Origin of the sequence: Streptomyces luteosporeus, assembly GCF_039532865.1 — a bacterium.
Lineage (GTDB): Bacteria > Actinomycetota > Actinomycetes > Streptomycetales > Streptomycetaceae > Streptomyces > Streptomyces luteosporeus.
The window spans coordinates 338776-394506 of record NZ_BAAASL010000002.1 but is presented as its reverse complement, the minus strand read 5'-3'; the positions used below and the strand labels follow the sequence as shown (position 1 = coordinate 394506).

The window sequence follows — 55731 nt, the reverse complement described above, 5'->3', positions numbered from 1 at the left end:
CCTCGCCCACGGCCAGCCGGACCTCGTCCAGCACGGCCTCGTCGACCCCCGCCCGGCGCGCCACCGCGGCCGCCACGAGCCGGGCCGTGCGGACGTGCTCGGGAAGGGCGCTGAAGAGCAGTTCGACGGTGGCCATGCCATCCCCCTCGGTGGTACGTGCCCTCGTTCCCTCTGCCGGAACAGGGCGGGCTCGCGGAGGGGCCGGAGCCTCGTGGCCACGCCCCCGGCGCGACTATACGGCGGTGCCCGGGGCGGGCGGACGGCCCTCCCGGCCGGCCGGGGCCGTACCGCCGCCCGGACGTCAGTCGGTCGCCTGAACCGCTTCCTCGACCGACGTGTGGATCGGGAACACCTTGGTCAGACCGGTGATCCGGAAAATCTTCAGGATGCGCTCCTGGTTGCAGACCAGCCGCAGCGAGCCCTCGTGGGCCCGTACGCGCTTGAGCCCGCCGACCAGGACGCCGAGCCCGGTGGAGTCGAGGAAGTCGACGCCCTCCATGTCCACGACGAGGTGGTAGTTGCCGTCGTTGACAAGCTCGACCAGCTGCTCACGCAGCTTGGGCGCGGTGTACACATCAATCTCGCCACCGACCCGGACAACCGTGCGGTTGTCTACGGTCTCGGTCGACAGGGACAGGTCCACGGATCCTCCAGCACCTTGCATCGAGCGGTCGCCCCCCATGGATCGGCAGCCGCGATGGCATTCAATCACTTACCGGCAGGCGCGCACGACGCCTTGACGCCATTGTCCGTCAAGCCAGTGACACACTCGATGTCGATGGCCAACGATCAACTCCCGCCGGAGGCGGGCGTGCACCCCTCTCCCCGAACGATCCTGGACCGGCTCGCCACGGGGCCGGGCAGGGCTGCACGCATCACTCATACGGAGCACTTGCCCCCTCGTCCCGGACGTCATGCTCCCTGGCCCGAGAAGATCCGGCCGGAAGTGATCGAGGCCATCCGCACCACCGGCATCGAGCGCCCCTGGGCGCACCAGGCGCTCACCGCGGAGCACGCCCTGCGCGGCGAGTCCGCCGTGGTCGCCACCGGCACCGCCTCGGGCAAGTCCCTCGCCTATCTGGCGCCCGTGCTCAGCACCCTGCTGGACGGCGCGGAGGCCCCCAACGGACGGGGCACCACCGCGCTGTACCTCGCCCCCACCAAGGCCCTCGCCGCCGACCAGCGCCGCGCCGTGCGCAGCCTGGCCGCCCCCTTGGGCAAGAGCGTGCGCCCGGCCGTGTACGACGGCGACACGCCGGTGGAAGAACGCGAATGGGTGCGCCAGTACGCCAATTACGTGCTCACCAACCCGGACATGCTCCACCGCTCCGTCCTGCCCGCCCACCCCCGATGGGCCTCCTTCCTGCGCGCCCTGCGCTACGTCGTCATCGACGAGTGCCACACCTACCGCGGCGTCTTCGGCTCCCACGTCGCCCAGGTGCTGCGCCGGCTGCGGCGCCTGTGCGCCCGCTACGGCTCCGAGCCCGTCTTCCTCCTCGCCTCCGCCACCGCCTCCGACCCCGCCACCGCCGCCGGCCGGCTCACCGGGCTGCCGGTCGCCCAGATCACCGACGACGCCTCCCCGCGCGGCGACGTCGTCTTCGCCCTGTGGGAGCCCCCGCTCACCGAGCTCCACGGCGAGCGCGGCGCCCCCGTCCGCCGCACCGCCACCGCCGAGACCGCCGACCTTCTCACCGACCTCGCCGTCCAGGGCGTGCGCACCGTCGCCTTCGTCCGCTCCCGGCGCGGCGCCGAGCTGGTGTCCCTGATCGCCCAGGAACGCCTGGCCGCCGTCGACCGCTCCCTCCCCTCCCGCGTCGCCGCCTACCGCGGCGGCTACCTCCCCGAGGAACGCCGCGCCATCGAGCAGGCCCTCCACACGGGCGAACTCCTGGGCCTGTCCGCCACCTCCGCCCTGGAACTCGGCGTCGACGTCGCCGGCCTGGACGCCGTACTCCTCTCCGGCTACCCGGGCACCCGCGCCTCCCTCTGGCAGCAGGCCGGCCGCGCCGGACGTACGGGCCGCGGTGCCCTGGCCGTCCTCGTCGCCCGCGACGACCCCCTGGACACCTACCTCGTCCACCACCCCGAGGCGCTGTTCCGGCAGCCCGTGGAGTCCACCGTCCTCGACCCGGACAACCCCTACGTCCTGGCCCCCCACCTGTGCGCGGCAGCCGAGGAACTCCCCCTCTCCGAAGCCGACCTCTCCCTGTTCGGCCCCGAGGCCCGGGGCGTCATCTCCCAGCTGGAGGCCCGCAAGCTGCTCCGCCGCCGGGGCGCGGTGTGGCACTGGACCCGCCGCGAGCGGGCCGCCGACCTCACCGACATCCGCGGCGAGGGCGGCCGCCCCGTCCAGGTCGTGGAGGAGGGCACCGGCCGGCTGCTGGGCACCGTCGACCGGTCGGCCTCCCACTCCACCGTCCACGAGGGCGCCGTCCACCTCCACCAGGGCCGCAGCTACCTGGTGCGCCACCTGGACCTGGAGGCGTCCGTCGCCCTGGTCGAGCAGGCCGACCCGCCGTACTCGACCACGGCCCGCGACACCACGGCCATCAGCATCCTGGAGACCACCACCGAGGTGCCCTGGGGCGACGCACGGCTGTGCTTCGGCTCCGTCGAGGTCACCAACCAGGTCGTCTCCTACCTGCGCCGCCGCCTGATCACCGGAGAGATCCTGGGCGAGACCAAGCTCGACCTGCCGCCCCGCACCCTGCGCACCCGGGCCGTGTGGTGGACCGTCACCGAGGACCAGCTCGATGCCGCCCGGATCGACCCCGAATCCCTGGGCGGCGCCCTGCACGCCGCCGAACACGCCTCCATCGGCATACTCCCCCTCTTCGCCACGTGCGACCGCTGGGACATCGGAGGCGTCTCCGTGCCCCTCCACCCCGACACGCTCCTGCCCACCGTCTTCGTCTACGACGGCCACCCCGGCGGCGCCGGCTTCGCCGAGCGCGCCTTCCACACCGCCGCCCGCTGGCTGGACGCCACCCGGGAGGCGATCGCCTCCTGCGAGTGCGAGACGGGCTGCCCGTCCTGCATCCAGTCCCCCAAGTGCGGCAACGGCAACGACCCCCTGGACAAACGGGCGGCCCTGCGCCTGCTCACCCACCTCCTGAAGGACGCCCCGCCGGCCCAGGACGCGCCAGCGGCCCAGGAAGGCGAGTGAATCGCCGGCACCACCTACGGCATCACCCCGTGAAGGCGCCGGGCGCGTAGGCCGCTTCCGGCGGGCCCGCCCGGGCCCGGACCCGTAGGGTCCAGGGGCCGGCCCCTGCCTCGGCCGCCACCTCGGCGATCTCGCCCCTCACTCCGCAGCGCACCACCGCGGCCCCTTGGGCGGCGGCGACCCTGCGGGCCAGCCCGCAGGCCGCGGCCTGCCCCTCAAGGGCGTGGTCGGCGGCAGCCAGCACCGCCAGGTCCGCCGCTCCTCCCGCGCGGTGCCGCGCCAGCACCACCTGCCCCATGGCCAGCAGCGCGGCGAACACCGCGCAGAACGCCGTCGCGGCCACGGCCACCCATACGGAAGCCAGTCCCCGGTCATCCCACCGTCTCCTCTGCAAGAGCCACCGCCTCCCCGGTCAACCGCACTGCCAAGGGCCCCGGGCCGGCCGCCCGGGCCTCGACGCGCACCCGCACCATGTCTCCCTCCCGCGTCACGGCGACCTCCGCGTCGCGCGGAGCGGCCGACCTGGCCGCCTCGACCACGGCCGGCGGGGGATCCTGCCGGGCCGCGGCCCGCGCCCCCGCCCGGGCCGCGTCCACGCACTGGATCTGCGCGGACGCGGCCATCAGCCCCCAGATCAGCGCCAGGGCGAAGAACGCCAGCGCGGGCAGCGCGACCGCGGCCTCGGCGGTCACATAGCCGCCGTCAGAACGTCGCATGGAGCGCCTTGACGATCAGCTGCTGCAACGCCCCGCTGACCGCCCCGCTGGTGACCACCTTGTAGAGCACGGCCGCCAACGCACACGCGGCCAGCGTGCCCACCGCGTACTCCGCCGTCGTCATGCCCTCCTCGCAGGCGGTCCGCATCCGCGACCGGCGTACCGACCACCACGACGTGACCATCGCCGCCACCGTTGCCATGACAACCACTCCCCCATCTCTTGGTCGTGCGCGTCGTTTCTCGACGCGCCGTCAGATGCCCTTTTCTGCTCTGCCTTGCTCGCCTCGGGCCCTCAGGCCCCTCCGGCCGTCAGCCGGCCCGTATGAGGCCCTCGGCCAGGCCGATGACCACGGGGACGACACCGACCATCAGGAACGCCGGCAGGAAGCACAGCCCCAGCGGTGCGGTCGCCTGCACACCCGCGCGCCGGGCCCGTATGCCGGCGGTCCTGGCCTGCTCGGCGCGCAATCGCGCGGCGAGCCGCGCCATGGGTTCCACCGCCGGGACTCCCGTGGCCTGGGCCCGCTCAAGGCAGCCGGCCAGCGGGGCGGCGCCCGGCAGGGCGCCCAGGCGGCCCCAGGCGACGGCCGGCTCCGCCCCGAGCCGCACCTCGGCGGCCGCCCGGGCCAGCCCGAGGCCCACGGGCCCGCCCAGCGAGGAGCCCACGGCCTCCGCCGCCTCCCGGGGGCCGGCCCCCGCCGCCAGACAGGCCGCCAGAAGATCCGCCGCCAAGGGCAGTTGCCGTACGGCCTCCTCGCCGGGCGCCTCCTTGGCAGCGCGCTCGGCCCGCCGGCCACGGCTCCACAGCCCCCAGGCCGCGACGAGCCCGGCGCCTGCCCCGGTGAACCCGGCCACCAGCCCGAGGAGCCCCGTCCCGACGACCGCGATCGCCACGACGACCCGCCCGTCGGGTGCCGCCACGGCCCGCCGCAGCCCCTGCCCCCGCCGCGCCTTCTCCGCTCCGGTCGGTGGCACGCCCAGTACGGCGGCCAGCCGGCGCCGCCCCGATCTTCCCCGCGCAGCTCTCTTGCCGATGGCGCTCACGCATCCTGCTGCCACCACGGCAAGCACCACCGCCCACAGGCTGTGGACAACGTTCGCGCTCACGTTCCCCTCCCGCTCCCTGGCCCTTCCGCCGCCCGGACGATCCGTCGCGTCCAGGCGATCCCCGCGCACTCGAGCAGCCCGCCGAGGGCGAGGCAGCCCAGCCCCGCGGGGGTGTGCAGCAGCACCCGCAGCGGATCCGCGCCGAGGGCCGCGCCCATCAGCAGGGCCAGCACCGGCAGCAGGGCGAGCATCACCGCCGTGGACCGGGTCCCGGCGAGCTGGGCCCGCAGCTCCTCCCGTTGGTCGCGCTCGGCGCCGAGCGCGGCAGCCACCCGTTCCAGCCCGGCGGCGAGCCCTGCACCCCCGTCGACCGCGACCCGCCAGCACGCGGCGACGCCGTTGAGCCCTTCCGCCCCCGGGCGCCGGCCGGCCTTGCGGAGCGCCTCGGGCACGTCCCCGCCGAACCGCGCGGCCGCCGGCACCGCCGACCAGCCCGGGCCCAGCCCGGCACCGGACCACCCCGCCAGCGCCGCACCGGGATGCCGCCCCGCCCGCAGGTCGCCCGCGACGGCACCGCACAGGTCGATCACGGCCGCCCGACTGCGCTCCCGCTCCCGCTCGCGCCTGACCCCGGCCAGCCGGTGGCGGACGAGGGGCACGGCCGGCAGCGACACCAGCAGGGGCAACACCGAACGACCCAGCACCGCCAGCACGCCCCCGGCCGGCAGGCACCACAGCTCGGGCCGGCCCCGCACGGTCCGGAGCAGGCGCGCGGCACCCTGCCGGGCCCACCCCGGCAGCAGCGCAGCCGGGCCCCCGACCACCGCACCCCCACCGGCCAGCAGCAGCCGCGCCCTGCGCACCGCCGGCCCCTGCCGGAGCCGAAGACCGGCGACCGCCAGAGCGCACAGCAGCAGAACCAGGCACCCCGCGCCCGCCGGACCGGACCACCACGTCATCACGGCGCACCTCCGCCGCGCCCGCACAAAGCGGCCAGCCGCTCCCAGCCGGCGGCTCTTTCGAAGCCGCGCTCGCCCCAGACGGCGGCCGGAACGGTCGTCACGAGCCCGCCGGGGTCGCGGTCGAGGACGTGCACCTCGGCGACCCGGCGCCGTCCGCCACGGTCGCGCACCAGGTGGACGACCACCGACAGCGCGGCGGCGAGCTGGCTGTGCAGCGCCGCACGGTCCAGCCCGGCCGTGGAGCCCAGGGCCTCCAGTCGCGCCGGGACGTCCGAGGCGGCATTCGCGTGGACCGTGCCGCAGCCGCCTTCATGGCCCGTGTTGAGGGCGGCGAGCAGGTCGGTGACCTCGGCACCCCGGACCTCGCCCACGACCAGCCGGTCCGGGCGCATGCGCAGCGCCTGGCGGACCAGATCCCGCAAGGTCACCAGGCCCGTTCCCTCCTGGTTGGCCGGGCGGGTCTCCAGGCGCACGACATGCGGATGGTCGGGGCGCAGCTCCGAGGAGTCCTCGGCGAGGACGATCCGCTCCCCCGGCGCCACCAGCCCGAGCAGGGTCGACAGCAGTGTCGTCTTCCCCGAGCCCGTCCCGCCGGAGACGAGGAACGACAACCGGGCGTCCAGCACGGCCTGCAGGAGCCGGTCGCCGCCGGGCGGCAGGGTGCCGGCCCTCACCAGCTCCTCCAGGGTGAAGGCGCGGGGGCGCACCACGCGCAGGGAGAGGCAGGGAGAGCCGACGGCCACGGGTGGCAGCACCGCGTGGAGGCGGGTGCCGTCGGGCAGGCGGGCATCGACCCAGGGCCTGGCGTCGTCGAGGCGGCGACCGGCGATGGCGGCCAGGCGCTGGGCCAGGCCCCGTACGGCGGCCGCGTCGGGGAAGGCCACGTCGGTGAGTTCGAGGCCGGAGCCCCGGTCGACCCAGACGCGGTCGGGCGCGGTGACGAGCACGTCGGTCACGTCGGGAGCCGCCAGGAGTGGTTCGAGCGGCCCGCTGCCCACCAGTTCGGAGCGCAACCGGGCGGCGACGCCGAGCACTTCGGCGTCCCCCAGCAGGCGTCCTTCCCGGCGCAGTGCCTCGGCGACGCGGGCGGGTGTGGGCTCGGCGCCGCTCTCGGCGAGCCGCAGGCGCACGGCGTCCAGCAGGTCGTGGCTCATGCCGGTGCTCCCGCGCTCTCCGTCAGGGCCTGTGCCCAGAATCCGGCGCTGAAGCGGGCGAGCGGGCCCCGGTCGCCGGCGCCCGGCGGCCTGCCGGCGTCCAGCCCGCCGGCCAGCCCCGGCTCGGGGGGCAGCTCCCCGGCGAGCGGCAGCCCGAGGATCCGCGCGATCTCCTCGGGCACGAGCCCGGAGCCGAACGGCCCGCGAACGACCAGCCGGATGTCGCGCAGCACCATGCCCAGCATCGAAGCCGTCCGGTGGGCGGCTGCCACGGCCCGCAGCTCCGCCGGCACCACCAGCAGCCCCACGTCGAGCTGCCCGATGGCCTCGGCGGCGGGGGCGTCCAGCCTGCGCGGCAGGTCGACGACCACTACCCCGCCGCGCCGGCGGGCGGCCGCCAGGACCGCGCGCACGGCCTCGGGCGGCACGGCGGTGCACTCGCCGCGGTCCCAGCTCAGGACGCGCAGGGAGTGGAGCCGGGGCAGCGCCTCCTCGAGCGCCCGGCCCGCCACCCGGCCCCGGGAGTCGGCGAACGCGGGCCAGCGCAGGCCTTCGGCCCGCTCCCCGCCCAGCAGCACGTCCAGACCGCCGCCGAGCGGGTCGCCGTCGATGAGCATGGTGCGCTGCCCGGTGCGGGCGGCGCCGACGGCAAGAGCACAGGCGAGCGTGCTGGCGCCCGCCCCGCCCCGGCCACCGATCACGCCGACGGTCAGGGCGGGGCGGCCCACCCCCTCGACGGCGTCGGCGATGCGGTCGACCAGCCACGCCTCGCCGTCGGGCAGCAGCGCCACGTTGCGGGCGCCCAGGCCCACGGCGCGCCGCCAGATCCCGGAGTCGTCCATGTCGTTGCCGACGAGCACCACGCCGTCGCGACGGGCGGCCCCGGCCAGCCGGGCCGCGCAGTCGTCCCCCACGAGGACGAGCGGCGCGGTGTCCCAGCCGCTGCCGCGTGCGGGGGTGCCGTGGACGACCTCGGGGACGGCCCCGGCAGCCGCGCAGAGTCTGAGCAGGTCGTCGAGCAGCCCCTCGTCCTCCGTGACGATCAGCGGGCACCGCTGCCTCGCGTCCCCGGCCGGGGCCCGATCGGATGTGCGGGATCCGGTCACGGTCCCTCCCCTCTCACTACGCGCTCTCGCATCCGCGAACGTCGCGGAACTCGCGGGGAATCACCGTGCAACGGACCGGGAAATCGTGTGGATCTTGGTGAAAAACTGTGGACAACTCAACGGATGTGAATATCCCGCTCACCTATACCGGTGACTTCCACAGAGCATCCTGTTGATTACCCTCAGTAACGGGTATCAAGGTCTTGGCTCGCGCGCACACCCGCGCGCACAGAAGGGGAGGAGGCCCGATGGCGACGCCCGAAACGTATCCGGACATGCGACGACCCCCGCCGGGGGGGAGAGCGGGGGTCGTCCCCACGGCCGACTCGGGGGGGGAGGAGTCGGGCCGGGTTAGGCACGGTCGCGAACGATCCGTGACTTCCATGGTGTACCCGAGAGCCTTCTCAGGCAAACCCACACGCCTCAGCTTACGCCGAATGGAGGGCCCCTATGCTCGGCGGCGTGGAAAACCACTCCTTGCCCCGGGCAGCCGCCTTCTTTGATCTGGACAAGACGGTCATCGCGAAGTCGAGCACCCTCACCTTCAGCAAGTCCTTCTACCAAGGCGGGCTGATCAACCGGCGGGCCGCGCTGCGCACCGCCTATACCCAGTTCGTCTTCCTCGCCGGCGGCGCCGACCACGACCAGATGGAACGGATGCGCCGGTATCTGTCGGCCCTCTGCAAGGGCTGGAATGTCCAGCAGGTTCGGGAGCTCGTCGCCGAGACCCTGCACGAGCTGATCGACCCGATCATTTACGACGAGGCCGCCTCGCTCATCGAGGAACACCACGCCGCGGGCCGCGACGTGGTCATCGTCAGCACCTCGGGCGCGGAGGTCGTGGAGCCCATCGGCGCCCTGCTCGGCGCCGACCGGGTCGTGGCCACCCGCATGGTCGTGGAGGACGGCGCCTTCACCGGCGAGATCGAGTACTACGCGTACGGCCCCACCAAAGCGGAGGCGGTCAGGGAGCTCGCCGAATCCGAGGGATACGACCTCTCGCGGTGCTACGCCTACAGCGATTCGGCGACCGACATTCCGATGCTGGAGGCCGTGGGACACCCGCATGCCGTCAACCCCGACCGCGCCCTGCGCCGCGAAGCCACCGCCCGGGACTGGCCCGTTCTCACTTTCAACCGTCCGGTGCGCCTGAAGCAGCGGCTTTCCTCCCTGCCACTGCCCTCGCGCCCCGCACTCCTCGCCGCGGCCGGGCTGGGCGCCGCCGCGGCCACCGTGGGCCTCGTATGGCTGGCCGGCCGACGTGGCACAGCACTGCCTGCATTGCCCGGTTTTGCGGGTAGAAGGAAAAGAACTGCGGCCTCGACTTCCGCTTCCGCGGCGACAGGAGTAAAAAGGACTTAACGGCCCGCGAGACCAGGGACATCCGGGAGGATGCCCTCCACGCACCAAGGCCCCACGGACCGCGCACGGAAGCCGGGCACCCACGCGACGCCGACCCGTCGAATACGGGCCAGCCGCACCAGGCCAAGGGCAAAGCAACCCGGCCTGATGGGCAAATATCGTGCACGCATGGTAACCCGGCCGATGTGCCAGCGGCGGTACCCGAACGGGTGCCGCCGCAACCCATGTCCGGGCCCGCTCAGGCCGCTCCGCGCTGCAACGCCTCGCAGACGGCCGTGCTCTCCCTGACTCCCAGCTCGACCGCACGACCGCAGTGCGCAATCCACGCCGCGAGCCCCTCGGGCGTCCCCGAGACGTAGCCCTCCAGCGCGGTCAGGTACGCCTCCCTGCCCAGCTCGGCATGGCCCACTTCGGCCGGGCAGACGGACTTCGGGTCCAGGCCGCTGCCGATCAGCACGATCCGCTCGGCGGCCCGCGCCACCAGCCCGTTGTACGAACGGAAGGGCCGCAGCGCCAGCAGCTCACCGTGCACCACCGCCGCCGTCACCAGCGCCGGTGCCGAGGTACCCGCGATCAGCAGGGCCGCCAGCCCGTCCAGCCGCCCCGAGACCTCGTCGGCACTCGGTAGGTCCAGCTCAACCAGGGGCTCGGCGACGGATTCCCCCGCCAGCCGCGGACGCCCCACCGACTCCTCCGGCCGGTCACCGCCCGCCGCGACCAGGTGCAGCCGTGCGAGGACGCGCAGCGGCGACTGTCGCCAGATGCTGAGCAGTTGCCCCGCTTCGGCGGTCAGGCGCAGCGCCGCACCCACCGTCCTGGGCTCCCCGTCGCCGCTGAAGTCGGTGCGGCGGCGGACCTCTTCGAGCGCCCAGTCCGCTCCGGACAGCGCGGCCGAACCCCGGGCGCCGCGCAGCGCCGCCTCGGAGGTGATCTCGTTACTGCGGCGGCGCATCACCCGGTGGCCGTACACCCGGTCCACCGCCTTGCGTACGGATTCCACGGCGTCGGCGACGCCCGGGAGCGAGCCCAGGGCGGCGAGCGGATCGGCTGTCGTACTCATGGGTACGACACTACGCACTTCGGCTCTACACCCCCCGAAAGAGTGGTCCTCTTCACTCACGATTCTCACTCAGCGCTCCCCTGCATCTACGCTAGGTGAACATGAAGATCGCTTTCGTGGGGAAGGGCGGCAGCGGCAAGACCACGCTGTCCTCCCTCTTCATCCGCCGCCTCGCCGCCGGCCGCGCGCCCGTCATCGCCGTGGACGCGGACATCAACCAGCACCTGGGCGCGGCGCTCGGACTCGACGAGGAGGAGGCCGCCGCACTGCCCGCCATGGGGGCCCGGCTGCCCCTGATCAAGGACTACCTCCGGGGCTGCAACCCGCGCATCACCTCGGCCGAGACCATGATCAAGACGACCCCGCCGGGCCGGGGCTCGCGCCTGCTGCGCATCGACGAGGACAATCCCGTCTACGCCGCCTGCGCCCGCACCGTCCCGCTGGACGAAGGGGCCGTGCGCCTGATGGTCACCGGTCCGTTCACCGAGTCCGACCTGGGCGTGGCGTGCTACCACTCCAAGGTGGGCGCGGTCGAACTGTGCCTGAACCACCTCGTGGACGGCCGCGACGAATACCTGGTGGTCGACATGACGGCGGGCAGCGACTCCTTCGCCTCCGGGATGTTCACCCGCTTCGACATGACCTTCCTGGTCGCCGAGCCCACCCGCAAGGGCGTGTCCGTCTACCGTCAGTACAAGGAGTACGCGCGGGACTTCGGCGTCGCCCTGAAGGTCGTCGGCAACAAGGTGCAGGGCCAGGACGATCTCGACTTCCTGCGTGCCGAGGTCGGCGAGGACCTGCTCACCACGTTCGGCCACTCGGACTGGGTGCGGGCGATGGAGAAGGGCCGCCCCCCACGCTTCGAACTCCTGGAGGAGGCCAACCAGCAAGCGCTGCGCGTCCTGCAGGACGCCGCCGACGCGTCGTACGAGCAGCGCGACTGGCAGCGCTACACCCGCCAGACGGTCCACTTCCACCTCAAGAACGCCGAGAGCTGGGGTAACGCCAGGACGGGCGCCGACCTCGCGGCTCAGGTCGACCCCTCCTTCGTACTGGACGAGCGGGCCTTGGCCGCACCCCAGCCCGCCTGACCGCGCGGGCCCTGCGGCCCGGCCGGGGTCATGAAGCCGGGGCCGTAAACCGGGGCCGTAACCGGAGCCGTAAAGCCGGCCATAAAGATGCCTATTCACTCGTTCGACGGACGCTCGCGCGGCCGGGACCCCAAGCCCTTTACTCTCCATTACCATTCATTTACTCGGAGTTGATGCTCGCTCGCCCGGACCTTCTTGCAGACAGGACCGACCATGCGCACGCACACCAGCCGGCTACGGGATCTGTCCGCCTCCCTCCCCACCGCACTCGCCGCGCTCACCGTCGCGCTGGGCGCCGTCCTTGCCGCCGCGGCTCCCGCCCTGGGTGGCCCGGCGGCCATGGCAGCAGGCGCCACCGCCGGCGGGCTGCTCGCGCGGAAGGCACGGCAGGCAGCCGGCCTCGCGGTCGTCGCGGTGATGGCTTCGGCGGAACTGGTGCACCACTTCGGCTGGCGGACCGCGAGCGCGGTCGTCGCACTCGGCGGCCTGGCCCTGCTCGCTCTGGGTACGGCCCGCACGGCAGCTGCGGTCCGGGCGGTGCACCCGGCGATCGTGCAGGGCCTCCTGGCCGGCACCGGCACCACGGTCGCCCTGGCTCCCGTCCTGCCCGCGCCCCGGCTGGCGGCCGAAGGCCGTGGCGTATGGGCGCTGCCGGGGCTGCCGGGCGTGGCAGCGCTGACGCTCTTCGCCTCCGTGCTCGCGGCCACGCTCGCCATCGCTCTCGAAGCCCTGAAGGCCGCGGCCCCGTCCGCACCCGTCGCAGAACACCGCTCGGCCGGGACGGCGCTCCCGCCGACCCTTCCCTCACGCCACGCCGTCGCGTCCATGTGGCCCAAGATTTTTTCCCTGCATGGCGCCCTGTTCGCTGCGACGGCCGGCTCCGTCCTCCTGTTCGGTGTCGTGCCCGCCCTCGCCGGGGTGGCCCTGAGCGTCGCGCTCGTCTGCCTGCCGCGGTGTGCACGCCGCCTGCGTCCCCACCCTCCCGAACCGACCGACGAACCGGCAGGCCTTCCTGTGCAGACCGCCGTCCCTGCCCACCACGAGCCGGGACCACCGCCGGCAGCGCAGGGCACCCACCTCGTGCTGGCCTGCACCGACTCCGGCCCGGCCCCCGCCGACGCCACCCCCGACGGCGCCTACTCGTTGTGCAACGTCGGCAATCTGGTGCCGCCGCCCCGCGACGACGGCCGGCTCGACTGGGTCACCGCCGCCCTGCAGTACGCCGTCGAGACGATGAAGGTTGCCGCCATCACCGTGCGGGGGCACTCCGACTGCGCCGCCATGCGGGCGCTGCTGGACCTGCCACCCCCGCGCCCGGGCGCCCAGGCGACCGGCTCCACTGCCGGCCGGGCCCCGCTCACCGCCTGGCTCTCCCACGGCCGCCCGAGCCTGGCCCGCATGCAGCGCATCAGCAGGCGCGGGCGCGGAGACGTGGCCCTCGCCGGCCGGGCCGTGGCGGACGACGTGGAACGGCTGGCCCTCGTCAACGTCATGCAGCAACTGGACCACCTGATGGCCCACGCCTGCGTGGCCCGCCGGGTGGCCGAGGGGTCACTGCTCCTGCGGGGCACCTACGTCCACGCCCAAGAGGGCACGACCTACGTCCTGGACCGCCGCTCGCACACGTTCACGGCTCCCCGGGCCTCCGCGCCACCCTGTCTGACCTCGGCCGATCACCTCGGGCAACAGGTCTAAACCAGTTTTTACCAACAACCCTTGTCAGGGTGCACCCCGGCCTGATGAGCTAGGGCCCGGGACGCAACGAAGCCCCTGGGAAAGGGAGATGTCGTGAGCAACGAAAGCCTGGCCAACCTCCTCAAGGAGGAGCGCCGCTTCGCGCCGCCTGCCGGCCTGGCCGCCGAGGCCAACGTCACGGCAGCGGCCTACGAACAGGCCAAGGCTGACCGGCTGGGCTTCTGGGCGGCCCAGGCGCGCCGCCTGTCCTGGGACACCGAGCCGACGCAGACGCTCGACTGGTCGAACCCGCCCTTCGCCAAGTGGTTCGCCGACGGCAAGCTCAACGTGGCCTACAACTGCGTCGACCGCCACGTCGAGAACGGCCTCGGCGACCGCGTCGCCCTGCACTTCGAGGGCGAGCCGGGCGACACCCGGTCGATCACCTACGCCGAGCTGCAGCGCGAGGTCTCCCGGGCCGCCAACGCCCTGACCGAGCTCGGCGTGCAGGCCGGCGACCGCGTCGCCATCTACCTGCCGATGATTCCCGAAGCCGTGATCGCCATGCTGGCCTGTGCCCGCATCGGTGCGCCCCACTCGGTCGTCTTCGGCGGCTTCTCCGCGGACGCGCTGGCCACCCGCATCAAGGACGCCGACGCCCGCGTCGTCATCACCGCCGACGGCGGCTACCGCCGCGGCAAGCCCTCCCCGCTGAAGCCGGCCGTCGACGAGGCCCTCGGCCGACCCGGCACCGAGAACGTGCGCAGCGTGCTCGTCGTGCGCCGCACCGGCCAGGAGGACGTCGCCTGGACCGAGGGCCGCGACGTGTGGTGGCACGACCTGGTGGGCCGTCAGTCCGACCAGCACACTCCGCAGGCCTTCGACGCCGAGCACCCGCTGTTCATCCTGTACACCTCGGGCACGACGGGGAAGCCGAAGGGCATCCTGCACACCTCCGGCGGCTACCTCACCCAGACGTCGTACACCCACCACGCCGTCTTCGACCTGAAGCCCGAGACGGACGTCTTCTGGTGCACCGCCGACGTCGGCTGGGTCACCGGCCACTCGTACATCGTGTACGGGCCGCTGAGCAACGGCGCCACCGAGGTGCTCTACGAGGGCACCCCGGACACCCCGCACCAGGGACGCTGGTGGGAGATCGTCCAGAAGTACGGCGTGACGATCCTGTACACCGCCCCGACCGCCATCCGCGCCGCCATGAAGTGGGGCGACGACATCCCGGCGGGCTTCGACCTGTCCAGCCTGCGCATCCTCGGTTCGGTGGGCGAGCCGATCAACCCCGAGGCCTGGGTCTGGTACCGCGAGCACATCGGCGCTGGCCGCACGCCCGTCGTCGACACCTGGTGGCAGACCGAGACCGGCAGCATGATGATCACCCCGCTGCCGGGCGTCACCGAGACCAAGCCCGGCTCGGCCCAGGTGCCGCTGCCCGGCATCGCCGCCACCGTCGTCGACGACGAGGGCCACGAGGTGCCCAACGGCTCCGGCGGCTACCTCGTCCTCACCGAGCCCTGGCCGTCGATGCTGCGCACCATCTGGGGCGACGACAAGCGCTACATCGACACCTACTGGTCCCGCTTCCAGGACCGCTACTTCGCCGGCGACGGCGCGAAGAAGGACGAGGACGGCGACATCTGGCTCCTGGGCCGCGTCGACGACGTCATGCTCGTCTCCGGCCACAACATCTCCACCACAGAGGTCGAGTCGGCCCTGGTCTCCCACCCGAGGGTCGCCGAGGCGGCGGTCGTCGGCGCCACCGACCCGCAGACGACCCAGGCCATCTGTGCGTTCGTCATCCTGCGCGGCACGGCGGCGGACGCGGCAGGCGACGAGGCCGACGAGGCGGGCCTGGTGGAGGAACTGCGGGCGCACGTGGGCAAGCAGCTGGGCCCGATCGCCAAGCCGAAGCGGATCCTGCCGGTGGCGGAGCTGCCGAAGACCCGTTCCGGCAAGATCATGCGCCGGCTGCTGCGCGACGTCGCCGAGAACCGTGCCCTGGGCGACGTGACCACGCTGACCGACTCCTCGGTCATGGACCTCATCCAGGCCAAGCTCCCCGCGGCCTCCAGCGAGGACTGACACCCGGCGAGGACCGGCACCGGCGAGGGATGTCACCAGCAACCTCCCTGGTCACAGGCTCGTCGGCCACCCGATCGCCGCGAAGGGCGCCCGGCTTCCACCGGGCGCCCTTCGCTCGTTCGGGCTACAGTGGTGGGGCGTCGCGTCAATTTCGCGACAAGAATTCAGGGCGCGCCGGGAAGTCTGGTCGGCAACAGCAGCACACGTGCATCCGCACGCGTGTCGCCGACAGCAGACCCAGGAGGTTCCCCACTGTGGCCGCGCCCAAGACCCGTCGTTCCGTCTTCCTCGGCAGGCTGCCCCTGCCCGAACGGAACTATCTCGCGGACGCGCTGCGGGCCGAGACGGTCGGCGGGGTCCTGCTGCTGGCCGCCGCCGTGGCCGCCCTGATCTGGGCGAACACGCCGCTGCGCGAGGGCTACGAGAGCGTCCGTTCGTTCCACATCGGACCCGCCGCGCTCGGGCTCGACCTCTCCGTCCAGCACTGGGCGGCCGACGGCCTGCTGGCCGTCTTCTTCTTCGTCGCCGGCATCGAGCTCAAGCGCGAGCTCGTCGCGGGTGAGCTGCGCGAGCCGAAGGCCGCGATCCTCCCTGTGGTCGCGGCGGTCTGCGGCATGGCCGTGCCCGCGCTGGTCTACACGGTGGTCGCGGCGAGCGGCGGTGGTTCGCTCGGCGGCTGGGCGGTCCCCACGGCCACCGACATCGCCTTCGCGCTCGCCGTCCTCGCGGTGATCGGCACGTCGCTGCCGTCGGCGCTGCGGGCGTTCCTGCTGACCCTGGCCGTCGTCGACGACCTCTTCGCGATCCTGATCATCGCGGTCTTCTTCACGTCGAAGCTGAACTTCGCCGCCCTCGGCTTCGCCTTCGTGGGCCTGGTGGTCTTCTGGCTGCTGCTGCGCAAGGGCGTGCGCGGCTGGTACGTCTACGTACCGCTGGCGGTCGTCAACTGGGCGCTGATGTACAACAGCGGCGTGCACGCCACCATCGCGGGCGTCGCCATGGGCCTGATGCTGCGTTGCACTCGCCGCGACGGCGAGCAGCAGTCCCCCGGCGAGCACATCGAGCACCTCGTGCGGCCGCTGTCGGCGGGTCTGGCCGTCCCGCTGTTCGCGTTGTTCTCCGCGGGAGTGCGGGTCTCGGGAGGGGCGCTGGCGGACGTCTTCACGCGGCCCGAGACGCTGGGCGTGGTGCTGGGACTGGTCGTGGGCAAGGCGATCGGCGTCTTCGGCGGCACCTGGGCGGCGGCCCGTTTCACCCGGGCGGAGCTCAACCCCGACCTGAAGTGGCCGGACGTCCTGGCCGTCGCTTCCCTGGCCGGCATCGGCTTCACGGTCTCCCTGCTGATCGGCGAGCTCGCCTTCGGCTACGACGAGGGCCTGGGCGGTGAGGTGAAGGCGGCCGTCCTCATCGGGTCGCTGATCGCGGCCGTCCTGTCGAGCACTCTCCTCAAGCTGCGCGACAACAAGTACAAGAAGCTGTGCGCAGAAGAGGACCGCGACGAGGACGAGGACGGCATCCCCGACATCTACGAACAGGACAACCCCGAGTTCCACTTGCGCATGGCCGCCCGGTACGAGGCGAAGGCAGCCGAACACCGCAGATTGGCGGAAGTCGCCGCAGGACGCACCACCCGGGACGACGGTCCGGCATGATCTGAGAGTCTTTACATTCACGGAGACCGCCGCCGAACCGGCCCCCATGGGGCGGGCGGCGGCCGTGCCGCGAGGACGAAGCCGATGACGATGAGGGAGCAGGCGATGAGCGCAGCCGACGACGGCGCGAACCGCAGCCTCGGCCAGCTGGTGGCACAGGCCACCACCGAGCTGTCCGCACTGGTGCACGACGAGATCGCGCTGGCCAAGGCGGAACTGCGCCAGGACGCCCGGCGCCTGGGCATCGGTGGCGGCGCCATCGCCGCCGCGGGGGTGCTGGCGCTGTTCTCCCTGCCCGTGCTGAGCTTCGCCGCGGCGTACGGGATCCACAGCACCGGCCTCGGGCTCGCCTGGTCGTTCCTGATCACCGGCGGCGCCTACCTGGTGATCGCGGCGATCCTCGGCCTGCTGGCGATCGCCAAGTTCAAGAAGATCAAGAAGCCCGAGAAGAGCATCGCCTCGGCGAAGGAGACGGCGGCCGTGCTGGGCACCGTCAAGCCGCACCCCCGGCCCGTGGCCGACACGAGCCGGACGGACGCATCTGTGACACGCTCGTCCGTATGACGGTGCCCGATACCTCCGCAGCGCCCGCATCCCCCGACCCCGAACGACGTCCGGCGCCCGCATCGCCCGTCCCGGCGGCGCCCTCGCCCGCCGCGGTCGTACGTCCGGAGGGCCCCTGGACCCATCGGGACGTCGCCGCGAACGGGGCGCGGTTCCACATCGCCGAGATGGGCGAGGGGCCGCTGGTGCTGTTCCTGCACGGCTTCCCGCAGTTCTGGTGGACGTGGCGGCACCAGCTGCCGGCGCTGGCGGAGGCGGGCTTCCGGGCCGTGGCGATGGACCTGCGCGGAGTGGGCGGCAGCGACCGTACGCCCCGGGGCTACGACCCGGCGAACCTGGCGCTCGACATCACCGGGGTGGTCCGCTCGCTCGGCGAGCCGGACGCCGCGCTGGTCGGGCACGACCTCGGCGGCTACCTGGCGTGGACGGCCGCGGTGATGCGGCCCAAGCTCGTGCGCAGGCTCGTGGTGTCCTCGATGCCGCACCCGCGCCGGTGGCGTTCGGCGATGCTCTCCGACCCGCGGCAGAGCGCGGCGAGCTCGCACATCTGGGGATTCCAGCGGCCCTGGCTGCCCGAGCGGCGGCTGCTGGCGGACGACGCCGCGCTGGTGGCACGGCTGATCCGCGAGTGGTCCGGGCCGCGGCTGCCCGACGACGAGACGGTGGAGACCTACCGGCGGGCCATGTCGATCCCCTCCACCGCGCACTGCTCGATCGAGCCGTACCGCTGGATGGTGCGCTCGATGGCGCGGCCGGACGGCGTCCAGTTCAACCGCCGCATGAAGCGGCCGGTGCGGGTGCCGACGCTGCACCTGCACGGATCGCTCGATCCGGTGATGCGGACGCGCAGCGCGGCGGGCTCCGGGGAGTACGTGGAGGCGCCCTACCGCTGGCGGCTCTTCGAGGGGCTCGGCCACTTCCCCCACGAGGAGGATCCCGCGGCCTTCTCGACGGAGCTCATCAACTGGCTGAAGGACACCGAGCCGGACCGCTGACGGAGCCACACCGGTGTGAACATCCGTTCATCGAACGGCCATTTGCCTCGCGCATAGGCCAATTGCCGGTCCCGCGGGCGATTACCGACCTCCGGCCCCGGGCAGAGCTTCAGGTATGGGCTGGACGCACGACTACCGTGACGCAACGGACGTGACCGACGTGACGCAGCAGCGCGGCGCCGAGGGCGACACCGCGCTCGCCGTCACGACCGCCCCCGACCGGGCCGCCCTGCGGCCACAGGCGGGGCCGGATCCCCGGATCGGCATTCCGCGCATCATCCGCCGCCGCGCCCGCTGGGTCTCGGCGCGGCTGCGGCACCCCCGCAGTCGCTGAACCGCCCGCCCGTCAGCCGTACGCATCCTTGAGGGCTTCCCTCAAGGCTCACAGGGCGCAGCTCTGGGTGTTGACCCTGCCTTCGGCCGTGCTGCCGTACACGGCGTCCTGGTGGACCTCGTCGGCCGTCAACGCGTAGCCGGTCTCGGCGTTGTCGAGGGACTTCGCGAAGACCACGCCGTAGACCTTGCCGTCCGGCGTGAGCAGCGGACCACCGGAGTTGCCCTGCCGGACGGTGGCGTACAGCGAGTAGACGTCGCGGCGAACGTTGCCGCGGTGGTAGATGTCCGGGCCGTTGGCCTGGACCCGGCTGCGGACGCGCGCGGCCCGCACGTCGTACGCGCCGTTCTCCGGGAAGCCGGCGACGATGGCGCTCCTGCCGGTGTCGGCGTCGGACCCGGCGAACCGCAGCTCCGGTGCGTCCAGCGACGGCACGTCCAGCACCGCGATGTCGCGCTTCCAGTCGTAGAGCACGACCGTCGCGTCGTGCAGCCGGCCCCGGCCGCCGATCTGCACGGTCGGCTCGTCGACGCCGCCGACCACGTGCGCGTTGGTCATCACCCGGTGCGGGGCGAAGACGAAACCGGTGCCTTCGAGCACCTTGCCGCAGCTGGGGGCGTTGCCGACGACCTTGACGATGCTGCGCTGCGCCTCCACGGCGACCGGGCTGCCAGCCAGCGCGGGGTCGGGCGGCGGCACCGAGGTGATGGGCTCGGTGGAGAACGGCGCGAAGACCTGCGGGAAGCCGTTCTGCGCGAGGGCGCTGCTGAAGTCCGCGAACCAGGTGTTCGCCTGCGGCGGCACCACCCGCGCCACCCCGAGGAGCACCTTGGAGCCGCGGACCTCCCGGCCCAGCGTCGGCAGCGTCGTACCGGCGAGGGCCGAGCCGATGAGCCAGGCGACCAGCAGCATCGCGGTGACGTTGACGAGCGCCCCACCGGTCGCGTCCAGGGCGCGCGCCGGTGACCACGTGATGTGGCGGCGCAGCTTGTTGCCCAGGTGGGTGGTGGCGGCCTGGCCGACGGAGGCGCACAGGATGACGACGGCGACGGCGGCGACAGCGGCGATCGTGCCGGGCTGCGCGTCGTCCGTCGCACTGTCCCAGATCACCGGCAACGCGTACACGGCGGCGAGGCCGCCGCCGAGGAAGCCGATCACCGAGAGCACGCCGACGACGAAGCCCTGTCGGTAGCCGATGACCGCGAACCACACGGCGGCAACCAGCAGCACGATGTCCAGCACGTTCACCGAAGAATGCCTCGCATTGTCGTCGTCCGGGGGCGGCGCCGGGGTCCGCGGCAGGCCGCCGGGGGCCACCGTCTCATGCCGGTCAGGCCCGCGCGTCCAGGGGGACCTCCCGCTCGCGGTCCCACGGCCGCTCCCAGCCGGCGAAGTGCAGGATGCGGTCGATCAGGCCGGCCGTGAAGCCCCACACCAGCGCCGGGCCCACCCGGAACGCCGGACCGCGGTGACCGCTGGGATGCACCGCCATCGCACGGCGCCCGGGGTCGGTGAGGTCGGCCACCGGGACCGTGAAGACGCGGGCGGTCTCCTGCGGCGAGACCGGCGCCACCGGGCTGGGCGTGTGCCACCAGCCCAGGACGGGCGTCACGACGAAGCCGCTCACGGGGATGTACAGCCGCGGCAGCACACCGAAGAGCTGCACGCCGGAGGGGTCGAGGCCGGTCTCCTCCCGGGCCTCGCGCAGGGCCGCCCGCAGCGGGCCGTCGCCCTCCGGGTCGCCGTCCTCCGGGTCGAGGGCGCCACCGGGGAAGGACGGCTGGCCGGCGTGCGAGCGCAGCGTCCCGGCGCGCTCCAGGAGCAGCAGCTCCGGGCCGCGCTCGCCCTCGCCGAACAGGATGAGCACCGCGGACTGCCGGCCCCCCGTCTCGGGCGGCAGGAACCGGCTGAGCTGGTGCGGCTCCACGTGCCGCGCGGCACGCTCCACCGGCTCCAGCCACTTCGGCAGCCCCTCGGCCGTCACCTCGACCCGGCCCTCGCGGCCCCGGGCCACCTCGTGGCCGTACGTGCTCGTCATCGCCTTCCCCCGGTCGTCGTCCTCTGCTGCGGTGCGGTCGTGCGGCATGCGTCCGGTCACGCGGCTCCCAGGGGAGGCGCGGGCCGGCCCGGATAGTCCGGCGGCGGCTTCAGCCGCTGGCCCGGCTGGCCGCCCAGCTCGTACTTGAGCAGCTTCCGGGCCTTCTCCGGATCCGTCTCGCCCTCGCCGAAGGAAGGGCACAGCGGGGCGATGGGGCAGGCACCGCAGGCCGGCTTGCGGGAGTGGCAGACGCGCCGACCGTGGAATATCACCCGGTGCGAGAGCATCGTCCAGTCGCTCTTCGGGAAGAGCGAGCAGACATCGGCCTCGACCTTCTCCGGATCTTCGGCGGCCGTCCACTTCCAGCGCCGCACGAGCCGGCCGAAGTGCGTGTCGACGGTGACGCCGGGCACGCCGAAAGCGTTGCCCAGGACGACGTTGGCGGTCTTGCGGCCGACGCCGGGGAGCGTGACGAGGTCCTCCAGCCGGCCGGGCACCTCGCCCCCGAAGCGATCCCGCAGGGCGGCGGACAGGCCGATGAGGGACTTCGCCTTGGCCCGGAAGAAACCGGTCGGCCGGATCAGCTGCTCCAGCTTCTCCGGATCGGCCGCGGCCATCTCCTCGGGCGTCGGGTACGCGGCGAACAGGGCGGGCGTCGTCTGGTTGACCCGCAGGTCGGTCGTCTGGGCGGACAGCACCGTGGCGACCAGGAGCTGGAAGGGGTTCTCGAAGTCCAGCTCGGGGTGGGCGTACGGATACAGCTCGGCGAGCTCGCGGTTGATCCGGCGGGCGCGCCGGACGAGCGCCGTCCGGGACTCGCACCAGGCGGCGGCGGTCGTGCCGGCGGGCTTCTTCGCCGCCGTCTTCTTGGCGGCCGCCTTTTTGCCTGCCGTCTTCTCGGCCGCCGTCCTCTTGCCTGCCGTCCTCTTGGTCGGCGGCTTCTCCGCAGGCGGCTCCGCGGCCGCCTTCGCCGCGCCTCTGGGCTCCGCGGCGGCGGACCGGCCCGCCCCGGCCGCGTCCTGCGATTCGTTCGGTTTTGCGGTTTTCGTCTTCTTCGCGCCGGGGCGTTCGCCCACAGCGGAATCACGGGCCGCGCTCACCCTTCAGGCCCCCTTGCCCTGTGCTCTCACCGGCGTATTGGACACCGGCCAGACTAGAGCCCACCACCGACATCCGCCCCGGCCGCAGAAAAACCACAGCCCAATCGGACCCCTGCCGTAGGGGTTCCGGCGACGATGCGCCACACTTGTGTTTGATCACACAGTTTTACCGACGGGCATCATGGGGACCACGGTCCTCTGTGCATGTCGACAAGGAGAGAACTCGTGGACGACGTTCTGCGGCGCGCCCCGCTCTTCGCGGCGCTCGATGACGAGCAGGCCGCCGAGCTGCGCGCCTCGATGGGCGAGGTCACGCTCGCGAGGGGCGACGCCCTGTTCCACGAAGGCGACCCGGGCGACCGCCTCTACGTGGTGACCGAGGGCAAGGTGAAGCTCCACCGGACCTCCCCCGACGGCCGCGAGAACATGCTGGCGGTCCTGGGCCCCGGCGAGCTGATCGGCGAGCTGTCCCTCTTCGACCCCGGTCCGCGCACCGCCACCGCCACCGCGCTCACCGAGGTCAAGCTGCTCGGCCTCGGCCACGGCGACCTGCAGCCCTGGCTCAACGCGCGCCCCGAGGTGGCCACCGCCCTGCTGCGCGCCGTCGCCCGCCGCCTGCGCCGCACCAACGACTCGATGTCGGACCTCGTCTTCTCCGACGTGCCCGGCCGCGTCGCCAAGGCCCTGCTGGACCTGTCCCGCCGCTTCGGCGTGCAGTCCGAGGAGGGCATCCACGTCGTGCACGACCTCACCCAGGAGGAGCTCGCCCAGCTCGTCGGCGCCTCCCGGGAGACGGTCAACAAGGCCCTCGCGGACTTCGCCGGCCGCGGCTGGCTCCGCCTGGAGGCCCGCGCCGTGATCCTCCTGGACGTCGAGCGTCTGGCCAAGCGCTCCCGCTGACACCGGGCCCGGGGCTCCGCAGCGCACCAACGGCGCCGCGGAGCCCTTCGGCGTACCCGGGCACCGGCGAGGCCTCAGATGAGCCCGTGCTCCTCCAGGTAGTCCAGCTGCGCCCGCACCGAGAGCTCGGCCGCCGGCCACAGGGCACGGTCGACGTCCGCGTAGACCGCGGCGACGACCTCGGGTGCCGTGCGGTGGCCGTTCTCCACGGCCGTCTCCACCTGGGCCAGGCGCTTGGCCCGGTGCGCCAGGTAGTACTCGGTGGCGCCGCGCGCGTCGTCCAGGACCGGACCGTGGCCCGGCAGCACCGTCGTCACGCCCTCCTCGACCGCGAGCAGGCGCAGCCGGCGCAGCGAGTCGAGGTAGTCGCCGAGCCGCCCGTCGGGGTGGGCCACGATCGTCGTGCCCCGGCCCAGGATGGTGTCGCCCGTCAGCACGGCGCCGTCGGCGGGCAGGTGGAAGCACAGGGAGTCGGCCGTGTGGCCGGGCGTGGAGACCACGTGCAGTTCCAGGCCGCCCGTGGTGATCACGTCGCCCACGCCCAGGCCCTCGCCGCCCAGCCGCAGCCCCGGGTCCAGCGCCCGTACGTGCGTGCCCGTCAGCTCGGCGAAGCGGGCCGCGCCGCCGGAGTGGTCGGCGTGTCCGTGCGTGAGCAGGGTCAGAGCCACGCGCTTGCCGGCGGCCTCGGCGGTGGCGACGACGTTGCGCAGGTGTGCCTCGTCGTCCGGCCCGGGGTCGACGACGACGGCGAGGTCGGAGTCCGGTTCGGCGAGGATCCAGGTGTTGGTGCCGTCCAGCGTCATCGGGGACGGGTTCGGCGCGAGGACACAGGTCGCCCGGTCGGTCGCGGGGCCGCCGATGGCGCCCGTGCGCGGCTGTCCCGGCAGGTCGGTGGCGTGCGTCATGCGTCGGCTCCCGCAGGTCCTCGGTCGGTCGGCCCGGCGATCCGGACGACGTCGATGTGCTTGGTGAACTCGTCGTGCCCGGGCCAGCTCAGCACGATCTCTTCCCCGTCCAGCCGTGCCTGTGCGAGGACGGGCGTGAGATCCCGGTCACCCGAGGCCGCCAGCACCTCGGCGGTGGTCGTGTACGGCAGCAGGGAGCGCAGCGTGGAGATGGTGGGCGGCATCATCAGCAGCTCGCCCCGGTCGTAGCCGCCGGCCGCGGCCGCCGGGGCCGTCCACACCACGTGGTCGGCCTCCGTGGAGGCGTTGCGGGTGCGCTGGCCCTCCGGGAGCGCGGCCACGAAGAACCAGGTGTCGTAGCGGCGCGGCTCGAACTCGGGGGTGATCCAGCGCGCCCAGGCGCCCAGGAGGTCGCTGCGCAGCAGCAGGCCGCGCCGCTCCAGGAAGTCCGCGAATGCCAGCTCCCGGCTGACCAGGGCCGCGCGGTCGGCCTCCCACTCCTCGCCCGTGGTGTCCGCGACGACCGTGTCCGGGGCGGGGCCGGCCAGCAGGACGCCCGCCTCCTCGAAGGTCTCCCGGACGGCGGCGCACACGATGGCCTGTGCGCCGGCGCTGTCGGTACCGAGCCGGCGTGCCCACTCCTCGGGCGCCGGCCCGGCCCAGGGCACGTCCCGCTCGTCGCGCGGGTCGACGGAGCCGCCCGGATACGCGTACGCGCCTCCGGCGAAGGCCATGGAGGCGCGTCTGCGCAGCATGTGAACGGCGAGCCCGCCGGCCGCCGCGCGCAGCAGCAGGACGGTCGCGGCACGGCGCGGCGCCACGGGCCGCAGCTCGCCGCCGGCGAGCGCTCTGATCCGGTCCGGCCACTCCGGCGGGTACCACTGGCCGTTCGAAGTCGACATGACCGGATGCTATGCGCTCACGTGCGGATGTTCGAGAGCACCGGGTCGGGCGCGGGTCCGAGGCGCACACCGCTGACCCGGGAGACCGGGATCAGTCCCGGACCTCCACCTGGATCTCGACCTCGACCGGAGCGTCCAGCGGCAGCACGGCCACGCCCACGGCGGAGCGCGCGTGCACGCCCTTGTCGCCCAGGACCTCGCCCAGCAGCTCGCTCGCACCGTTGATGACGCCGGGCTGACCGGTGAAGTCCGGGGCGGAGGCCACGAAGCCCACGACCTTCACCACGCGGACGATCTTGTCCAGATCGCCGATGACCGACTTCACGGCCGCCAGGGCGTTCAGCGCACAGGTGGCGGACAGCTCCTTGGCCTGCTCGGGGCTCACCTCGGCACCGACCTTGCCGGTCACCGGGATGGCGCCCTCGACCATGGGCAGCTGGCCCGCGGTGAAGACGTACGCGCCGGAGCGCACGGCCGGCTGGTACGCCGCGAGCGGCGGGACCACGGCCGGCAGTTTCAGGCCGAGCTCGGCGAGCCGCGCCTCGACGGCACCCGCTGCCGCGGTCACTGCTTCGCCCGCTTGAGGTAGGCCACCAGCTGCTCGGGGTTGTTCGGCCCGGGCACGACCTGGACGAGCTCCCAGCCGTCCTCGCCCCAGGTGTCCAGAATCTGCTTGGTCGCGTGGACGAGCAGCGGCACCGTCGCGTATTCCCACTTGGTCATGGCCTGACTGTAATGCCTCGCACCGACGGCCTCGTGCGTAGCCCGCCCGGCGACTGGTTAGACACCTCACGCTCCTAAGGTGTCAAGCTACGGCCGCGAGGGCGGTCGGGAAGGCCGTCTCCTCGTCGAACAGGACACGGTTCTTCAGGCAGTGGTAGAGCTGTCCGATCATGCGGTTGAAGAGGTGCCTCTGGGCGGCAGCGTGCCAGTCTCCCTGGGCGCGACGGTGTCGGTAGTGGGCCTTGGCGCCGGGTGAGTTGGTCAGCGCGGAGAAGGCCCAGAGGTAGCCTGCGTGGTTGAGGCGGTCGTTCTTCACCCAGCGCCGGGTGATGCTGGACTTCTTACCGGAGGCCCGGGTGATGGGCGAGGAGCCGGCGTATGCCTTGAGGCCGCGGGCGTCGGCGAAGCGGTCGCGGTCGTCCCCGAGTTCGGCGAGCACCCGGGCGCCGAGCTGGACGCCGAGTCCGGGGAAGCTGAGGAGGATGTCAGCGTCCGGGTGCTGAGGGAAAGCCGCCTCCACCGCCTCGGCGAGGTCGTCGGCGGCGGTGCAGGCCGCGGTGAGCTGGACCAGGAGGGCGAGCATCTGCCGGCCGAGGGCCTCCTCGACCAGGGGCGGCTGGTGAGCCCAGTCGGCGCGGAAGACCTCGCGGAGCCGCTCGGCCTCGGCGTCGATGCCGCGCTGGCGGCCGGCGCGCTTGAGCGCTGCGGCCAGCTGGGGGCGGGTCAGCCGGGCCGCCCGCGACGGGGTCGGGGCCACCTTGAGGACCTCCCGGGCCTCGGGGCGGCATAGGCCGTTCTTCCACGGCTCGAAGGCGGCCAGGGCGGCTGGGTAGTACTCGCGCAGCAGGGAACGGAGCTGGTTGGAGATCTGCTGGCGGTTCCAGACGGTGTCCTGCTGGGCGCGCGCGAGAACCGCGACAGCGCGGGCGAGATCGCTGTCGTTGGGCAGGGGCCGGTGGGCATGCATGTCGGTGCGGAGGATGTTCGCCAGGACGAGGGCGTCGCCGGGGTCGGACTTCTTCCGGCTGACGCTGTGCCGGTCGCGGTAGCGGGCGGCGGCCATCGGGTTGATCGCGAAGACCTTCCGCTTGCCAGTCCGCAACACGGCGACCAGCAGACCGCGGGACGTTTCGATGGCCACCGGGATCGGGGTGTCCTCGGTGTCGCCGTACTCGGCGAGCAGGTCCAGCAGGATCCGGTAGCCGGCCGCGTCGTCGGTGATGTGCCGCTTGGCCAGCAGCTGGCCCGAGTCGTCGACCAGGGCCACGTCGTGCGACCGTTCCGCCCAGTCGATACCGCAGTAGATCAAGTTGCTCCTCCCCTGAGCATGGACGATTTGCGCTGGTCACGAGCGCATGCGGGCCACGCAGCGACCTAATTCCAGGACTCAGCACGGGGCTGGTCCGCCACCTCACTAGCCGTTCGTGGCACCAGCGCACCGCGCGGGCCTCGGTCTATACGGGAGCTCGGACAGGCTCGGGCGTAACAAGAGGTCACCGCGCGGCGGGCTCGCACCACGAAGATCAACGAGCGAATGCAGCATCGGGTGGTGGCGGCCACGAGGACGCCGAACGCCGCCGGTCTCATGCGAGGCATCGAGCGCCCGGCCAGTGTTAGGCATCCGGCCGGCGCCCACGCGACCGCCACCACCTCGAGCACGAGGACCGACCGCACGGTCTAACCAGAGGCCTCACAAGCCCCGCTCCACTAAGGCGTGACGGCCCTCAGCACTCGAACGACCGGATGTTGCCCACCTGGTTCCGCCCGGCCGTTACCAACGAATTAGGCTCCGCTTCATGAGCAGGCTCCATGTCGTCAGCGGCAAGGGCGGTACCGGCAAGACGACGGTCGCCGCGGCCCTCGCACTGGCCCTCGCGGCCGAAGGAAAGCGCGCTCTGCTGGTCGAGGTCGAAGGCCGGCAGGGGATCGCGCAGCTCTTCGAGACGGAGGCGCTGCCTTACGAGGAGCGGAAGATCGCCGTCGCGCCCGGTGGTGGTGAGGTGTACGCGCTCGCCATCGATGCCGAACGGGCCCTCCTGGACTACCTCCACATGTTCTACAAGCTGGGCACCGCCGGACGGGCGCTGAGAAAGATCGGCGCGATCGACTTCGCGACGACCATCGCGCCCGGGCTGCGGGACGTCCTGCTGACCGGCAAGGCGTGCGAGGCGGTGCGCAGGAAGGACCGCAACGGACGCTTCGCCTACGACTACGTGGTCATGGACGCGCCCCCCACCGGTCGCGTCACGCGCTTCCTCAACGTCAACGACGAGGTGGCCGGGCTGGCCCGGATCGGGCCGATCCACAACCAGGCGCAGGCCGTCATGCGCGTCCTCAAGTCCCCCGAGACGGCAGTGCACTTCGTGACGCTGCTGGAGGAGATGCCCGTCCAGGAGACCCGGGACGGCGTCGCCGAGCTGCGGGCGGCCGGGCTGCCGGTGGGCGGTGTCGTCGTCAACATGGTGCGGCCGCAGGTCCTCGACGAGCAGGCCGTGGACGCCGCCGCACACAGCCGGCGCCCGGACGTGGTCCGCGCCCTGGAGTACGCCCTGGAGCGCACCGGCTCCGGCGGCGCACGGCGCACGGGCCGCGGCGAGCCGCTCGTGGAACCCTTGCTGCAGGAAGCGCGCGAGCACACGGAGCGCCTCGCGCTCGAGCGCCGGGTCCGCGCCGACGTCGCCGGCCTGGGCCTGCCCACCTACGAACTGCCGCTGCAGGGCGACGGCATGGACCTGGCCGGTCTGTACCGCATGGCCCGCGCCCTGCGCCATCAGTGGACGCAGGCGCAGGCACCGGCGCAGACGCAGAGGCAGCCGCAGGAAACCCCGCAGGGGCAGCGGGCACAGCCGGGACAGCAGTCGCCACCCGTACCGCGGGACCGGCGGCACGCGGACGGTACGCCCGGGGGCGGCGCGCCCGGCCCCGACGCGGACGGCGCGCACGGCGCGCGTACGGGCGCGGCAGCCGCCCACGACACCACGACCGACACCCACGGCAGCACCACCAAGGAGTGAGCGGGTGAGCCTCGATCCGGCGGCGGAGCCGCTCGGCATAGATCCGATCCTGGACGACAGGCGCACCCGCATCGTGGTGTGCTGCGGTTCCGGCGGCGTGGGCAAGACCACCACCGCGGCCGCCCTGGGCCTGCGGGCCGCCGAGCGCGGCCGCAAGGTCGTCGTCCTGACCATCGACCCGGCCCGTCGGCTCGCCCAGTCCATGGGCATCGACGAGCTGGACAACGTACCGCGCCGCGTCCCCGGCATCGACGGCTCCGCCGGCGGCGAGCTGCACGCCATGATGCTCGACATGAAGCGGACCTTCGACGAGATCGTCGAGGCGCACGCCGACAAGGACCGCGCACGGGCCATCCTGGACAACCCCTTCTACCAGTCCTTGTCGGCCGGTTTCGCGGGCACGCAGGAGTACATGGCCATGGAGAAGCTCGGCCAGCTGCGCGCCCGCGACGAGTGGGACCTCATCGTCGTCGACACCCCGCCGAGCCGGTCGGCGCTGGACTTCCTGGACGCGCCCAGCCGCCTGGGGTCGTTCCTGGACGGCAAGCTCATCAAGCTGCTGATGGCGCCCGCGCGGGTCGGCGGGCGGGCCGGGATGAAGTTCCTGGGCGTCGGCATGTCGGTGATGAGCGGCCCCCTGAACAAACTGATGGGCGCCCAACTGCTGCAGGACGTACAGACCTTCGTCGGTGCGATGGACACCATGTTCGGCGGCTTCCGTACCCGGGCCGACGCCACCTACCGGCTGCTGCAGGCGCCCGGTACGGCCTTCCTCGTCGTCGCCGCGCCCGAGCGGGACGCGCTGCGGGAGGCGGCGTACTTCGTGGAGCGCCTGGCGGCGGAGCGCATGCCGCTGGCCGGTGTGGTGCTCAACCGGGTCCACGGCAGCGGGGCGGACCGGCTGTCGGCGGAACGGGCGCTGGCCGCCGCCGAGGCCCTGGAGGGCGGCCTGGTGAACGGCCCAGGGGAATACACAGAAAATCTTGACGGCGACGGCATTGTGGATCGTGGCAGCGGGCAAGCTGGCTCACGTACCGCTGACGACCCTGGCACCCTCACTCCCACGGACACGTCCTCTCCCTCCCCCGAGAGGGGCTTCCCCCAGCCCACGTCCACGGGACCGAGTGCCGCGGAGCTCGCGGCGGGGCTGCTGCGGCTGCACGCCGACCGCATGCAGGTCATTGCCCGAGAGCAGCGCACCCGCGACCGCTTCACCGCGTTGCACCCCGACGTACCGGTGGCGGAGGTGGCTGCGCTGCCCGGCGACGTGCACGACCTGGCCGGGCTCCGCTCGATCGGTGACCGGCTCGCCCAGCAGACGACAGCCGCCCAGCAGACGACAGCCGCCGACCAGACGACAGCCGGGGAACGGGCGGCCACCGACGCGAGGGAATCGGCCGATCCGAGCTGACACGCGCAGGCTCGTGGCGCCGGGCCCCTGACCGTCACCGCGGAGGGAGCCGCAGGGGTGTGGGAGGGCGGCCGCGGCACGGGCCGTACGTGAGTACGGCATCGGCCGTACGCAGGACGCGGAGCCGTGCCCTGGGCGCCGTACACCAGCCGTACGCCGGCCGTACGTCGGCCATACGTCAACCGTGGGCGCCGTAGCCGTACGTCAGGCGCGTCAACGCGACAGCGTGCAGGTGCCCGCAGGCCTACCCGACCGCGGCGTACTCGTCGTAGCCCGGCTCGCCCAGCGGCAGCATCCCGGCGCCGCGCTCGTACTCCGTACGCGCGGTCTCCAGGAGCCGGCGCCACGACGTCACCGTGGGCCTGCGCCGCAGCAGGGCCCGCCGCTCGCGCTCGGTCATCCCACCCCACACGCCGAACTCGACGCGGTTGTCCAGCGCGTCGGCGAGGCACTCGGTGCGCACCGGACAGCCGGTGCAGACCGCCTTCGCCCTGTTCTGCGCTGCGCCCTGAACGAAAAGTTCATCCGGATCGGTCGTGCGGCAGGCGGCCTGCGCACTCCAGTCGGTTACCCAGCCCATGCTGGCGCCGTCCTCTCCCGAATCGAGGCTCCCCCACGGCGGCAGCGGCATATTCACCGTTGCCAGTTGAGGACGTTACGGAAGCCCGACAGGGGGCAACACCCCCTGCGGGCCCAATCTTGAATGGCCCGAACGGACTATGCGTACGCGGCAGATCACCCAACGGAGTGAGCTGGCGACATGCGGGACCTTTCCCTCCATAGAGGGGCAGTCCACCCGGGGAGCGACGGGCAACCACCATCAGAGGCGGCAATACGGACACCTCTCATCACTCACAAGAGTGAGCGTGAAGGTGAGGTGGGAGAGTGCCTGAAGTGACTGGCGTGAAACAGCGTAGGCGAACACACCTGCGCCTGTCCTCGGAATGAGAACGTAGGCTTCGCACATGGCTATGAAGCGCTCGGGCGAGGGTCCCTCCAGGACCCGACAGGCCGCGAAATTCCTCGGCGTCAGCGTGCTCTCGGGAGTCGTGCTGGCAGGTCTGGCCCTACCGGGCATCGGCGCGTTCGGCCTGGTGGCCAAGGGCACCGTCGAGGGCTTCGACGAGATCCCGGCCAACCTCAAGACGCCGCCGCTCAGCCAGCGCACCACCATCCTCGACGCCCAGGGCGGCGAGATAGCCAAGGTCTACTCGCGCGACCGCACCGTGGTGCCGCTGAACGACATCTCGCCCTACATGCGCGAGGCAATAGTGGCGATCGAGGACGCGCGCTACTACGAGCACGGCGCGATCGACCTCAAGGGCGTCCTGCGCGCCGTCAACAAGAACGCACAGTCCGGCGGCGTCTCCGAGGGCGCCTCCACGCTCACCCAGCAGTACGTCAAGAACGTCTTCGTCGAGGAGGCCGGCGACGACCCCGAGAAGGTCGCCGTCGCCACCCAGCAGACCCTCGGCCGCAAGGTCAAGGAGCTGAAGTACGCGATCCAGGTCGAGAAGGAACTGGGCAAGGACCGCATCCTCAACAACTATCTGAACATCACTTTCTTCGGGCAGCAGGCCTACGGCGTCGAAGCCGCCTCGCAGCGCTACTTCAGCAAGCACGCCAAGGACCTCACCCTCGGCGAGTCCGCGCTGCTGGCCGGCATCGTCCAGTCGCCGAGCCGCTACGACCCCGTGCGCGCCCCGAAGGAGGCCACCAAGCGCCGCAACACCGTGCTGCAGCGCATGGCGGACCTGAAGTACATCAAGCCGGAGGAGGTCGCGGCCGAGCAGGCCAAGCCCGTCAAGCTCAACGTCTCCCGTCCCAAGAGCGGCTGCATCACCGCCGTCGACAACGCCGGCTTCTTCTGCGACTACGTGCGCGAGACGTTCCTGCAGGACCCCGTCTTCGGCAAGACCAAGGAGGCGCGGGCCAAGCGCTGGAACGAGGGCGGTCTGGTCATCCGCACCACCCTCGACCCGCAGACCCAGAAGTCCATCCAGAAGTCGATCAGCGATCACGTCTACCAGAGCGACTCGGTGGCCACCGCCGTGACCATCGTCGAGCCCGGCACCGGCAAGGTGCTCGGCATGGCGCAGTCCCGCCCGTACGGCTTCGGCGAGCACCAGACGCAGATCAACCTCTCCGCCGACAAGTCCATGGGCGGCTCGACCTACGGCTTCCAGGTCGGCTCGACCTTCAAGCCGATCGTCGCCGCGGCCGCCCTCGAACAGGGCACCTCGCCGTACCAGACGTACTCCTCGCCGTACCGCATGCCGTACCCCGAGGAAGTCGAGACCTGCGGCAAGCCGTGGAAGAACAGCATCGGCGAGACCGTCCAGAACGAGAACCGCAGCGAAGTCGGCCCGTACGGCATGCGCGAGGCGCTGGCGAAGTCGGTCAACACCTACTTCGTGCAGATGGTCGGCGACCTGGGCCTGTGCCCCGTGATCAAGATGGCCGGCAAGATGGGCATCAAGCCGGCCAGCGGCGGCAAGTTCGACGAGAACCCCTCGCTCACCCTCGGCGGCGCCGAGGCCGGCATGTCCCCGCTGACCATGGCCTCCGCCTACGCGACCTTCGCCAACCACGGCACCTACTGCTCCCCCGTCCTGATCGCCTCGGCCACCGGCCCCGACGGCAAGTCGCTGAAGGTTCCGCAGACCAAGTGCTCCCGGGCGATGTCCGAGCAGACGGCCGACACGATCAACAGCCTGCTGAAGGGCGTCGTCGAGGACGGCACCGGCAAGGAGGCCGGCCTCAGCGGCCGGGACAGCGCGGGCAAGACCGGTACGACGGACGAGCGCAGGGCCGCCTGGTTCGTCGGCTACACCCCCAACATGGCGGGCGCCGTGTGGGTCGGCGGGCCCGAGGACGCGGTCTCGATGGAGAACATCACCATCGGCGGCGTCTACCACGACAAGGTCTACGGCGCCGACACCCCCGGCCCCATCTGGCGCGACGCGATGAACGGCGCCCTGGACGGCAAGGACGCCCCCTCCTTCGGCGGCGCAGCCGTCGGCGGCGGGGACAACGCGAGCGGCGACCCGGGCACCGGTGACAAGCGCGGCACGGGCCGCGGCGGCCGCAAGCCCGGCAACGGTACGGGCGGTACGGGCGCGGGCGGCGGCAAGCAGGGCAACAAGCCCGGCACCGGCAAGCCGGGCCACGGCAAGCCCGCCACCGACACCCTCGACAGCAAGCCCGGGACGCCGGCCCTGCCCGGCGGCGACGCCCTGCCCGGCGGCACCCCGGCCGGCACTCCTGGCGGCACCCCTGGCGGCACTCCGGACCAGGGCTGATCAAGGATCCGGAACCTGAGAGAAGGGGGCGCCCCCGCTGTCGTGACGGCGGGGGCGCCCCCTTCTTTACGTATGGTGGTGCTCTTTACGTACGGTGCTGCCTGCCTCAGCCGACCAGGTGGCGCTTGACCGCGGCGGCCACGCGGCCACCCTCAGCACGGTCGCCGACCTTCGGCTTCACGATCTTCATGACGGCGCCCATGGCCTTCGGCCCCTCGGCACCGGCCGCCGCGGCCTCGGCCACGGCCTCCGCCACGATCGCGTCCAGCTCCTCGTCGGACAGCTGCTCCGGCAGGTAGGAGGCGAGCACCTCGCCCTCGGCGCGCTCGCGCTCCGCCGATTCCGCCCGGCCGCCCTTGTCGAACGCCTCCGCGGCCTCCTTGCGCTTCTTCGCCTCGCGCACGATCACCTTGAGCACCTCGTCGTCCGAGAGCTCGCGCGCCTGCTTGCCGGCGGTCTCCTCGTAACCGATCGCGGAGAGGGTGAGGCGGAGCGTGGAGGCGCGCAGCTCGTCGCGCGCCTTGATGGCGGTCGTGAGGTCGTCCTGGAGCCTGGACTTCAGCGTGGTCATGGCGCAATCTTCGCATCCCACCCCGGCCGACGCCCCGTATTAAAGGCCCCGGCAAGGCTCGGGCAAGGTCCCGGCAAGGCCCGGGCCGCCCCCCTGGGACCCAACTCCCCTACGTGCGCTGGCGGCCCCGCGGTCTGGGACGATGGACGACATGCGTGCGCGATACGGAGTACCCCTGGGAATCACCGCGGTCGGCGCGGCGGGCCTCGCCTATGCCGCCGGCTTCGAAGTCCGCTCCTTCCGGCTGCGACGGGTCACCGTACCCGTGCTGCCGCAGGGCATGCGGCCGCTGCGGGTGCTCCAGGTCTCCGACATCCACATGGTCGGCGGCCAGCGCAAGAAGCAGCGCTGGCTGCAGTCGCTGGCCGGGCTGCGCCCCGACTTCGTCATCAACACCGGCGACAACCTCTCCGACCCGCAGGGCGTCCCCGAGACCCTCGACGCCCTCGGCCCCCTCATGCGCTTCCCGGGCGCCTACGTCTTCGGGTCGAACGACTACTACGGCCCCAAGCTGCGCAACCCCGCCCGCTACCTCGTCGAGCGCATGACCGGCCGGCACGGCCTCAACGGGAACACCCCCGTCGTCGGCGCGATCCACAACCCCTGGGAGGAGCTGCGCGACGGCTTCGACGCGGCGGGCTGGGTCAACCTCACCAACACCCGCGGCACCCTCAAGATCGACGGGATGGAGATCGCCCTCACCGGCCTCGACGACCCGCACATCAAGCGCGACCGCTACCAGCAGGTGGCCGGCGGCCCCGAGGCCGGCGCCGACTTCTCCATGGCCGTCGTCCACGCCCCCTACCTGCGCGTTCTCGACGCCTTCACCGCCGACCGCTACCCGCTGATCCTCGCCGGTCACACCCACGGCGGCCAGCTGTGCATCCCCTTCTACGGCGCCCTGGTCACCAACTGCGACATCGACACCGACCGGGTCAAGGGCCTGTCCACCCACACCGCCGGCGGACACCGCTCCTACCTGCACGTTTCCGCCGGCTGCGGCACCAACCGCTACACCCCGGTCCGCTTCGCCTGCCCCCCGGAGGCCACCCTCCTCACCCTCGTCCCCCACAGCTGACCAGGGGCCCCACAGAGCACCCGCATACGGTGGGGGGATGACCGACCCGACATCCCCCACCACCGCGCGCCCCGCCCTGCCCGACACGGCGGAGGCGCCGGCGCCCACAGGCCGCCGCCCCTACGCAGCGGCCTTCCGCGCGCTCATCGCCCTGACGGCGCTCACCGGCGTCGTCCTGGACACGATCGACTCCGACGACCTCGGCCGGCTCTTCAGCTACTTCACGATCCAGTCCAACCTGCTGCTGGCGATCGCCTGCGCCTGGTCCGCCCACCGCGCCTGGACCGCCCGCCCCGCACTCTCCCCCCGCATCACCGGCGCAGCACTGCTCTACATCTCCATCACGGGTCTGGTCTTCCACTTCGTGCTGTCCAACGACGCCAGCGGCTTCGCCATGACCAGCCAGCGCACCCCCCTCGAATCGGTCGCCAACCAGCTCCTGCACACCGTGACCCCCCTCACGGCCGCCCTCGACTGGCTCCTGCTCACCACCCCCGGCGGCTTCCTGCTCCGCCACGCCTGGCAGTGGCTGGCCTACCCCCTCCTCTACCTCCCCTTCGCCCTCGTCCGCGGTGCCCTCCTCGCCCCCGGCACCGACGGCCGCTACCCCTACCCCTTCCTGGACGTCGACCTCCACGGCTACGCCGGCATCGCCACCAACGCCGTCGTCTTCGGCCTGGCCTTCTACGCCCTGGCTCTCACCCTCGTCCTCCTCGACCGCATACGCCCCCATCTGCAGCCCCGGCGAAACCGGATTTCACCTACGGCCTCCGGTCGGCTAAAGTAGTCCTCGTTGCTCCGGAGCCCGCAAAAACGGGGGCCGGTCGCACATCGGGGTGTAGCGCAGCTTGGCAGCGCGCTTCGTTCGGGACGAAGAGGTCGTGGGTTCAAATCCCGCCACCCCGACAGGTGAAACACCAGGTCAGGCCCGGTCTTCTGTGATGGAAGACCGGGCCTGACCTGTTTGTGGAGTGCCCGGGAGCCCCCCCCGCGGGGAGGAATCCACACGGCCGGTCCTGTGCAGCGCCCTCAGCAGCCTGTCGAGCACAGCCAAAGGTGACCTGGGACGCACCTCCAGCCGAGCACGAAGCCCCGCTTCCTTACCCCACTAGGTGACCGGCACCTCGTAGACGATCTCGCAGAGCGAGGTCGGCACGACGATGTCGGCCGTTTCCACCGCCCTACCGTCGTTGCTGAAGTACGTCCGCTGTATCCGCGTCACCAGAGCGCCACGCTGGATGCCGAGGAGGTTCGCTTCTCCGGCATTGGCATGTCCGGGCTCCGGCCGCTCGACCGCGCGGACCACCGTGACGCCGATCTCCGCCATACGCCCGACGACGCCTCTACCAGCATGAGGTCCCGCCTCCGGCAGCACCACGAGCGTGCCGGAGGTGATCTCGTAGGGCTCCCAGCTGATCGACAGCTGCACCGGCTTTCCGTCAGCCAGGAACACGTACGACGTACGCACGCAATAGGCACCTGCCTGGATGCCGAGCCGTTCGGCGATGTCCGCCGGCGCCGGTATCAGGGGGTCGCTGCGGCTATCCCAGGATCCGTGTTTCCCGAGCTCCACCGTGCCGGCATAGAACGGCGAACCCTCAGTTCGCTCACGTTCCGGCGAACGCAGCAAACACACCCGCTCACGGGGCTCGGCGACGTACGTCCCGGAGCCGCCCCGCCCCACGAGCACACCTTGGGCTATGAGCAGCTCCTGGGCCCGGCGGACGACAGCTTCGGTCGCCTCGCACTCCTGGGCCAGTTGCGTACGCGACGGAAGGCGGTCACCCGGCGACCACTCCTGCTCCTTGATTCGTTGTCGAAGCACATCAGCGGTCCGGAGGTAGGGTGGCCGCTCACGCATAGCATCCCGCCTCAGCCCAACCACTCGGCAATGGCATGAGCAAGGGCCTCACCCCCCTGTTGCACCGCGGTCCCCATTACCAGAGCCGGCAACGCCTGAATGGCCCCGCGCAGTGCACCAACGGCTTGCGGATTCTCGGCTGCCAGTGAGATGTCGATGGAGTCGGCCATGGCCCGGAGCACTTGCGCGTTCGGCAAGCCGTCCTGGTTCCGTTCCACCTCCGTGCGGAATGTCGAAAGGAGGTCCCGCACGGCTTCCACACTCGCCGCAGGAGCGTCGGCCGACGCCGACTGGTGGACGTCAGTGATGTTCTGCCCCACCACGTTCTGCAGGGGACCACTGTTGTTGCCACCAATGCTGATACCTGAGCCGTACCCCGGATCCGGTTCCGGGCGTCGTCCTACCACCTGCCACTCCTTTCCACCTAGGCCTTATTGTCCTGGCCCACGTTGTTGATCCCGCTGCCGGCAACGTTCTGGATGGGCGCGTTGTTGTCGCCGTAGACCTGAATGTTGGTGATGACAGCAGCCACCTGACGCTCGTACGGAGCAGTGTCGATCCCCAATTCCTTGAGGTACTCGGAGACTGTGCGAAAGATGCAGGTCTGCATGAGGACGACGTGCCGTTTCGCGTCGTCGGCCTGGTGCATGTCGAGAATTTCCTCGATGGAGTACCGATCACGGAGGCTGACCGGGTCCTTCTCCTCGGCCCGGCTGTCATCCGACTGCACACCAAGCGCAATCCGGGCCATCAACCGCCACAGCACGAGCGGCCCGTTGACGGCATCCAGCAGGGACTGCACCGCGACCCAGCCGAACAGCTTCATCCCGCGCCTGGTCACTGGTGCATCGGTCACCCGTAATTCGTTGTAGAGCGGCGTCATGACGTGGGGGCGCAAGGTCATTCGCAACTCGCCTGCTTCCAACGCGGCGTGTGCAAAAACGGTGACTACGACCTGCCCGGACCAACTGATGCACTGCGCCCGCAGGTACAGCCGATCGGGCACACTGGACGGTGAACGACGACCACGACCGCGGAGATCGGGCATATCCAGCTTCGTTGCGCGAGTCCGTTGCAGCCACAAATCGGAAGGCAGGCCGAGGACCTCATTGACTGAGAAACCGGGCAGTGGATCGGTGATCTCTCGGGCGCCACGCCCCAGGTCCCTGAGGTCCGCGCCCATCCGGCGCAGCAGTTCCACCTCGCCGAAATCTTTGACCGGCTCCTCCGGATCCTTGGGTTTGAGCGGGATACCGATGTCGGCCGCTCCCCATACGTCCCGACCGGCGCCGACGAATCGTTCCGGGTGGTCGTAGGGAAGCTCCCGCCACGTCTGTTTACTGCTGATCTCCTCCATCCGCCGACCGGTCCTTGCCGCCACCCGCGGCATGCGGGCGTCCCCGACGCCGTCCCTGAGGATTCCGGCCAATCCCGCCCTCGCGGCGAGCCGATCGCCTATACAAACCAGTGCAGTTACGGACAGTAAGGCGAACGGGAGCAGAAGCAGCCCGGCCCGCAGGTTCACCACCTCGCTGCGAACCGGCTCGTATGGCACGACCGCGAGCAACCACGGCACACACAGCACGAAATACGCCACACGCGGCGTGGGTGCCAGCTTCGACCTCTTGCCCTTCCTCGACGCCCGGAGCGCCGCCCACCGCATCAAGAGCGCCAGCAAGATGGTCCCGCCCCACACGGCGGCCGCTCGGGGGACCGCGTACGCCACTGCAGTGACCAGCAGCATCACTGTCACCCGCCGCAGCCGACGTCGTCGGCGTGCACGAAGACTGTGCTCGACTACGGGCACCAGATCGAAGCCATACGACGGAACAGGCAACGGCGGTCCGTGCAGGACATGGTCCAGAACCCACTGCGCCATGGGCTCGCCCAAAGGAGGGCACTCGTCATGGCCCTCCAGGTAGATACGTCTGCGAGTGCTACGCCGGGGCTTGTTCGGTCGCTTGTCCTTTCCCCGGACACGGCGCCACCACGTCTTGACGGCTGCGATCTGGTCAGGACGCACGTAGACGGCTTGGCACAGCAGCCTGGTGACGTCCGACGAGGTGGGCTCCACCTCGTCGAAACGGTGATCGACGGTGGAGACAGTCCCGGACGGAGTCGGCACCGCCGGCCCGTCGACCACCCCCTGCGCTGTACCTTCCCGAACGCGCAGCCCCTTGCCGAACCCCATGCCCGCCCCCCGGTTCGCTGATACGGCGGGCATCCTCACGGTGAACCTGTAGATACGCCAGATCGCAAAGGTGACAATGACCCCATAAAGCCTGCTTGTGCAAGGTTGACTGAATACCGTTGACTCGCTGGGCCGCAGTAGGGCATATCGATGCGCAGCCCCAGCCCGCGGGGCATGGAACCCGGGGTGGGTGCCGGGAGGGCGGGCGGGTGCCCTGCCCTCCCGGGGGCGGATCAGTCCGTCGTCGGTTCTTGCCAGCCCTGGGCTTGGAGGGCTCCGGTGATGTCCGGGGGCTGGTAGTGGGGGCCCTTGAGGACCTTGCCGTCGGGGCGGAGGAGCGGGTGGCCGTGCGGGGGCAGTTTGCTCATGTTCGCGCGGTGGACCTCGGCGATCACGGCGTCCAGGTCGATGCCGTGCACCAGGGCCGTGCCGTATGCGACGTACACCACGTCGGCCAGTTCGTGGGCCAGGCGGTCGAGGGGGCCGTCGACCGCTACTTCTGCGACCTCGGCCACCTCTTCGGCCAGGAGGTCCTGGCGGTGGGCGGCCAGTTCCGGGGGGATCTCCGTGGGGGTCGTGCGGGCGTCCAGGCCGAAGGCATGGTGGAACTCGCGGACCTTCTCGGCCGGGGAGGGGTGGGTCACTGGTAGTCCTTGGGGCTGAAGGAGTTGACTACTGTTGCGAAGTCCATCAGATCCTTTTCGGCATCGCCGGAGACGCTTTCCCCGTTGAGCGCGGCCACCTCGGACTCCCAGCGGGCCTTGTTGGCCAGGGCCAGTTGCTGGTTCAGGCTCACGTACTCGCGCAGTTCGCTCTCGTACGCGGCGAATGCGGTGCGGTGATCGCCGTCGGCGGCGCGGAGTTCGCCGGCCAGGACGTACGCGCCCACCATCGCCATGCTCGTGCCCTGGCCGGACATCGGCGAGCCGCAGTAGCCGGAGTCGCCCAGCAGGACCACCCGGCCGTGTGACCAGCTGTCCATGTGGATCTGGCTCATGGAGTCGAAGTGGAAGTCGGGCGCATTCCACATGTGGGTCAGGGCGTTGGGGAATTCCCAGCCGCCGTCCGCGAGGCGGTCGGCGAGGAGCTTCTTGTGGGAATCGGTGTCGCGGTAGTCGTACGCCAGCGGCTCCTCGGGCTCGAAGCCGAGGTAGACCCGGGCCTCGGTGTTGTCACGGACGCTCATGGCGCCGCCCCAGGAGCCGTCGGCCCGTACGCACATGGTCTGCCAGTGGTCGAGGCCGAGGAAGTTGGGGGCGGTGAAGACGGCGAGGTAGGTGCCGAGGTGGCGGATGAACCGTTCCTCCGGGCCGAAGACGAGCCGCCGGACGTTGGAGTGCAGACCGTCGGCGCCGACGACGAGATCGAAGGTGCGCGGGGCGCTGTTCTCGAAGGTGACCGCGACCTCGTTCTCGGTTTGTTCGAGGGAGGCGATGGAGTCGCCGAAGAGGTATTCCGGGCCGTCCGTGCCGCCGGCGGCGTCGACGATCAGGCGGCTGAGGTCGTCGCGCATGATCTCGACGTCGGCGCCGGCGAAGTCGAGGTCGGTCAGCGTGCGGTCCTCGCTGCGGTAGAGCTCCTTGCCCGCCTCGTCCACCAGCGACATGCCGCGCACGCCGGTGCGCAGGGCGCGGATGTCGTCGAGGATGCCCATCTTCTCCGCGACGCCGAGGGCGGGGCCGCGCACGTCGATGGCCTGGCCGCCGGGGCGCAGGCCGGGCGAGCGCTCCACCACCGTGACGTCGAAGCCGTACCGGCCGAGCCAGTAGGCGAGGGCGGGGCCGCCGATGCTGGCGCCGGAGATGAGGATTCTGGTGTTCTTCACGGTTCTGGGCTCCCCCTGTACGTGGTCGACGCCGCCCGGGCTGCTGTTGCCCGGTGTCGGCGCGAGGATGATCAAGAGTGCGGGGGGCGTGTGTCAACCGGATGAGCGAAGGCCCTGGTGGGTGACGGAGTTGTCCACAACCGGCGAGTACTCCACAGACTCCGGCGGCCCCGGCCACGACGTCGGACCAGCAGCGCAGAATGGTGGGCATGACTGAGAGCAAGGGGTCCTCGCAGGGCAACTCGACCGCATCCATGCCGGACTGGGAGAAGAGGTTCCGGGCGCCGCGCACAGGCCTGCCCCGGTGGGCGGAAGACGCCCCCGACCGCTCGCTGTTCACCTCGAACGCGACGGGGACCTTCGAGCTGTACGCCTGGGACCGGGCCACCGGCACCCGGCGGCAGGTCACCGACCGGCCGAACGGCACGACCGGCGGCGTGCTGTCGCCGGACGGCGAGTGGATCTGGTGGTTCTCCGACACCGACGGCGACGAGTTCGGTGTGTGGGTCCGCCAGCCGTTCCACGGCGGCCCCGACGAGCCGGCGGCGCCCGGTCTCGCGCCGGCCTATCCGGACGGCCTGGCCCTGGGCCGGGACGGCACCGCCGTCATCGGCCGGTCCACGGACAAGGGCGGCTCCTCCGTGCACGTCGTGCGCCCGGGCGCCGAGCCGGTGGAGATCTACCGCCACGAGCAGTCGGCCGGCGTCGGCGACCTCTCCCACGACGGCTCGCTCGTCGCGATCGAGCACACCGAGCACGGGGACGCCATGCACTCCGCGATCCGCGTCGTGCGGCTCGACGGCACGACCGTGAGCGAGCTCGACGACAGCGAGGGCGGCACCCGGGAGCTGGGGCTGTCGGTGATGGGCTTCGCTCCTATGGACGGCGACAACCGGCTGCTGGTCGGCCACCAGCGCCGGGGCCGCTGGGAGCCGATGCTGTGGGACGCCGTCACGGGCGAGGAGACGCACCTGGCCGTCGATCTGCCCGGCGACCTGGACGCCGACTGGTTCCCCGACGGCACCGCGCTGCTCATCGACCACAACTTCCACGCCCGCAGCGAGCTGTGGCGCTACGACCTGGCCGACGGCGAGCTGACCCGCCTGGAGACGCCGCAGGGCACGGTCTCGGGAGCGCTGGCCCGGCCGGACGGGACGGTGGAGTTCCTGTGGTCGTCGGCCGCCGAGCCGCCGGTCGTGCGCTCCACGGCCGGCCACGTGGTCCTGGAGACGCCCGCGACGCCGCACGGCATCGACCGGGCGCCGAGCTCGGTGCCGGTCACGGACGTGTGGGTGGACGGGCCCGGCGGCAAGGTGCACGCCCTGGTGCAGAAGCCGGCGGGCGAGGGGCCCTTCCCCACCGTCTTCGACATCCACGGCGGCCCGACCTGGCACGACAGCGACGCGTTCGCGGCCGGCCCGGCAGCCTGGGTCGACCACGGCTTCGCCGTCGTACGGGTCAACTACCGGGGCTCCACGGGGTACGGCCGGGCCTGGACGGACGCGCTCAAGCACCGCGTCGGGCTGATCGAGCTGGAGGACATCGCGGCCGTACGGGAGTGGGCCGTGGCCTCGGGGCTCGCCGACCCGCGGCAGCTGGTGCTGTCCGGCGGCTCCTGGGGCGGCTACCTGACCCTGCTGGGCCTGGGCACCCAGCCCGACGCCTGGGCCGTCGGCCTGGCCGCGGTGCCGGTCGCTGACTACGTCACGGCCTACCACGACGAGATGGAGGCCCTGAAGGCCCTGGACCGCACGCTGCTGGGCGGTACGCCCGAGGAGGTGCCGGAGCGCTTCGCCGCCTCGTCACCGCTGACGTACGTCGACCAGGTGCGGGCGCCCGTCTACATCTCGGCCGGCGTGAACGACCCCCGGTGCCCCATACGCCAGGTGGAGAACTACGTGGCGCGGCTGGAGCGGCGCGGCCACCCGCACGAGGTCTACCGCTACGACGCCGGGCACGGGTCGCTGGTGGTGGAGGAGCGGATCAAGCAGCTCCGGCTGGAGATCGCTTTTGCCCAGCGCCATCTGCCCCGGGCTGCGGCTGCTGGGGCAGCGTCTCCTCGGGCGTGATGCCGAGCGCCAGGTCCTTCGCGGCCTCGGCCTCGCGGCGAAAGAGCCGGAACCACATGAAGACGACGAAGCCGGCGAAGACGAACCACTCACCGGTGTAGCCGAGGTTCTGGAACGCCTTGAGGTCCAGGCCGGTGTTGGGCGCGGCGGCCGGCGGCACCGGGGTCAGGGGGGCGGGGGCCTTCGCGACGGTGACCCACGCGTCGTACACCTCGTACGGCACGAGGTTCACCAGCGAGGCGGCGCTGATCACGCCGAGCTGTCCCTGCGGCAGCCCACCGGAGGGGCCGACGCCCTTCGAGGTCCGGCTCTCCGACGGCTGCAGGGCGCCGGTGACGCTCGTCTCGCCCGCGGGCGGCGCCGGCACCTTGGCGGCGTCGGCCGCAGAGCCGGCGTCGCCGGGCAGCCAGCCCCGGACCACCGGCAGGGCCTTGCCGCCGTCGGTGCGCAGCATGGTCAGGACGTAGAAGCCCTTGCGGCCGTCGAGGTCGCGGTCGGGCACGAGCAGTTGGTGCCCGGTGTCGTACCGGCCGGTCGCGGTCACCTGGCGGCCGGAGGTCTCCGTGGTGACGGGAAGGAGGTCGCGCAGCGGCGCGGAGGCGGCCGTGCGGGCGTCGTCGGCCTGGGTCTGCTGCTCACGGTGCGAGTCGACGCGCGTCTCGAACCGCCCGAGCTGCCAGCTGCCCATGAACAGGCACAGCGGAATGGCCAGCACGGTGAAGACGTTGATCGCCCACCAGCGGGGAGTCAGCAGGAACCGATACACACCACCACGGTACGGGCACGGGAGCGGTTGCCGTCCGCCGGGGCGGCCCCGGGCCGTCGGTCGGCCTCGTCGCTCAGGGCTTCGCCGGAGTCGTCGTCGCCAGGGGGCCCGTCCGGTAGACCGTGCCCGCGCAGGCCTCCCGGATGGTGGCGTCGGCCGCCTTCGGCTCGCCCGCGTCCGGGACGTGGGAGAGGACGACGCTGCCCGGTGTGCTGCCGCTCCGGGCGGCGACCTGCTGGGCGGTCTGCGGTTTTTGTTCCGCCGCGGCCGCCGACGGGGCGGAGGAGGCGCCGCCCGCCGGGGTGGGCGAGGGCTCCGGCCGGTTGCAGCCGCTCTGCCCGCCGTCCGCCGCCGGCACCCAGGCGAACCGGATCTCGTACGCCTGGCCCGGCTGGAGGATCACCTGGCTGGGCACGGTGCCGGGGTCCGGCAGCCCGGGGGCCGCGTCGCCGGAGGTGTGGTCGACGACGGAGACCCGCGAACCGTCGGCACCGCCCTGGGCGTGTGCGGCGACGACGCCGGAGCCGGCGACGGCGCAGACGGTGCGGGAGACGTTGACGACGCGGAAGGCGCCGTAGATCTTGCCGTCCTTGTCGGCGTTCTCGACGCTGCTGCTGCCCTGGCCGAGCTGGTCCCGGTCGCAGGTCGGCGAGGACGCGATCAGGGTCGGCCCGGGGGCGGGGACGCCGGCTGCCGTGCTGCCGCCGGGGCCGGGGGTGGCGGTGCGGTCGCCGTTCCCCGGGCGGTCCGTGCCCTTCTCCTCGCCCTTGCGGGCGGTGTCGGGGCCGGCGGAGGTGCCCTCGTCGGCTCCGTCGGCCGCGCGACCGTCGTCGTGCCGTCCGTCGGCGAGCTGGTGGGTGCGCTGCCGGCTGCTGGCGGCGTTGGCGGCGCGGTCGTCGCCGGTGGCGGCAGTGGTGGCGGCGTGGATCAGCGCGGGCAGCGCCGTGGCCGCGAGGATCACGGCGGCCGCGGCACCGACGACGGCCTGACGGCGCCGGGTGCGCCGGGCCGGCACGGCGTGCCGCAGCCGCTCGAGCGCGTCGGAGCGCGGTTCGAGGTCGCCGACGGCGCCCTGCAGCATCCGCCGCAGCGCGTCCTCGTCGAGGGAGTCGGGGGAGCCGTTGCCGTCCCGGCTGCCGGCGAGGGGGTCGCCGGCAAGGCCGGCGCGACCGCCGTCACCCCCGCCTGCGCCGTGCGCACCCTCGCCGCCGCCGTCGAGGCGGCCCTTGTCGCCGGGGCTTGCGCCGTGCGCACCGTCGCTGCGGCCTGCGGCGCGACCGCCGTCACCACGGCCTGCGCCATGGGCGCCGTCACCGTGGGCGCCGGTGCCGGGGGCGCCGTCACCGTGGGCGCCGGTGCCAGGTGCGGGAGCCTCCGGCTCCTCCCCCGTCGGCTCCTGCGGGTAGTGGTGGGTCATACCGGCGCCTCCATCGCGACACGGAGGGCGGCGATGCCGCGCGAGCCGTACGCCTTGACCGAGCCGAGGGAGAGGCCGAGGGTCTCGGCGACCTGGGCCTCGGTCATGTCGGCGAAGTAGCGCAGGACGAGCACCTCGCGCTGTCGGCGCTGCAGTCCACGCATGGCTTTGATCAATTGGTCCCGCTCCAGCTGTTCGTACGCTCCCTCCTCGGCACTCGCCATGTCGGGCATCGGCTTCGAGAGCAGTTTCAGCCCGAGGATGCGGCGACGGAGCGCGGAGCGGGAAAGATTGACGACAGTCTGCCGCAGATAGGCGAGGGTCTTCTCCGGGTCGCGGACGCGGCCGCGGGCGGAGTGCACCCGGATGAAGGCCTCCTGCACCACGTCCTCGCAGGAGGCCGTGTCGTCGAGGAGCAGGGCGGCGAGGCCGAGCAGCGACCGGTAGTGGGCGCGGTAGGTCTCGGTGAGGTGGTCGACGGTGGTGCCCGCAGCCATTGCCTCGTCAGCGTCCCCGGTGCGGGGCGTCGCCGGCGCGGGCGTCCGTACGGCGGCCGGGGTGGCGGGCCGGTCCTGGGCGGGTACGGGGGCGGGTGCCGGGGACTGTCCGGGGCGGGCGGCCGGCCAGGGCGCGATCACCGGCATACCGCCCGCTGTGCCGGCACGCGGGCGCACCGCGGCGCTGCCGCGCCGTGGGACGGTTGCGATGCTGATGACCTCTGCCACGCCTGTTGGACACGCTTCCCCCCGTCAGGGTTGTACGCGCGGGGCAGCGCCCTCCCCCGCGCGCCGTGCGCCACGCCGCATGACGCGGCGTCAGGTGCCCTCATGCGTACCAGCTCTTCCCTCAATGCCCCGGTTTGTCTGCCGTGGTCCCAGCGCCACCCGCCGATCCCACCCACCCGTCGTGGGAGACGTAGACGCGCCCCGCCGACGTCCTGGTTGCGGCGACTCCGCGGCGGCTCCGCGGCGATTCGCCGGCGCCGGCACGCCGGAGCGCATGGTCGAACGGATCCGGCCACCGATTCAAGAGGTCTGGACCAACGAGTTGATCACAGCACCTTCACACGTTCGGCCGACGGTCAGCAAGTAATCAGCAAGTATTACCGAGCGGTCAGCCCGGCCGCCACGAGTTCCGCGATCTGCGCGGCGTTGAGCGCGGAGCCTTTGCGGAGATTGTCCCCGCAGGCGAAGAGTTCCAGGGCGCACGGGTCGTCCAGGGAACGCCGCACCCGCCCCACCCAGGTCGGATCGGTGCCCACCGCATCGACCGGAGTGGGGAACTCCGCCTCCTCCGGGCTGTCGCACAGCACCACGCCCGGCGCGTTGGCCAGGACCTCGTGCGCCCGCTCGACGTCCACCTCGTGCTCGAAGCGCGCGTGCACGCTCACCGAGTGCGTGGCGACCACCGGTACGCGTACGCACGTCGCGCTCACCGGCAGCTCCGGCAGCCCCAGGATCCTGCGGGTCTCCTCGCGGATCGCGAGCTCGCGCGACGACCAGCCGCCCTCGGCCGGCTCCCGGTCCCCGGCCCACGGCACGACGTTCAGCGCGACCGGCGCCTGGAAGGGCCCCATCCGGTCGCCGACCGCGCGCCGTACGTCGCCCGGGTGCGTACCCAGCTCCCGGCCGCCGCCCGCCACCACGGCGAGCTGGGCGCGCAGCGCGTCGACGCCGGCCCGGCCGGCGCCGGAGACGGCCTCGTAGGAGGAGACGACCAGTTCGCGCAGCCCGAAGGCCGCGTGCAGCGCACCCACCGCGACGATCATCGACAGCGTGGTGCACCCGGGGTTGGCGATGATGCCGCGGGGGCGCAGGCGCGCGGCGCCGGCGTTGACCTCGGGCACCACCAGCGGTACGTCCGGTTCCGAACGGAAGGCGCCCGAGCTGTCCACGACGACCGCGCCCTTGGCGGCCGCGACGGGTGCCCAGCGCGCCGCCACCCACTCGGGTACGGCGAACAGCGCGACGTCGACGCCGTCGAACGCCGCCTCGTCCAGCGCGACGACCTCGGTCTCCACGCCCCGGACGATCAGCTTCCGCCCGTGCGAGCGGGGCGAGGCGACGAGCCGGATCTCGCCCCAGATGTCCGCGTGCTGGGACAGGATCTCCAGCAGCACCGCCCCCACGCCGCCCGTCGCACCGACGACGGCCAGCGTGGGGGCAACGGTCCGCACCCAGGGACCACCCGTCGGGCCCGGACGGCCCTCCGGGTGGGCGGCGGTCATCGGCCGGTGCCGCCGTAGACGACAGCCTCGTCGGTCTCGCTGTCCAGGCCGAAGGCCGTGTGGACGGCGCGGACGGCCTCGTTCACGTCGTCGGCACGGGTGACCACCGAGATGCGGATCTCGGAGGTCGAGATCAGCTCGATGTTCACACCGGCGTTGGACAGCGCCTCGAAGAAGGTCGCCGTGACGCCCGGGTTGGTCTTCATCCCCGCGCCGACCAGCGAGATCTTCGCGATCTGGTCGTCGTAGCGCAGCGAGTCGAAGCCCACGCGGGACTTCGTCTTCTCCAGCGCCTCGACCGCCTTGGCGCCCTCGGTCTTGGGGAGGGTGAAGGAGATGTCGGTCAGACCGGTCGACGCCGCGGAGACGTTCTGGACGACCATGTCGATGTTGATGTCGGCGTCCGCGATCGCGCGGAAGATCGTCGCGGCCTCGCCCGGCTTGTCCGGCACCCCGACGACCGTGATCTTCGCCTCGGAGGTGTCGTGCGCGACGCCCGAGATGATCGCCTGCTCCATCGGCTCGTCCCCTTGCGGTTCGTTGCTGACCCAGGTGCCGCGCAGCCCGGAGAAGGACGAGCGGACGTGGATCGGGATGTTGTAACGGCGCGCGTACTCCACGCAGCGGTGCAGCAGCACCTTCGAACCGGAGCTGGCCAGCTCCAGCATGTCCTCGAACGAGATCCAGTCGATCTTCCGGGCCTTCTTCACCACCCGCGGATCGGCGGTGAAGACGCCGTCGACGTCGGTGTAGATCTCGCACACCTCGGCGTCCAGCGCCGCCGCCAGCGCGACGGCGGTGGTGTCGCTGCCGCCACGACCCAGGGTGGTGATGTCCTTCTTGTCCTGGGACACACCCTGGAAGCCGGCCACGATCGCGATGTTGCCCGCATCGAGCGACTGCTGGATCCGGCCCGGCGTGACGTCGATGATCCGCGCTTTGTTGTGGGCCGAGTCGGTGATGACTCCGGCCTGGCTGCCCGTGAACGACTGCGCCTCGTGACCGAGGTTTTTGATCGCCATGGCCAGCAGCGCCATGGAGATCCGCTCTCCGGCGGTCAGCAGCATGTCGAACTCGCGGCCGGCCGGCATCGGCGAGACCTGCCCGGCGAGATCGATCAACTCGTCCGTCGTGTCACCCATCGCGGAAACCACGACAACGACCTGGTGGCCGTTCTTCTTGGCTTCGACGATTCGCTTGGCAACCCGCTTGATGCCCTCGGCATCGGCAACGGAGGAGCCTCCGTACTTCTGCACGACAAGGCCCACGTGCGCTCCTCGCAGCTATACGTAATGCGGTCCGCTTCAGTCTAACGAGGGGGCGGAATGGACCATGCCGGTGTCACATCGTGAGACGTCACGGGAAACTTCACCGTCACTCGCCGCCGAGACCGCCGACTTCGCGTACGGCCTCGGCGATGGCCCGGAAGTCCTTGCGCAGGATCGCGCCGTGGTTGCTCGCCACCTTCGCGGCGATGCGGATGTTCGCGTTGCGGGCGGTTGCCGCGTCGAGGCCGGCGCGGATTCGTTCCTGCTCGTCGCCGCGGCTTCCGAAGGACGCCCCCGACGCCACCACGTACCGCACCGGGACGGTGATGTCGTCCAGCACGGGGCCCAGCTCGCTCTCGCGGGAGAGCCTGCCGAGCTCGATGTTGCTGTCCGCCTGCTGTGCGGCGGTCATCCGCGGGACCAGGCCCGTCGGGCGCAGCAGCGGCGCGAACCAGGCCAGGCGCCGGAACAGCTTCCGGATCCGCTGCTCCATGGCCTCGTCCAGCCAGTCGTACGGGAACGCGCCGTCGACCAGGACCGCGCCCACGGTACGGTCCGGATTCCGGGCGGCCCAGTGCGCCGCGACGACCGCTCCGTAGGACCAGCCCACCAGCACCGCCCGCTCCACGCCCCTGGCCGTGAGAACGGCATCCACATCCCGGACGGCGGCCTCGAAGGAGTAGTCCGCCGAGGTCTTCGACTTCCTTCCGCGGGCCCGCTCGTCGTAGGTGATGTGCCGCCACCCCGGCCCCAGTTCGGCGACGGTCCGTCGCCAGTAGCCCTGGGTGGCGAACTGGCCGTTGAGGTAGACCACGGGGATGCCGGGGCCGCCTGTGTCGGTGACGGCCAGGGCCGTGTCGTCCACCGGCACCATGCCGGTCCAGGGCGCGGCGGCCGCGACCGAGTTGTTCTTCTTCATGCGTTCCCCCTGGTCGTGTCGTGTGTCGTGTACGGGTTCCGGTTCAGAGGCTGCGGGCGGTGATGTCGCCGTGCGGGGTGGTGGCGCGGATGTCGAGTTCGGCGGTGCCGTCGTTCTTGAGGGCGTTGCTGATGCGGCCGTAGCCGGTGCCGGCGTCCAGGGCGGCCGAGACGCCTGCCGCCGCGGTCACCGAGATGTCGCCGGACTGGGTACGGAGCACGACCGCGCCGCGTACGGCCTCGCCGATCCGGATGTCGCCCCGCGCGGTGCTGATCTCCGCGGGGCCGCCCAGCCGGCCGACCTCGACGTCGCCGTCGACCGCGGTCAGGCGCAGGCTCGCGGCCTCGTCGACCTTGATCTGGCGGTACGCGCCGTCGAAGACGACGTCACCGAGGCGGCCGACGCCGCGCAGCTCGCAGGCGGCGGTCCTCGCCTCGACGCGGGATCCGGCGGGCAGCTGGACGGTGATCTCCACGGAGCCCGAGCCGCCGAAGAGCTGGTTCCTGGGCTCGGGAGTGGCGATCCGCAGGACGCCGTCGGCGTAGGCGACGGTGGTCTGCTCGGCGGTCTGGACGTCGCGGCTCTTGGCAGGGTTCGCGGGCAGGACCTCGACGGTGGTGTCGGTGCGGTCGGCGGCGATGAGCTGGATGCGCCCGGCGGGGACGTCGAGGACGGCGGAGACCGGGGCGGGGGTGGCGAACTTCTGCATGGTGCGCTCCTTCGAGGCGAGTCGTGGGCGTCGTTTCCGACACCAGAAACGCTACGTTGCGTTCGCGGATCAGGCAATCGATTCATTGCGCGTAAGCGTCATTCTTGCAGCTCAGCGCACATAAATCGTTGCAATGCCCTGGACGGCAACGCAACGCCACCGCACCCCGCTCGTTGCAATGAACCGACCGTAAACGCTACCCTGGCCACCCACGACGAGGACGACGAAGGAGAACCGCGATGCCGGGAGGCAGGCTCACCCAGCAGGAACGCCAGAAGATCGCGCTGGGACTGGCCGACGGCCTCGCCTACGCCGAGATCGCCCGCCGCCTCGACCGCCCCACCTCGACCATCACGCGCGAGGTGATGCGCAACGGCGGCCCCACCGCCTACCGCGCCGACCTCGCCCACCGCGCAACCGAACGCCGCGCCCAACGGCGCCCGCAGGCCGCGCCCCGCGCCACGGACGCGCCCCCGCAGGCCCACGGACGCGATGCCGCGGCGGTGCGCGAGTACGAGGAGGCGTTCACCACGATGCTCATGCAGTCGGGCACGCCCAAGATGATGGCCCGGGTGCTGTCCTGCCTGTGCATCAGCGACACGGGCAGCCTCACCGCGTCCGAACTCGTACGGCACCTGCAGGTCAGCCCGGCGTCCGTGTCCAAGGCGGTCGCGTTCCTCGAAAGCCAGGGCCTCGTCCGCCGGGAACGCGACGAACGCCGCCGCGAGCGCTACATCGTCGACGACGACGTCTGGTACCAGTCCATGATGGCCGCCGCCCGCGGCACCGCCGCCATCGCCGAAACCGCACGCCAAGGCGTCGGCGTCCTCGTCCCCGGCACCCCGGCGGCCACCCGCCTCGAAAACATCGCCCGCTTCCTCGACTTCGTCTCCGAGAGCACCACCCGCGCCGCCAACCAGGCCCGCGAAATCCTCCGCACGCCTCAGGCAGAGCAGTAGCCCGTGGCACACGAGATCGTCACCGTCTGCCTGCCGCCGGACGCGCACCACGCCCTGCACTCCGCCGTCGAGGCGGCCCTGGCGCCCTTCGACATGAACGGTGACCACGAGCCCTACCAAGGCGAATGGGACCTGTGGTGGCTCGGCCGGCCGGGCGAGGAGTTCGCCGTACTCCCCGGCCACGAGGACGACCCGCGCCTGGTACGAGCACCCCTCGACGCCTACGGCAGGCCCCGCCACTGGACGCCCGGGCAGTGCGACGGCGGCCCGCGCAGGCTGCTCGACTTCGCCGGCATGCGGGCCCGCGACGCGCGTGCGCTCGTCACGGACCACCTGCTCACCCTGGACGGGGCGTGGGGCTGCCCCAACACCGTGCCCGGCCCGCCCGGCACCGGCTACTCCGACTTCGTCGACGCGTATCTGGACGGCCTGCCGCCGGATGTCATGGTCGTCCACCTGCGCATCCACTGCTGACGAGCCGGGGCCAGCCGGGCCGGGCCCGCTGCAGGCGTCAGTTGCCTGCCATCGTGCAGGCGCTGTCGGACCTTGTCGCGGAGATCGCGGCGGCCTTGGTGAGCAGCGCGTTGCACAGCGTGCCCGGGCCCGGCTTCGGGAGGCCGAGTCCGCCGACCGCGCACGCGAGGTCGCCGACGGAGGTGTTGCGGGCCGGGTTGGAGCCCGCGAGGTAGTTGGCGCAGGAGGCCGGGGTGGCGTGGGCGGCCGGGGCCGCGATGACCGCTCCTCCGGCGGCCAGGGCAAGGGTGCCCAGGGCGGCGGCGAGGCGGGTGCGGATGCTTCCGGTCATGGGGGGTGTCCTCACTTGAGTGGGGGCAAAGGCCGAAGCTGGAGACCGGAACATCTGGTTCCGATCACTTCGGGCTGGTAACCCGATAAGAGGACCGTCGGTCACGCCACGAAGGAGTGATCAAAGGCCGCACTCGGGCCTCAACTGACCTGTATGTACCGGGAGTTCACCCGCCGGGGTGGAGTAAATCCACGAATGGCGTCATCGGCGCCTTTGCCCTCCGGCGGTCGGCACCATGGGCGTACCACCCCCCGATCCGCACCCCTCCCCGAAGGGACCCCCATGCGTCTGCGCCCCGCGCTGCTCGCCCTCGCGAGCGCCTTCGTCCTGGTCACCTCGGTCGCCACGACCGCGCACGCGGATGCGGAGGGCGGGATCAACTACCGCTACACCCAAAGCGGAGAGGCGACCGATCCACACACCTCCCTGGTGGAACAGCCCCTGAACGAATGCATCGCCATCCCCGACATCGAGAATGCCGAAACCGCGTACGCCTACGCCGCGAAGAACGTCAGCACCAACGCCAGGGCCGAGATCTACCCGGAGGACGGCTGCGGGGGCCCCAAGACCGTCCTCGCCCCCGATGAAGAGGCGCCCGACTCCGTCCACTTCCGGACGGTGAAGTTCGTCCCCACCTCCACCGGGTGAACGCCGGGACGGCCCCGCCGGACCCGTCCTAGTCGGCGAACTCCTTCAGCGCCTCCGTCTCCAGGACGATGCCGACGGGGTCGGGGATCTCGACGCGGGCGCCGAAGGGGTGCGTCGCAACGCGGCAGTACTTCCCCTTCGCCGGTTCCGTGTGCACGGTGACCTCACAGCGGTCGCGGTCGACGAGCAGAAACACCGGGATGCCCGCAGCCGCATAGCCGTCGGGCTTCTCGATGCGGTCCCGACGCTCGGTGTCGAAATCGTGGGACGTGATCTCGACCGTCATCAGCACGCCATCGGGGTCGGCCCACTCCCCCTGCCCGGCGAAGTACTTCCGAGGCGCGAGGGCGCCATCCGTGCGCGCCCGCCCCTTGCGGTAGGTCTCGACCTTCAGCCCCCGCTCCGGATAGAGGGCAAGATCCGGTCGCTGCTGCATGCACTGCGTCAGCAGCCACATGGTGATCTCACCGTGATTACCGTCCGGTGGCCGCTTGACCTCAACCCTTCCGTCGATGAACTCAAGCCGTACGTTCTCCGGCGCCCTGCGGGAGAACTCCTCGAACTCCTCCACCGACATCTGCGGCCTACGAGTGGTCATGTACGGCTGACGTCGGCGTCATTTGCCGCCGGTCGGAACGTGGAAGGGACGTCCTCCAGGCGGCACTTCCGGCACAGGCCGCCGGGCATGGCATCCGAGCGTCCCGGCTCCTCGCAACCGGTGCACAGCAGCTGCACTACGCGTCGGGGAACGGGTTCACTGGTCACGGTTGGCTCCTTCGGTTCTTCAGCGGGAAGCCTGCTGCCGCGCGGCACTTGTCCGCGTGGCGGCTGTGGGCCACCGGCTTCGCGTCGTCGGCGGCACGGAACGTGTCCGGTACGGCGCGTGGGGCCGGGGGTGCCGGCACCAGGTGCCTGATCGGAACCGGGGGCATCTTGACCGCCAGGCGTTTGCCCACGAGTCCGGCCGGGTGGTGTACGTGCTGCGGCAGGCCGGCCGTCACCGCCGCCGTCAGCTGTTCGGCTGTCGCGTCGCGGTCCAGCCACTGCGCGGCGAGCGGTTCGAGTGCCTCGCACTCGGCGGCGGACAGGGTCAGGCGGGGTTCGGCGTGGCGCAGCCGCGCCAGCACCTGGTACGCGCGGGACGGCAGCGCCTGCGGCTGCGGCTGCGGCTGCGGCCGTACGGGTTCCGGCTCGGGGGCGGGACGCGCCTCCGGGTGCTCCCCCACCCGCTCCTCCCACCACGCCTGCGAACGCGCCGTCCGCGAGAAGAACGTCAGCGTCACCCACCGCACCCCGGCCGCGGTCTTCGCGGCCACCTGACGGAGGAACACGTGTCCGGCCTCGCGCAACCGCCGGATCGCCGTCCGGCACGCCTGCTGCCCGTAGTCCGGCAGCACCTTGGCCAGCGTCTTCACGTCCATCGCCGCGCCCTCGGGCAACCGGTCGATGAACGCGGCAATCGCCGCCTCACGCTTGGGCAGATGTACGAAGTCGTGCGCGCCCGGCGGCGCCCGGTCCGGCGCGCTGTGCTTCCCGAAGCCGGGGTTCGCCATGGGGTGTGACGGGGCAGGCAGGACGACACTAGAGTTGGCAGTAGCCACGGATCGAGTCCACTTCGATCTTGTAGGTCAGACCCCGGTTCGGTGTTGGTAGCACCGGCCGGGGTTGTTTGTTGCTGCGCACGCTAGGGCGTCCGTACCGCGTGTCGCAAGCGGATCACGGAAAGTTACTTGGGCGGGTGGGTGGGAGAGAACTCCCCACCGCCCATTCCTTGAAAGCAGCGCTCGGATCTCGGAGCTCGGGTCTTCCCGAAGCTCAAGCGCCGACGAGGAAGCCGAGGAACGCCGCCCAGGAGGCAGCCGGCACGTCGACCCTCGGCGCTTGAGCCCCGAGCTTCGAGTCCCGAACGTGGATGGTGTGGGGGGACGTGGCGGCTACCTCGACGCACGCTTCACCGCCGTTGCCGCTGTAGCTGGACTTACGCCAGTCGAAGGCAACCTCGACGCACGCTTCCCCGCCTTCATCGCTGTAGCTCGACTTGAACCAGTCCAAGTCTTCGCAGTCGGCTATTCGCGACTTGGTGTTCACAACTCTCCCCGCATCTTCTCGATCAAACTCACCGAGTCCTCAGGGGTGAGCGCCTGTGATCGCAGAATGGCATAGCGCAGGTTCAGGTCTGAGACATCCTTCGGGTCAGAGAGCATCACGCTGCCCTTCTGGCCCTCGAAGTACACGATCCGTTGGTGATCCCGAGACTCCAGCACATACATCGGCCCAGCGAGCCCGGCGTGCGTCTCCCTGCGGGTCGGCATGACCTGGATGTCGATATTGCGAAGCTCGGACAGCTCAATCAGCCGTCGTAGCTGACCGCGCATGACTTCTTTGCCCCCGATCCAACGTTCCAGCGTGACCTGCTCAAGGACAGCACTGATCATCGCGGACGGAGTACGCGTCAGCAGCTGCTGGCGTTCCATGCGAGCCAACGACCGCTCCTCGATCTCCTCGTCATCGAGCACTGGCCGGCCACTGCGGAACACCGCCAGCGCGTACTCCTCGGTCTGGAACAGACCAGGGAGCACATGATTCTGGTAGATCCCCAGCGACGCGCACTCCGCTTCATACCGCGCGTACTCCTCGAACCAGTCGGGGAACTTGCTCTGCACAATGTGCCGCGCCGCATCCCGCAACAACCCGCCCGCGTCGAGGAGTTCCTCCGCCGCTTCGATCAGCTGGGCCGACGGCCTGCGCCGTCCCTGCTCGACCGAACAGATCAGGTCCACCGAGTACCGCGCCGCTTCCGCCAGCTGCTCGCGGCTGACGCCTGCGCGTCTGCGCAGGCCCTGCAGCAGTACGCCGAACATCCGCATCGTCGCCGACCTGGACTGCGCTTGCCTGTCGCCCGACATGTCTTCTCCTCCGGCTTTCCCCGGTAGCCGCGGTTCGACACCCGCCCTCGTACCGCTCCCCCGGCGGCGTCGTACACCCCGGATCCGTACAGGCGATGTCACTGAGCAGACTAGGTGCGATCACAGATCGTGGCGGGCGTGACAGAAGAAATTCCCCCCACGGGCGCCGTGCCCGCCTACCGCCCCGACTGGGTACCCGTCCGCGGCCACCACCTGTGGCGTTGCGGAG

At 71.8% G+C, this 55731-nt stretch carries 56 protein-coding genes, 1 tRNA gene and 1 pseudogene (2 of these 58 cut by a window edge); 21 read left to right on the top strand and 37 right to left on the bottom strand.

The genetic code is table 11. The features are described 5' to 3' along the window. Positions 1 to 136, bottom strand: the 5' end (the start) of a protein-coding gene (locus ABD361_RS03965) for an ATP-binding protein (protein ID WP_344433234.1). It extends 377 nt beyond the left edge of the window; 136 of the gene's 513 nt are visible here — the first part of the coding sequence; the start codon lies at positions 134 to 136; the stop codon falls past the left edge of the window. Positions 137 to 301: 165 nt separating this feature from the next. Further along, positions 302 to 643 carry an STAS domain-containing protein gene (locus tag ABD361_RS03960; RefSeq protein WP_344433233.1) on the bottom strand — a complete coding sequence of 114 codons (342 nt, stop codon included), beginning with the start codon at positions 641 to 643 and terminating at the stop codon, positions 302 to 304. 54 nt (positions 644 to 697) lie between these two features. Here ABD361_RS03960 and ABD361_RS03955 point away from each other — a divergent pair, with 54 nt between their 5' ends. After that, on the top strand, positions 698 to 3169 hold the full coding sequence (locus ABD361_RS03955; RefSeq protein ID WP_344433232.1) for a DEAD/DEAH box helicase: 2472 nt from the start codon (positions 698 to 700) through the stop codon (positions 3167 to 3169). 22 nt (positions 3170 to 3191) lie between these two features. Here ABD361_RS03955 and ABD361_RS03950 read toward each other — a convergent pair whose 3' ends face one another. The 7 genes from ABD361_RS03950 to ssd all read right to left on the bottom strand — a co-directional run bounded on the left by ABD361_RS03950 (position 3192) and on the right by ssd (position 8156). Then, a complete protein-coding gene (locus ABD361_RS03950) occupies positions 3192 to 3563 on the bottom strand; it encodes an Rv3654c family TadE-like protein (protein ID WP_425583138.1) in 372 nt (123 codons plus the stop codon). Then, positions 3541 to 3885, bottom strand: a complete 345-nt coding sequence (locus ABD361_RS03945) for a TadE family type IV pilus minor pilin (protein ID WP_344433230.1) — start codon at positions 3883 to 3885, stop codon at positions 3541 to 3543. The genes ABD361_RS03950 and ABD361_RS03945 overlap by 23 nt, the downstream gene beginning before the upstream one ends. After that, on the bottom strand, positions 3872 to 4087 hold the full coding sequence (locus tag ABD361_RS03940; RefSeq protein ID WP_425583136.1) for a DUF4244 domain-containing protein: 216 nt from the start codon (positions 4085 to 4087) through the stop codon (positions 3872 to 3874). Before ABD361_RS03940 ends, ABD361_RS03945 begins: the two co-directional genes overlap by 14 nt. Before the next feature lie 109 nt (positions 4088 to 4196). Beyond that, on the bottom strand, positions 4197 to 4994 hold the full coding sequence (locus ABD361_RS03935; protein WP_344433229.1) for a type II secretion system F family protein: 798 nt from the start codon (positions 4992 to 4994) through the stop codon (positions 4197 to 4199). Next, positions 4991 to 5893 (bottom strand): type II secretion system F family protein, encoded by a 903-nt coding sequence (locus tag ABD361_RS03930; RefSeq protein WP_344433228.1) that lies wholly within the window; start codon positions 5891 to 5893, stop codon positions 4991 to 4993. The genes ABD361_RS03935 and ABD361_RS03930 overlap by 4 nt, the downstream gene beginning before the upstream one ends. After that, the gene (locus tag ABD361_RS03925) at positions 5893 to 7050 is read right to left on the bottom strand and encodes a TadA family conjugal transfer-associated ATPase (protein ID WP_344433227.1); all 1158 of its coding nucleotides are present in this window, start codon (positions 7048 to 7050) and stop codon (positions 5893 to 5895) included. The genes ABD361_RS03930 and ABD361_RS03925 overlap by 1 nt, the downstream gene beginning before the upstream one ends. After that, positions 7047 to 8156 (bottom strand): septum site-determining protein Ssd, encoded by a 1110-nt coding sequence (gene ssd, locus ABD361_RS03920; RefSeq protein ID WP_344433226.1) that lies wholly within the window; start codon positions 8154 to 8156, stop codon positions 7047 to 7049. Before ssd ends, ABD361_RS03925 begins: the two co-directional genes overlap by 4 nt. A gap of 450 nt (positions 8157 to 8606) precedes the next feature. On the opposite strand from ssd, the gene ABD361_RS03915 reads away from it, so the two are divergent. Then, a complete protein-coding gene (locus ABD361_RS03915) occupies positions 8607 to 9518 on the top strand; it encodes an HAD family hydrolase (protein ID WP_344433225.1) in 912 nt (303 codons plus the stop codon). Between the two features lie 238 nt (positions 9519 to 9756). On the opposite strand, the gene ABD361_RS03910 is transcribed toward ABD361_RS03915, so the two are convergent. Then, positions 9757 to 10578 (bottom strand): Fic family protein, encoded by an 822-nt coding sequence (locus ABD361_RS03910; protein ID WP_344433224.1) that lies wholly within the window; start codon positions 10576 to 10578, stop codon positions 9757 to 9759. 101 nt (positions 10579 to 10679) lie between these two features. Between ABD361_RS03910 and ABD361_RS03905 the strand changes: the two genes are divergently transcribed. From ABD361_RS03905 to ABD361_RS03875, 7 genes are all read left to right on the top strand, one after another. Further along, the gene (locus ABD361_RS03905; RefSeq protein ID WP_344433223.1) at positions 10680 to 11669 is read left to right on the top strand and encodes an ATP-binding protein; all 990 of its coding nucleotides are present in this window, start codon (positions 10680 to 10682) and stop codon (positions 11667 to 11669) included. Between the two features lie 213 nt (positions 11670 to 11882). Further along, the gene (locus ABD361_RS03900; protein ID WP_344433222.1) at positions 11883 to 13364 is read left to right on the top strand and encodes a carbonic anhydrase; all 1482 of its coding nucleotides are present in this window, start codon (positions 11883 to 11885) and stop codon (positions 13362 to 13364) included. Positions 13365 to 13457: 93 nt separating this feature from the next. Continuing rightward, on the top strand, positions 13458 to 15443 hold the full coding sequence (acs, locus tag ABD361_RS03895) for an acetate--CoA ligase (protein ID WP_344433221.1): 1986 nt from the start codon (positions 13458 to 13460) through the stop codon (positions 15441 to 15443). A gap of 254 nt (positions 15444 to 15697) precedes the next feature. After that, positions 15698 to 17095, top strand: coding sequence for a Na+/H+ antiporter NhaA (gene nhaA, locus ABD361_RS03890; RefSeq protein ID WP_344433220.1), 1398 nt, complete (start codon positions 15698 to 15700; stop codon positions 17093 to 17095). Between the two features lie 105 nt (positions 17096 to 17200). Next, on the top strand, positions 17201 to 17659 hold the full coding sequence (locus ABD361_RS03885; protein WP_344433219.1) for a phage holin family protein: 459 nt from the start codon (positions 17201 to 17203) through the stop codon (positions 17657 to 17659). After that, positions 17656 to 18654 (top strand): alpha/beta fold hydrolase, encoded by a 999-nt coding sequence (locus ABD361_RS03880; RefSeq protein WP_344433218.1) that lies wholly within the window; start codon positions 17656 to 17658, stop codon positions 18652 to 18654. The genes ABD361_RS03885 and ABD361_RS03880 overlap by 4 nt, the downstream gene beginning before the upstream one ends. A 115-nt stretch (positions 18655 to 18769) precedes the next feature. Continuing rightward, positions 18770 to 18988, top strand: coding sequence for a hypothetical protein (locus ABD361_RS03875; RefSeq protein WP_344433217.1), 219 nt, complete (start codon positions 18770 to 18772; stop codon positions 18986 to 18988). 48 nt (positions 18989 to 19036) lie between these two features. On the opposite strand, the gene ABD361_RS03870 is transcribed toward ABD361_RS03875, so the two are convergent. The 3 genes from ABD361_RS03870 to nth all read right to left on the bottom strand — a co-directional run bounded on the left by ABD361_RS03870 (position 19037) and on the right by nth (position 22102). After that, positions 19037 to 20236 carry a MarP family serine protease gene (locus tag ABD361_RS03870; RefSeq protein ID WP_344433216.1) on the bottom strand — a complete coding sequence of 400 codons (1200 nt, stop codon included), beginning with the start codon at positions 20234 to 20236 and terminating at the stop codon, positions 19037 to 19039. 82 nt (positions 20237 to 20318) lie between these two features. Beyond that, positions 20319 to 21026 carry an NUDIX hydrolase gene (locus ABD361_RS03865; RefSeq protein ID WP_344433286.1) on the bottom strand — a complete coding sequence of 236 codons (708 nt, stop codon included), beginning with the start codon at positions 21024 to 21026 and terminating at the stop codon, positions 20319 to 20321. A gap of 56 nt (positions 21027 to 21082) precedes the next feature. Continuing rightward, entirely contained in the window at positions 21083 to 22102 is a 1020-nt protein-coding gene (gene nth / locus ABD361_RS03860; RefSeq protein ID WP_344433215.1) for an endonuclease III, read from the bottom strand. A 249-nt stretch (positions 22103 to 22351) separates the two neighbouring features. On the opposite strand from nth, the gene ABD361_RS03855 reads away from it, so the two are divergent. After that, complete coding sequence (locus ABD361_RS03855; protein ID WP_004939715.1) at positions 22352 to 23026, top strand: Crp/Fnr family transcriptional regulator; 675 nt, start codon at positions 22352 to 22354, stop codon at positions 23024 to 23026. A gap of 74 nt (positions 23027 to 23100) precedes the next feature. Here ABD361_RS03855 and ABD361_RS03850 read toward each other — a convergent pair whose 3' ends face one another. The 5 genes from ABD361_RS03850 to ABD361_RS03830 all read right to left on the bottom strand — a co-directional run bounded on the left by ABD361_RS03850 (position 23101) and on the right by ABD361_RS03830 (position 26865). Further along, on the bottom strand, positions 23101 to 23931 hold the full coding sequence (locus ABD361_RS03850) for an MBL fold metallo-hydrolase (RefSeq protein ID WP_344433214.1): 831 nt from the start codon (positions 23929 to 23931) through the stop codon (positions 23101 to 23103). Continuing rightward, positions 23928 to 24833, bottom strand: a complete 906-nt coding sequence (locus ABD361_RS03845) for an NUDIX hydrolase (RefSeq protein WP_344433213.1) — start codon at positions 24831 to 24833, stop codon at positions 23928 to 23930. The genes ABD361_RS03850 and ABD361_RS03845 overlap by 4 nt, the downstream gene beginning before the upstream one ends. Before the next feature lie 91 nt (positions 24834 to 24924). Next, a complete protein-coding gene (locus ABD361_RS03840; RefSeq protein ID WP_344433212.1) occupies positions 24925 to 25401 on the bottom strand; it encodes a RidA family protein in 477 nt (158 codons plus the stop codon). After that, positions 25398 to 25556: a Sp36 family protein gene (gene sp36 / locus ABD361_RS03835; RefSeq protein WP_093708112.1), complete on the bottom strand. Its 159-nt coding sequence runs from the start codon at positions 25554 to 25556 to the stop codon at positions 25398 to 25400. The genes ABD361_RS03840 and sp36 overlap by 4 nt, the downstream gene beginning before the upstream one ends. An 82-nt stretch (positions 25557 to 25638) precedes the next feature. Further along, on the bottom strand, positions 25639 to 26865 hold the full coding sequence (locus ABD361_RS03830) for an IS110 family RNA-guided transposase (protein WP_344433211.1): 1227 nt from the start codon (positions 26863 to 26865) through the stop codon (positions 25639 to 25641). Between the two features lie 487 nt (positions 26866 to 27352). On the opposite strand from ABD361_RS03830, the pseudogene bagA reads away from it, so the two are divergent. Beyond that, a pseudogene (gene bagA, locus ABD361_RS03825) lies at positions 27353 to 28330 on the top strand (ATPase BagA); the annotation flags it as partial. Between the two features lie 244 nt (positions 28331 to 28574). Beyond that, positions 28575 to 29981: an ATPase BagB gene (bagB, locus tag ABD361_RS03820; protein ID WP_344433210.1), complete on the top strand. Its 1407-nt coding sequence runs from the start codon at positions 28575 to 28577 to the stop codon at positions 29979 to 29981. A gap of 244 nt (positions 29982 to 30225) precedes the next feature. Here the strand turns inward: bagB and ABD361_RS03815 are convergent, their stop codons facing one another. Next, complete coding sequence (locus tag ABD361_RS03815) at positions 30226 to 30561, bottom strand: WhiB family transcriptional regulator (RefSeq protein ID WP_344433209.1); 336 nt, start codon at positions 30559 to 30561, stop codon at positions 30226 to 30228. A 385-nt stretch (positions 30562 to 30946) separates the two neighbouring features. Here ABD361_RS03815 and ABD361_RS03810 point away from each other — a divergent pair, with 385 nt between their 5' ends. Beyond that, the gene (locus ABD361_RS03810; RefSeq protein ID WP_344433208.1) at positions 30947 to 33283 is read left to right on the top strand and encodes a transglycosylase domain-containing protein; all 2337 of its coding nucleotides are present in this window, start codon (positions 30947 to 30949) and stop codon (positions 33281 to 33283) included. 106 nt (positions 33284 to 33389) lie between these two features. Here the strand turns inward: ABD361_RS03810 and ABD361_RS03805 are convergent, their stop codons facing one another. Beyond that, complete coding sequence (locus ABD361_RS03805; protein WP_344433207.1) at positions 33390 to 33854, bottom strand: GatB/YqeY domain-containing protein; 465 nt, start codon at positions 33852 to 33854, stop codon at positions 33390 to 33392. 151 nt (positions 33855 to 34005) lie between these two features. On the opposite strand from ABD361_RS03805, the gene ABD361_RS03800 reads away from it, so the two are divergent. From ABD361_RS03800 to ABD361_RS03790, 3 genes are all read left to right on the top strand, one after another. Next, positions 34006 to 34932, top strand: coding sequence for a metallophosphoesterase (locus ABD361_RS03800; protein WP_344433206.1), 927 nt, complete (start codon positions 34006 to 34008; stop codon positions 34930 to 34932). 37 nt (positions 34933 to 34969) lie between these two features. Then, a complete protein-coding gene (locus ABD361_RS03795; protein ID WP_344433205.1) occupies positions 34970 to 35719 on the top strand; it encodes a Pr6Pr family membrane protein in 750 nt (249 codons plus the stop codon). Between the two features lie 45 nt (positions 35720 to 35764). After that, positions 35765 to 35838 (top strand) — tRNA-Pro (locus ABD361_RS03790). 202 nt (positions 35839 to 36040) lie between these two features. Here the strand turns inward: ABD361_RS03790 and ABD361_RS03785 are convergent. The 5 genes from ABD361_RS03785 to ABD361_RS03765 all read right to left on the bottom strand — a co-directional run bounded on the left by ABD361_RS03785 (position 36041) and on the right by ABD361_RS03765 (position 40809). Beyond that, entirely contained in the window at positions 36041 to 36793 is a 753-nt protein-coding gene (locus ABD361_RS03785; RefSeq protein ID WP_344433204.1) for a GntR family transcriptional regulator, read from the bottom strand. An 11-nt stretch (positions 36794 to 36804) separates the two neighbouring features. Then, positions 36805 to 37200 carry a hypothetical protein gene (locus ABD361_RS03780; RefSeq protein WP_344433203.1) on the bottom strand — a complete coding sequence of 132 codons (396 nt, stop codon included), beginning with the start codon at positions 37198 to 37200 and terminating at the stop codon, positions 36805 to 36807. A 17-nt stretch (positions 37201 to 37217) separates the two neighbouring features. Continuing rightward, entirely contained in the window at positions 37218 to 38984 is a 1767-nt protein-coding gene (locus ABD361_RS03775) for a hypothetical protein (RefSeq protein WP_344433202.1), read from the bottom strand. Between the two features lie 233 nt (positions 38985 to 39217). Continuing rightward, positions 39218 to 39628 carry a pyrophosphohydrolase domain-containing protein gene (locus ABD361_RS03770; protein ID WP_344433201.1) on the bottom strand — a complete coding sequence of 137 codons (411 nt, stop codon included), beginning with the start codon at positions 39626 to 39628 and terminating at the stop codon, positions 39218 to 39220. Continuing rightward, positions 39625 to 40809, bottom strand: coding sequence for an FAD-dependent monooxygenase (locus ABD361_RS03765; protein ID WP_344433200.1), 1185 nt, complete (start codon positions 40807 to 40809; stop codon positions 39625 to 39627). Before ABD361_RS03765 ends, ABD361_RS03770 begins: the two co-directional genes overlap by 4 nt. A 254-nt stretch (positions 40810 to 41063) precedes the next feature. On the opposite strand from ABD361_RS03765, the gene ABD361_RS03760 reads away from it, so the two are divergent. Continuing rightward, positions 41064 to 42878, top strand: coding sequence for a S9 family peptidase (locus ABD361_RS03760; protein WP_344433285.1), 1815 nt, complete (start codon positions 41064 to 41066; stop codon positions 42876 to 42878). Here ABD361_RS03760 and ABD361_RS03755 read toward each other — a convergent pair. The 7 genes from ABD361_RS03755 to ABD361_RS03725 all read right to left on the bottom strand — a co-directional run bounded on the left by ABD361_RS03755 (position 42793) and on the right by ABD361_RS03725 (position 50184). Continuing rightward, on the bottom strand, positions 42793 to 43644 hold the full coding sequence (locus tag ABD361_RS03755) for an SURF1 family protein (protein WP_344433199.1): 852 nt from the start codon (positions 43642 to 43644) through the stop codon (positions 42793 to 42795). The two genes, ABD361_RS03760 and ABD361_RS03755, sit on opposite strands and share 86 nt — an antisense overlap. 73 nt (positions 43645 to 43717) lie before the next feature. Continuing rightward, positions 43718 to 45061, bottom strand: a complete 1344-nt coding sequence (locus tag ABD361_RS03750) for a hypothetical protein (RefSeq protein WP_344433198.1) — start codon at positions 45059 to 45061, stop codon at positions 43718 to 43720. Then, complete coding sequence (locus ABD361_RS03745) at positions 45058 to 45705, bottom strand: SigE family RNA polymerase sigma factor (protein WP_344433197.1); 648 nt, start codon at positions 45703 to 45705, stop codon at positions 45058 to 45060. The genes ABD361_RS03750 and ABD361_RS03745 overlap by 4 nt, the downstream gene beginning before the upstream one ends. A 458-nt stretch (positions 45706 to 46163) precedes the next feature. Then, complete coding sequence (locus tag ABD361_RS03740) at positions 46164 to 47288, bottom strand: aspartate-semialdehyde dehydrogenase (RefSeq protein WP_425583134.1); 1125 nt, start codon at positions 47286 to 47288, stop codon at positions 46164 to 46166. After that, a complete protein-coding gene (locus tag ABD361_RS03735) occupies positions 47285 to 48556 on the bottom strand; it encodes an aspartate kinase (RefSeq protein WP_344433195.1) in 1272 nt (423 codons plus the stop codon). Before ABD361_RS03735 ends, ABD361_RS03740 begins: the two co-directional genes overlap by 4 nt. Before the next feature lie 106 nt (positions 48557 to 48662). Next, positions 48663 to 49475: an alpha/beta fold hydrolase gene (locus tag ABD361_RS03730; RefSeq protein ID WP_344433194.1), complete on the bottom strand. Its 813-nt coding sequence runs from the start codon at positions 49473 to 49475 to the stop codon at positions 48663 to 48665. Between the two features lie 43 nt (positions 49476 to 49518). Next, on the bottom strand, positions 49519 to 50184 hold the full coding sequence (locus ABD361_RS03725; RefSeq protein ID WP_344433193.1) for a DUF4097 family beta strand repeat-containing protein: 666 nt from the start codon (positions 50182 to 50184) through the stop codon (positions 49519 to 49521). Between the two features lie 239 nt (positions 50185 to 50423). On the opposite strand from ABD361_RS03725, the gene ABD361_RS03720 reads away from it, so the two are divergent. Next, entirely contained in the window at positions 50424 to 51143 is a 720-nt protein-coding gene (locus ABD361_RS03720; RefSeq protein ID WP_344433192.1) for a helix-turn-helix domain-containing protein, read from the top strand. A 3-nt stretch (positions 51144 to 51146) separates the two neighbouring features. Beyond that, the gene (locus tag ABD361_RS03715; protein ID WP_344433190.1) at positions 51147 to 51617 is read left to right on the top strand and encodes a hypothetical protein; all 471 of its coding nucleotides are present in this window, start codon (positions 51147 to 51149) and stop codon (positions 51615 to 51617) included. Between the two features lie 37 nt (positions 51618 to 51654). Here the strand turns inward: ABD361_RS03715 and ABD361_RS03710 are convergent, their stop codons facing one another. Next, a complete protein-coding gene (locus ABD361_RS03710) occupies positions 51655 to 51948 on the bottom strand; it encodes a hypothetical protein (protein ID WP_344433189.1) in 294 nt (97 codons plus the stop codon). Positions 51949 to 52230: 282 nt separating this feature from the next. Between ABD361_RS03710 and ABD361_RS03705 the strand changes: the two genes are divergently transcribed. Then, entirely contained in the window at positions 52231 to 52596 is a 366-nt protein-coding gene (locus tag ABD361_RS03705) for a hypothetical protein (RefSeq protein ID WP_344433188.1), read from the top strand. 28 nt (positions 52597 to 52624) lie between these two features. Here ABD361_RS03705 and ABD361_RS03700 read toward each other — a convergent pair whose 3' ends face one another. The 4 genes from ABD361_RS03700 to ABD361_RS03685 form a co-directional block, all read right to left on the bottom strand. Then, positions 52625 to 53173 carry a Uma2 family endonuclease gene (locus ABD361_RS03700; protein ID WP_344433187.1) on the bottom strand — a complete coding sequence of 183 codons (549 nt, stop codon included), beginning with the start codon at positions 53171 to 53173 and terminating at the stop codon, positions 52625 to 52627. Positions 53174 to 53357: 184 nt separating this feature from the next. After that, complete coding sequence (locus ABD361_RS03695; protein ID WP_344433186.1) at positions 53358 to 54197, bottom strand: hypothetical protein; 840 nt, start codon at positions 54195 to 54197, stop codon at positions 53358 to 53360. A gap of 214 nt (positions 54198 to 54411) precedes the next feature. Beyond that, on the bottom strand, positions 54412 to 54684 hold the full coding sequence (locus ABD361_RS03690; RefSeq protein WP_344433185.1) for a DUF397 domain-containing protein: 273 nt from the start codon (positions 54682 to 54684) through the stop codon (positions 54412 to 54414). Beyond that, positions 54681 to 55502 carry a helix-turn-helix domain-containing protein gene (locus tag ABD361_RS03685; protein WP_344433184.1) on the bottom strand — a complete coding sequence of 274 codons (822 nt, stop codon included), beginning with the start codon at positions 55500 to 55502 and terminating at the stop codon, positions 54681 to 54683. The genes ABD361_RS03690 and ABD361_RS03685 overlap by 4 nt, the downstream gene beginning before the upstream one ends. Positions 55503 to 55640: 138 nt before the next feature. Here ABD361_RS03685 and ABD361_RS03680 point away from each other — a divergent pair, with 138 nt between their 5' ends. Continuing rightward, positions 55641 to 55731, top strand: the 5' end (the start) of a protein-coding gene (locus ABD361_RS03680; RefSeq protein WP_344433183.1) for a hypothetical protein. Its footprint extends 395 nt past the window's final position; the window shows 91 of its 486 coding nt (coding positions 1-91); its start codon is at positions 55641 to 55643; the stop codon falls past the right edge of the window.

What these genes read in the sequence shown, in the direction of transcription:
- ABD361_RS03955 (WP_344433232.1), top strand. Translation starts at nt 698, where the DNA reads ATGGCATTCAATCACTTACCGGCAGGCGCGCACGACGCCTTGACGCCA.
- ABD361_RS03945 (WP_344433230.1), bottom strand. Translation starts at nt 3,885, where the DNA reads ATGCGACGTTCTGACGGCGGCTATGTGACCGCCGAGGCCGCGGTCGCG.
- ABD361_RS03940 (WP_425583136.1), bottom strand. Translation starts at nt 4,087, where the DNA reads ATGGCAACGGTGGCGGCGATGGTCACGTCGTGGTGGTCGGTACGCCGG.
- ABD361_RS03930 (WP_344433228.1), bottom strand. Translation starts at nt 5,893, where the DNA reads ATGACGTGGTGGTCCGGTCCGGCGGGCGCGGGGTGCCTGGTTCTGCTG.
- ABD361_RS03925 (WP_344433227.1), bottom strand. Translation starts at nt 7,050, where the DNA reads ATGAGCCACGACCTGCTGGACGCCGTGCGCCTGCGGCTCGCCGAGAGC.
- ABD361_RS03915 (WP_344433225.1), top strand. Translation starts at nt 8,607, where the DNA reads ATGCTCGGCGGCGTGGAAAACCACTCCTTGCCCCGGGCAGCCGCCTTC.
- ABD361_RS03910 (WP_344433224.1), bottom strand. Translation starts at nt 10,578, where the DNA reads ATGAGTACGACAGCCGATCCGCTCGCCGCCCTGGGCTCGCTCCCGGGC.
- ABD361_RS03905 (WP_344433223.1), top strand. Translation starts at nt 10,680, where the DNA reads ATGAAGATCGCTTTCGTGGGGAAGGGCGGCAGCGGCAAGACCACGCTG.
- ABD361_RS03900 (WP_344433222.1), top strand. Translation starts at nt 11,883, where the DNA reads ATGCGCACGCACACCAGCCGGCTACGGGATCTGTCCGCCTCCCTCCCC.
- ABD361_RS03885 (WP_344433219.1), top strand. Translation starts at nt 17,201, where the DNA reads ATGAGCGCAGCCGACGACGGCGCGAACCGCAGCCTCGGCCAGCTGGTG.
- ABD361_RS03880 (WP_344433218.1), top strand. Translation starts at nt 17,656, where the DNA reads ATGACGGTGCCCGATACCTCCGCAGCGCCCGCATCCCCCGACCCCGAA.
- ABD361_RS03875 (WP_344433217.1), top strand. Translation starts at nt 18,770, where the DNA reads ATGGGCTGGACGCACGACTACCGTGACGCAACGGACGTGACCGACGTG.
- ABD361_RS03865 (WP_344433286.1), bottom strand. Translation starts at nt 21,026, where the DNA reads ATGACGAGCACGTACGGCCACGAGGTGGCCCGGGGCCGCGAGGGCCGG.
- ABD361_RS03850 (WP_344433214.1), bottom strand. Translation starts at nt 23,931, where the DNA reads ATGACGCACGCCACCGACCTGCCGGGACAGCCGCGCACGGGCGCCATC.
- ABD361_RS03845 (WP_344433213.1), bottom strand. Translation starts at nt 24,833, where the DNA reads ATGTCGACTTCGAACGGCCAGTGGTACCCGCCGGAGTGGCCGGACCGG.
- sp36 (WP_093708112.1), bottom strand. Translation starts at nt 25,556, where the DNA reads ATGACCAAGTGGGAATACGCGACGGTGCCGCTGCTCGTCCACGCGACC.
- ABD361_RS03815 (WP_344433209.1), bottom strand. Translation starts at nt 30,561, where the DNA reads ATGGGCTGGGTAACCGACTGGAGTGCGCAGGCCGCCTGCCGCACGACC.
- ABD361_RS03810 (WP_344433208.1), top strand. Translation starts at nt 30,947, where the DNA reads ATGGCTATGAAGCGCTCGGGCGAGGGTCCCTCCAGGACCCGACAGGCC.
- ABD361_RS03805 (WP_344433207.1), bottom strand. Translation starts at nt 33,854, where the DNA reads ATGACCACGCTGAAGTCCAGGCTCCAGGACGACCTCACGACCGCCATC.
- ABD361_RS03800 (WP_344433206.1), top strand. Translation starts at nt 34,006, where the DNA reads ATGCGTGCGCGATACGGAGTACCCCTGGGAATCACCGCGGTCGGCGCG.
- ABD361_RS03795 (WP_344433205.1), top strand. Translation starts at nt 34,970, where the DNA reads ATGACCGACCCGACATCCCCCACCACCGCGCGCCCCGCCCTGCCCGAC.
- ABD361_RS03785 (WP_344433204.1), bottom strand. Translation starts at nt 36,793, where the DNA reads ATGCGTGAGCGGCCACCCTACCTCCGGACCGCTGATGTGCTTCGACAA.
- ABD361_RS03775 (WP_344433202.1), bottom strand. Translation starts at nt 38,984, where the DNA reads ATGGGGTTCGGCAAGGGGCTGCGCGTTCGGGAAGGTACAGCGCAGGGG.
- ABD361_RS03760 (WP_344433285.1), top strand. Translation starts at nt 41,064, where the DNA reads ATGCCGGACTGGGAGAAGAGGTTCCGGGCGCCGCGCACAGGCCTGCCC.
- ABD361_RS03750 (WP_344433198.1), bottom strand. Translation starts at nt 45,061, where the DNA reads ATGACCCACCACTACCCGCAGGAGCCGACGGGGGAGGAGCCGGAGGCT.
- ABD361_RS03745 (WP_344433197.1), bottom strand. Translation starts at nt 45,705, where the DNA reads ATGCCGGTGATCGCGCCCTGGCCGGCCGCCCGCCCCGGACAGTCCCCG.
- ABD361_RS03740 (WP_425583134.1), bottom strand. Translation starts at nt 47,288, where the DNA reads ATGACCGCCGCCCACCCGGAGGGCCGTCCGGGCCCGACGGGTGGTCCC.
- ABD361_RS03730 (WP_344433194.1), bottom strand. Translation starts at nt 49,475, where the DNA reads ATGAAGAAGAACAACTCGGTCGCGGCCGCCGCGCCCTGGACCGGCATG.
- ABD361_RS03725 (WP_344433193.1), bottom strand. Translation starts at nt 50,184, where the DNA reads ATGCAGAAGTTCGCCACCCCCGCCCCGGTCTCCGCCGTCCTCGACGTC.
- ABD361_RS03720 (WP_344433192.1), top strand. Translation starts at nt 50,424, where the DNA reads ATGCCGGGAGGCAGGCTCACCCAGCAGGAACGCCAGAAGATCGCGCTG.
- ABD361_RS03710 (WP_344433189.1), bottom strand. Translation starts at nt 51,948, where the DNA reads ATGACCGGAAGCATCCGCACCCGCCTCGCCGCCGCCCTGGGCACCCTT.
- ABD361_RS03705 (WP_344433188.1), top strand. Translation starts at nt 52,231, where the DNA reads ATGCGTCTGCGCCCCGCGCTGCTCGCCCTCGCGAGCGCCTTCGTCCTG.
- ABD361_RS03700 (WP_344433187.1), bottom strand. Translation starts at nt 53,173, where the DNA reads ATGTCGGTGGAGGAGTTCGAGGAGTTCTCCCGCAGGGCGCCGGAGAAC.
- ABD361_RS03685 (WP_344433184.1), bottom strand. Translation starts at nt 55,502, where the DNA reads ATGTCGGGCGACAGGCAAGCGCAGTCCAGGTCGGCGACGATGCGGATG.